The following is a 50627-nucleotide window of genomic DNA, read 5'->3' as shown; positions in this document are numbered from 1 at the left end:
CTCGACTTGCATGTATTAGGCACGCCGCCAGCGTTCGTCCTGAGCCAGGATCAAACTCTCCGAAGAAATGTTTGACTTGCTCATTTTGCTTTTTTTATAGTGTGTGCTCACTCAAAATTTACGTTGGCGCTTTGTTTTGTTCAGTTTTCAAAGAGCAATTTCGTTGTCGTTTACTTCGTAAGCGACTTATACATCTTATCATGTTTTCATTTAAGTTGTCAACATGTTTTTTGATGTTTTTTTATTTCGTAAAGCTTCGTTGAAGCTGCGAAAGCTGATGTCCCGCAGCGACATGTATTAATATAACACCTATATTATTATTGGTCAATACTAAAAATGATTTTTTAGTATATTTTTTTAAACTTTATAAAATCGGTGATAAACATCGTGCCCTTTGGTCTCGACTATAATGGTATCCACTACTTTCTTTTCAATTAAGTATTCTAAAAGAACGCCTAGATCGATTGAATAATAACTTAGTTCTGGATGCTCCATTAACTCCGCTATGGTCCAAGATCCTTCTCTAGCATTCATTATTTCCAGTAGGTGTTGAGAACCGGCATTAGTACGGGAATAAATAAGGAACTCACTAGCTAGAAAAAGAAGCTCCAACCTTTTCTCCAGGGTTTCTTCACTGCTAATCAGTTCTTCGTACAACTTATATATTTCAGGTTCCATATGCTTCACTTGATTCCAAACCGTCACCTCTGGATGAAAACCTTGTTCTATTATTTCCAATCGGGCTAGATGATGTAGCGAGTGAACAATATGGTTATAGGCATCCAGGTAATGGCCATTCTCAAAAAAGTCTTTTCCATCCCTATACCTACGAATTAACTTTGCAAATTCCATTCCCATCTTCAGCTTTCTTCCATAGAAGGGAAACTCACGGATTTCGGTTTTTAAATGCTCCAGGTATTCATTTCGGTCGAATAAAATCTTCCCATTATAAATCCAATCCACGACTTTACGATTCGACCCTAATAAAATCCATTCCTTGACTTGCTCTTCTTTCACAACATGTAAAGCCGCTTTCTTATCCTGATAGGTATAGTGCTTTAAAAATACAGGTTCCTCTGCATCATCCACGATGACAAATAGGACATAATCAAACGTATCAGTGATGGGGCTTTTGTGCTCCCTTTTTTCTATTAACAAAATCCCTAATGTGGACTTCAAACTTGCTCGCTCTTGATAAATCGGGCGAAGGATATCTTCCATTATAAATTCCTCCAAAACCATTTTTCTTTTTACATTCGACAATTCTCTTCAAAAATCCTGTTTTCTGAGCCTAGATGTTCCTTCCTATTTTTCCTCGGGTCAACCATAAGTCATTTGTATCCTTTATTTCTTTTTTGTTCCAACCTTAGTTTATGTTATAGTTAAAGTTATATTTTAGGAGGGTCTAACATGGCTAAATATTCTAGCAAAATCAATAAAATCCGTACGTTTGCTTTAAGTTTGATCTTCGTTGGCTTTATCGTGATGTATATCGGTCTATTCTTTAAGTCGCACCCTATCGTCATGACGCTCTTCATGGGTCTTGGACTTCTATTCATTATCGCAAGCACGGGCGTTTACTTTTGGATTGGGATGCTGTCCACAAAGTCGGTACAGGTTATCTGCCCGAACTGTGGGAAGCCTACGAAAATATTAGGTAGGGTCGATATATGTATGCATTGCAATGAAACGCTGACCCTTGATAAAAAGCTGGAAGGCGAAGAGTTCGACGAAAAATATAATCGCAAAAGCCTGAACGACTGAATGGAATGGATTTTAGTTACAGTGCTTTTGCAACAAAAAAAGTTCCAACCAAGTGGCGGAACTTTTTTTAATGCGCTTCTTTCTTTGCACAATCCGTGCATTCCCCATAGATTTCCATCCGATGGTGACTTACGTTGAATCCGGTGACCTGTGCTGCAAAGTGCTCGACCTCATCCAATGCAGGATAATCGAAGTCGACGATTTTACCACAGCTTTCGCAGATAACATGATAATGATTCGTTGTTACGAAATCAAATCTAGCTGACGAATCGCCATAGGTAAGCTCTTTGACCAATCCCACTTCACGAAACACACGCAGGTTGTTATAAACCGTAGCCACACTCATATTCGGAAACTTGCCTTCTAACGCTTTATAAATATCATCAGCAGTAGGATGCGACATGGAGTCTATCAAATACTCAAGAATTGCATGGCGTTGAGGAGTTATTCTTACACCGGTATCTTTAAGGGAATCCAACGCTTCTTTCAACTGAACTTCAGACACCGTCATCCACCTCTTTTTCTAATTAAGTATGAATTATTACATTGTAATGTTTATAAATAGTGTACTCCCCATAAGCAAGCTTTGTCAATATATCTACACCCTTAGTTTATTCCTCATTCATTTAATTATTTCCTGTTTTTCTAGTTGGTCCTAGTATCCCTTTTTAGGGTCGATGATATTAATGAAATCCTTTCCGTCTTTTAGGTAGACTTTCATGTTTTCTTCAAAGATTGCAAAGGTCCTTGGTAAATATTCGCCGCTTTTGCTTGATAGGTGCGGGGTTACCGTGACCTGCTCCATATTCCAGAATGGGTGGCCCTTCACTAGCGGTTCAGGTTCGAATACATCCAGTATCACATGAGCGAGTTCATGCTCCTGCATGACCTCTATGAGCACGTCTTCCTTGAACAGATCTCCCCGTCCTATATTCACGAAGACGGCTGTACGTTTCATTGCCTTAAAATGTTCTTTCTTTAACAAATCCTTCGTTTCATCCGTACTAGGCAAGACGCTTACGATATAATCCGCTTTAGGCAATGCTCTCTCAAGCTCCGTAAGGGCGTATAGATGATCGATGTGTTCGACGGCTTTCCCACTACGATTCACTCCGAGGGTCGTCATTCTAAAAGCCTTGGCAAGACGTGCCACTTCCCCTCCAATTGCCCCCGTTCCTAGGATAAGCATCGTTTTTCCATTCAACTCGCCTACTTCTATCTTCCGGTCCCAGATTTCTCCCGCTTCATTCTCAATTAGTTGTTTTAATTTCTTTTCATACTGTAAAAGCATGCCGATTGTATATTCAGCCATCGGGATTTTATGGATGCCCCTAGCGTTGGTCACCATGATTCCGCGTTTCTCAATGGCGGCAAAAGGCATTAACTCCAATCCGGCACTCATGACCATGATCCATTTCACGTTCACTGCCTCTTCAATGATTTCATCGGTTAAATCTTCTCCATATGTAATAAGAACTTCGGCCTCTTGGAGCTTTTCATCCGCCCAAGTTTCTTGATAAATGAATGTCAAATCGGGAAATGCTTGTGCCATCTTCTTTTGAATGTCTTCATTCGGAATGATTGTTGAAAATACTAACATGATTATCTCTCCTTTTCTTTACATAAAAAAACACGGGCACTGAATGTCCCGCGCAACTTTCTATGAGGAGGTATTCCCTTACTAAATCATATTCAGGGGTCCTCTATTTGAGTTGGACAAACGCCTCTCCCTATTAAAAAGGGCTTTATTTTAATTGATTTGGATTCAATTCGCATAATTCCCGTGGCACGAATAAACCGTCCTTACGAACCAGTATATCATCAAAGTAGATCGCTCCGCCGCCATATTCGGGTCGCTGGATCAAGACCATGTCCCAATGAGACGATGATTGATTTCCATTATCGGCCTCTTGGTAAGCTTGACCAGTGGCAAGATGGAGGCTGCCACTAATCTTCTCATCGAATAGGATATCACCCATCGGTTCCATGATATACGGATTGATTCCCAGGGCGAATTCCCCGATGTACCGGGACCCTTCATCCATATCGAGCAAACGGTTCATTTGGTCCGACTGATTGGAAGAAGCTTTCATGATTTTTCCCTTTTTAAATGTAAGGGTTATCCCCTCAAATACCTCTCCTTGATAGGCGGAAGCAGTATTGAAGGAAATCGTGCCATTGACACTGTCTTTTACCGGTGCCGTGAACACTTCACCATCTGGAAGATTGTTTTTACCAGCGCAAATGACAGCGGGGATATTTTTAATGGAAAAAGCCAAGTCAGTCCCCGGCGATATGATCCGAACTTGATCCGTTTGATCCATCCAATCCTTTAGAGGCTTCATGGACTTTTCCATTTTGTGATAATCAAGTGTGCACACGTTTAACAAGAAATCTTCATACTGCTCAAAGCTCATGCCGGAATTTTTTGCAGAACCAATGGTCGGATAATTCAGTAACACCCAGCGCCGGTTATTGACGAAGAACATGGTGGACGTTTTCATGGCATCCTCCTGAAGGCGATATCTCTCATGAGGGACACTCACTCCTCGCCCTTCGTTTCCATCGCCCGATATGATGATGACTGCATCCACATCTTCGTATTTCTTATAATTCCATTTTGATAAGGTATCGAGCTGTTCCTTAACATTCCCTTTTAGCAGATGACTGGTAATTTCGTCATCTTCAAGTTCCGCATAAGGATAGGCCCCCATTCTATAGGCTTCGTCAATCAGTTCCTTCAATAGGGCCTTTGCTGCAACAGGCCCACGGATCAAGACTCGCTCTTTCGCCTGCAGCCTCAGTGAATGATGAATCAGCTGCTTGGCAAGCTTGATAAGTCGCTCATCCTTCATTAGCCTGTACCTTATTTTTCTAGGTCACGAAGAGTTTCCAACGCTTCTTCGACGTGGCCCTTTACTTTGACTTTACGCCATTCTTTAACGATCGTTCCTTCCTTATCAATCAGGAAAGTCGAACGCTCAATGCCCATGTATTCCTTACCGAAGTTCTTTTTCAATTTCCATACGCCATATAATTCAGCGGCTTCTTGCTTTTCATCAGCAAGCAACAGGAAAGGCAACCCATGTTTTTCAATGAATTTTTCATGACGTGTTACCGGGTCCGGGCTAATGCCTATGATGACAGCATCAAGCTCTTCGAATTGTTCATTAGCATCACGGAAATCACAAGCCTCCGTCGTGCAACCGGGTGTCATGTCTTTTGGGTAAAAATATAATACAACGTGTTTACCCTTGAATCCTGATAGGGTAACTTGTTCTCCGTTGTTTGCTGGTAATTGAAAGTCTGGTGCTTTTTCTCCAATTTCGACCGTCATTCTAAACCCTCCATTTCTTTCATCATGGTAAGCGTACCCAATAATCGAAAGAAACACAACTTTCATTTCTTGTTCTTTCTTTCCTTCTGTTCAAAATCGATGACAGCCCTGATCACAAATGCCGCAGGAAGCGTATAGCCAATGAATGCTTGGATTGTCGCGATCATCCGGCCAATGCCGATTGGGGAGATATCCCCATATCCGACGGAGAACATCGTCATCGCACTAAAATAAAATGAAGTCTTCAGCTGCTCGGAAAAGGTTCCATCCAAGCGATTGCCCATATCAAGAATCACCGAATGATTCTGAAGCTCGTATAATAAATAAATCAGTGCAAAACCGACTAATAATGTCGCATATAAATTGCCGAGCCACAGCATATCTTCAAGAGAAAACTTCTTTGCCTCCGACTCAGAAAGAAATAAGGTCCGAATGCTCATCACCATGCAAAAGATAATCCCCACAATCAAAATATAAAAGGTCATCCCCCACGCCTCATTTCAAAAACAACCCACTTCCCTTATACATACTCTTTTGCGAGTCAATATATGCTCGTTTTAGGGGTCAGACCCTATTTCCCAGCTGCTGCACCATCAAGAAAACATAGATACAGCATGGGTTCTCGTGCCACATGGTGGGGGTCAGACCCCATTTCCCGACTTTTTCCTTGTTGACCCATTTGGCCGGGATATGCTAAGATGGGTTAAGTTTTTATAATATTTTGTAAATTTTAGTGTCCGTGTTTATGCGGACGGAGTTTTTTATGAATTTCATATGTGGAGATAGGTTCCTAAGCTTTTAGGATTAAAAGGGAAGTCCGGTGTAATTCCGGCACGGTCCCGCCACTGTAATGGGAATGTATAGCGCTTTTGTTTGATGCCACTGGTCCTTTTGGATTGGGAAGGCTTTTAGTGCTAAGGAAGAGTTCCCTGAGTCAGGAGACCTGCCTATTTCGACAACACTGTTTTAACCTACGGGAGATAGGGAGGTGTTAGGGACCTTATAATGATAAGGGGTATTTTCGTGCCCCTTTATTTTAAGCATTTCTAACTTTCTCTTTTGACGGTTAGGGATGCTTTTTTGTTGTTATTTCATTAAAAGGAGATGGATGTGTTGAAAAGTAGTAATATAGGGTACCCACGAATCGGTGAAGATCGTGAATGGAAACGTACATTAGAGGCATATTGGGCTGGAACATTAAACGAAACGGAATTCACGGCGCAATTGGAAGCGATCCGTTTAGGCAATTTGCAAAAACAAAAAGATCAAGGCATCGATATCATCCCGGTCAACGACTTTACGTTATATGATCAAATGCTCGATATGTCCGTCATGTTCGGCCTGGTGCCAGAACGCTATTCGGCTTATAAAGGCGGCATGGTCCCCCTTTCCGTTTATTATTCAATGGCCCGTGGGAACAAGGATGAAGTCGCTTCCGAAATGACGAAATGGTTCAATACAAATTATCATTATATCGTTCCAGAGCTAAAACAATCCCAGCTTACGTTGACAGAAAACAAGCCACTTACTGCTTACCGTGAAGCCAAGGAAAAACTAGGAATCGATACGAAGCCGGTTATAGTCGGACCTTACACATTCATTTCTTTGTCAAAAGGCTATGATAAAAAAGATCTTCCGGCCATCATCCTGAGCCTGTTGCCTTTATACACAAAAATTTTGCGAGAGCTGGAACAAGAAGGAGTGAAGTGGGTGCAGGTCGATGAACCCTCCCTTGTTTCTTCCCTTTCCAAAGACGAGATGAAAACTGTTACATACCTGTATGAAAAATTGAACGAAGCTGTCCCCAACCTGAACATCATGCTGCAAACATATTTTGATGCTGTAGAGCACTACCAAGAAGTGATTGACTTGCCCGTTCAAGGAATTGGCCTTGATTTGGTCCATGACAAAGGAAAAAATCTCAGCAATCTTCAAACAGTCGGCTTTCCAAAAGATAAAATACTTGGGGCCGGTGTGATTGATGGGAAAAACATTTGGCTTTCTGACTTGACGAAAAAAATCGGGTTGGTCGAGTCCATTACGAAACACGTATCCGAAGATCGGATTTGGATTCAACCTTCCTGCTCCCTGCTACACGTGCCAGTGACGGTTCGAAACGAGACAGAACTGGCCAGCAAAGTGAAAGAAGCCCTTGCCTTTGCTGATGAGAAACTAGAAGAAATCACGCTTTTGGTCAGAGGGAACAGCGAAGGTCTAGAATCAATCGAAGAAAAGCTGGCGGCAAACAAAGCTGCATGGCAGACCTTAAAGAATTCAAAGGCCAGAAACCATAAAGACGTTCAATCCGCTGTCGAACAGGCGAAGCAGCAATCCCATGGCCGTACCCTGCCATTTAAACAGCGCTATCAAAAACAACAGGCGTATTTCAACCTGCCCTTCCTTCCAACCACGACAATTGGAAGCTTTCCGCAGACCGCGGAAGTTAAACAGGCCCGCGGGAAATTCAAACGCGGTGAATGGACGGCTGATCAATATGAAGCATTCGTGAACGAGGAGATTAGCAGATGGATTGATATCCAGGAAGAAATCGGATTGGACGTCCTTGTGCACGGGGAGTTTGAACGGACCGATATGGTCGAGTTTTTCGGCCATAAATTGGGTGGATTCGTCTTCCTTGAAAAAGGCTGGGTTCAATCTTACGGCTCCCGCTGTGTCAAACCTCCCGTCATCTATGGAGATGTCCATTTCATCGATCCGATGACGGTCAAAGAAAGTGTGTATGCACAAGCCTTGACGAAAAAAACGGTGAAGGGAATGCTGACCGGTCCTGTTACGATTCTGAACTGGTCGTTCGTCCGTGACGATATTTCACGGGAAAATATCTGCTATCAATTGGCATTGGCCTTGAAACAAGAAGTAGAGGCACTGGAATCAGCAGGGATCAAAATGATCCAAGTCGATGAACCAGCCCTGCGTGAAGGCCTTCCATTGAAAAAAAGCGACCGTGATGAGTACTTAAACTGGGCGGTCCATTCATTCCTGATTTCCACTTCGAGCGTCGAAGACACAACACAAATTCACACCCATATGTGCTATTGTGATTTCAATAGCTTCATGGATGTCATTTCTTCCCTGGACGCTGATGTGATTTCCATTGAAACGTCCCGTAGCCACGGCGAGCTCGCTTCCGCATTCGAGGAGAAAACATATGAAAAAGGAATCGGCCTTGGTGTGTATGATATTCATAGCCCTCGCGTTCCTGCAGTGGAAGAAATGGTCGATATGATCGAACGTGGCATCAAGGTACTGGATAAAGACCAATTTTGGATCAACCCTGACTGTGGCCTGAAAACAAGGGGCGTTCCAGAAACCGTCGCTTCACTGAAAAATATGGTCGAAGCCGCAACGGTTGTCCGGAATAAGCTATTGGTCCAACAGGAAAATGACTGATTTAACAACAGGCATTCCCGTTCAACAGTCACGGACGTTTTTAACGGACCTCGTTTTTCCACCTGATACGAACCATCACAATACCATCTTTGGTGGAAAAGTGATGGCTTATGTGGATAAAATCGCCTGCATTGCAGCGATGCGCCACTGCCGGAAACCGGTCGTAACCGCTTCAAGCGACTCCTTTGACTTCCTGGCCCCCATCAAGACCGGGGATGCAATCAATTTGGAAGCCTATGTCACCTGTGCCCATCGAACGTCAATGGAGGTATTCGTAAAAGTAGAACGGGAGAACCTGTTGACTGGCGAAAAGCAACTCACCGCCCGCGCTTTTTTAACGATGCTTGCGATAGATGAAGATGGAAAGCCCATACCGGTTCCACAGGTCCAACCGGAAACGGAAGAAGAAAAACGGCAGTACGTCCAAGCACAAGCTAGATATGTCGAGAGAAAAAACAAACGCATATAAGCAAAAAAAATCCCTTCAACAAAATTGTTGAAGGGATTTTTTTTAGTTTCCTGCTCCGCGGTACCTTTTCACACCCTGATTCCAAATGAAGATCGAGATCATGAAAAAGACGACCCCTATAACAGGTGTGGCAAATGCATACGCGTACCACTCTTCTTTTCTAAGAAAATAGGAAGCGGGATACACACCGACAAAGGCAAATGGCAGCACCCAAGTCAGAACAAAGCGGATGACCTTGTTATAAATATCAACCGGATAGCGCCCGTAGTTCCCGATGTTGTACATCATCGGCATGATGGACGTTTTGGCATCAGACCAGAAGCCGATGCTTGCAATCGCAACAAAGATGGCGGCATACGCGAGTGCCCCGCCGATTGCAAAGATGATGAAGAGAATCGGGTCATACCAAGTTAGTTCCAGGTTTAACGAAACACCGGAATAGAAGATGATGATCAAACCGGTCACGACTCCAAATAATGATTCAAGCTCAATCCGCTCTAAGATGACTTGAAACAGGCTGTGAATCGGCCTTGTTAAAATCCGGTCCATCTCCCCTTTGACGATGTAGCGATCGTTGAAATCCCAGATGTTGAAAAAGGATGAAAATAGTGCAAACGGGATAAGGAAAAAACCGTATATGAAAATGATTTCATCCCGGCTCCACCCGCTTAGGAACTCCGTATGTCCGAAGACCACTAAGATAAACACCAGATTCACGACTTGGTTCAACAAATCAGAAAGAATCTCGATGACGAAATCCGCCCGGTACTGCAATCTCGTTTTCATATACTGACTCACATATTGAAAAAACATTGATACGTAAAACATCCCATCAACCTCCCTGAATAATCAGCTGTTTTTTTGCGACTATCCATAAAACCTGGATGGGGATAACGAGAATGATGACCCAGATCAATTGCTGTAAAAGAGCCATGCCGATGTCTCCCGTTCCGTATCCATTTGTGAAAATCATACTCGGGACATAGCTGATTCCTTGAAACGGCAGAAACTTCATGATGTCCTGTGCCCAGATTGGATAAAAGCTGATAGGCAATAACAAGCCTGAAAACAAATCAACAATGACCCGTTTTGCCCGGATCAATCCAGCATTATTATATAAGAAAAATGTCGTGATTCCCGTTAGCAAATTGATTTGCGTATTGATGATGAAGCTGAATAACAGGGAAATTCCGAAAAGCCCCCATGTTGCCGGTTCATTTGGCAAATGGATGGGGAAAATGATGGCGACGAGCAGCATACCTGGAATGGAGAAGAAAAAGAAACGGAAAATCCCCTCACCCAGGCCTTGCATCGTCTTCATCCCTAAATAGTTATAAGGTCGAATCATCTCGATTGCGACCTTGCCGTCCTTGATCTCATCGGCAATCTCACGGTCAATATTATTAAAATAAAAGGCGCGCGCCATCCAGGCAACCGCCACATAGGTGGTCATCTGCATGCTGGATAACCCTTCAATGGAACTTTTCTCTCCATATATTGCATTCCACAAGAAATAATAAGCACCAATATTGATGCTATAAATTAAAATACCGGTATAATAATCGGTTCGATACGCAAGCATCATCAAAAAACGCATGCGAATCATCGCAAGATACTTTCCCATGGTCCTCTCCCTTCTTGGTAGACACATTTTTTCTGAAAGAGTCAGACCGTGCCCTCTTCGTAAATATTACGAACAATCTCTTCGATGGACGTTTCATGGATTTTGACGTCCTTGATTTTAAAATGTGAAACGACAGCGGCGACCAGCTGTGAAATATGATCACTTTCTTCTTTTAACACGGCTATGTATGCATGATTCTTTTCATCGTGCTCCCAATTGACGTGAAAGGATAACGGCAAGGATTGCAGTTCATCCAGTTCGACTGGCTCGATGAATTGGAAGTGGACCTGTTTTTCCTCTGCCCAATTATCTTTCAAGCTTTGCAATTCCCCGTCATAAATGATTTGACCTTCATCAAGCATGATCACCCGCTCGCACAAGGCCTCGATATCCCCCAAGTCATGCGTGGTCAGAAGGATGGTCGTGTTGTATCTTTCATTGATTTCCTTCAGAAACTCACGGATTTTCATTTTCACTAACACGTCAAGGCCGATTGTCGGCTCATCCAGGAAAAGCAACGGTGGATTGTGTATCAAGGCAGCAGCCAGTTCACAACGCATCCGCTGGCCAAGGGACAGCTTACGCACCGGCTTATCGAGTAACGGCCCGATATCCAACGTCTTGATTACATGTGCCATATGATCGTTATATTGTTCATCAGACACCTTATATACTTTTTTCAGCAGCCGGAAGGATTCCTGGACGGCGATATCCCACCAAAGCTGCGATCGTTGCCCGAAGACGACCCCGATGGTCTGGGTGAACTTTTCCCGTTCTTTATGCGGATTCATGCCATTGACCATGATATCACCGGACGTCGGCTCCAAAATCCCCGTCAGCATCTTGATCGTCGTCGACTTGCCTGCCCCATTTTCCCCGATATACGCTACCATCTCACCCTTTTTTACAGTAAAATTGATATCGTTGACAGCAGGCACGATTTTATAATTTCTTGTAAGTAAGTCGCGGAAGGCCCCTTTTAATCCGGAACGGCTTGAAACCGACTTGAATTCCTTCCGTAATTGATTAACCTGAATTGCATTGCTCATTATGTTATTTTCCTCCATATTCCTTGTCCTAATCAAATAGTTTAGCCAACCTCAGCTTTTTAAACAATAAAAATGCCTGGATTCAGGATATCCTGGGTTGGGCGAATTTCGACGATGTATGTATTACCTATAAAAAGGAGACTAATCGCTATGAATATAAAAAAGTTATTGCTCACGCAAATCGAAAAAATCGTACTGGAATTACGGTATGATTTCTTGTACGAGGACGAATACGACCAACTATTGTGCCAGATCGTCCAAAGGGATTCGTCCGGCTCCATCGAAAATACCCCACTAAGCTTTCATTTACATATTAATGAAGAAAAAGGAACAGGACACGCAACCTACTACCAGGCCCAAGGCGAAATCAAACGCCAAACCTTCAACATCGAAAACCCAAGCACCATCCTAGATATAATGTCCTTCATAAGTGAAACTTTGGGGTCAGACACCATTTCCCAAACGAAATAATTCATCCAAAAAGCTGTACCATCAAGGGTTCCAGCTCTTTGGATTGGGGGTCAGACCCTATTTCCCAACTCTTTATAGGAGACTAGTTCGATGTCACGCGCGGCTATGGCTTTTTGGATCAATGGGTCTGTCAGGATGGCCATTTCCTTTACACGTGGCAGGGCGTAGGAACTTCCGTTTAGTATCGATTCGTCTATATACCCGGGATGGCACATGATTTCGACTGTCTCGGAGGATAGACTTGTATCCAAAATATCAACTAAATGGCCTGTCGTCAGGTCCGATCCAAAGAAATCCGTTATCAATTTCTCTGTCCTTTTCACGCCTTGATAACCATGAAGTGCCCCATCCAATTTCCGAACCGGCAAGCCATGCGCTTTCGCTATCTTTTCAACGATGGGATAAACCTTCTCCAAGCCGTGAACATGGTGATGGCTATCAATGTGAGTCGGTTTCAGCCCCAATGATAGGAATCTCTCCATCTGGCTGTTCAATTCTTTTTCTATATCCGCAGGTTCAGCAAACTTATGCATATCGCCGCGTCGATGAAACGCACCATCCTCCCTCACCAGCGAAGGAACATCGCTTCTCACTGGATAGCCGCAGGTCAAAACCAAGTGAATCCCCACGCCAAGATTCGGATTTTCCTTAGCCAGCGCTGCCGCATGCTCGGCACCCGGCATATTGGCCATCAAAGTTGCCGACGTCACGACACCATTCTGAAAACATTCTATAATTCCCAAATTAATTCCCTTACAATACCCAAAATCATCCGCATTAATAACCAACTTCGGCATCCTTATCCCCCTCCCAATTCCCTTACCTACTACTATGAATATACCAGACCATGGGGGGTCAGACCCTATTTCCCAAACAAAATAAAAAGCATGGAAGCTTGGTATATATGGAGTTCGGTCAGCTTGTTTGGGGGTCAGGCCCCATTTCCCAGGGATTTTAAAGTGGAAAAGTGCTATGATTAGGAGTGATTATGTTTGTATTTTTAGGAGGTTTTTAGATTGGATTTTACTAATTCGGAAATTATACATAAAGAGGCGTTGGAGCATATCGTCGGTGGGGTTAATAGTCCTTCCCGTTCTTATAAAGCCGTGGGCGGCGGTTCGCCGGTGGCCATGGATCATGCCAAAGGAGCTTATTTCTGGGATGTTGATGGCAACAAGTATATCGATTATTTGGCGGCATACGGCCCGATCATCACAGGTCATGCACACCCCCATATCACAAAGGCGATCACAAAGGCTGCAGAAACAGGTGTTTTATACGGTACGCCTACAAAGCATGAAGTCACCTTTGCCAAAATGTTAAAAGAGGCGATGCCTGGCCTTGATAAAGTCCGTTTCACCAATTCTGGTACTGAATCCGTCATGTCCACCATCCGCGTAGCCCGCGCTTACACGGGTCGCGATAAAATCATCAAGTTTGCCGGCTGCTATCACGGTCACTCCGACCTTGTGTTGGTTGCTGCAGGTTCTGGTCCATCCACACTTGGAACACCGGATTCCGCTGGTGTCCCTAAAAGTATTGCACAGGAAGTCATCACGGTTCCTTTCAATGATATCGAGCCATTCAAAGAGGCCCTGAAAAAATGGGGCAACGAAATTGCCGGTGTCCTGGTCGAACCGATCGTCGGCAACTTCGGCATCGTCGAACCGCACCCTGGATTCCTGGAAGATGTGATTTCCTTATCTCATGAAGCTGGAGCACTCGTCATCTTTGATGAAGTCATCACTGCATTCCGCTTCATGTACGGTGGGGCTCAGGACTTACTTGGCGTTCAACCCGATTTGACCGCTCTTGGAAAAATCATCGGTGGGGGTCTTCCAATCGGTGCTTATGGCGGCAAAAAAGAAATCATGGATACGGTCGCACCATTAGGACCTGCATATCAAGCAGGAACGATGGCCGGAAACCCTGCTTCCATGCTATCCGGGATCGCTTGCTTGGAAGTGTTGAAGGAAGAAGGCGTTTACGACGAGCTTGATCGCTTAGGGAAGCTCCTTGAAGACGGCATCCTTAAAGCCGCTCGTCAATATAATGTACCTATTACCATCAACCGCCTAAAAGGTGCTTTGACGATCTATTTCACTACAGAAACAATCGAAAACTACGAGCAAGCTGAAAATACGGACGGCGAAATGTTCGGTAAATTCTTCAAGCTGATGCTTAATCAAGGAATCAACTTGGCACCATCCAAATATGAAGCCTGGTTCTTGACAACGGCCCATACGGATGAAGATATCGCTTATACTTTAAAAGCGGTTGAACATGCATTCAAGAACTTGATTTAAGCTGGACAAAAGAATAAATATGCACCAACCATTCAACCCCAAGATGGATATCCATCTTGGGGTTTTCTCATATCGGCTAAATTAAACTTTCAAATTGGCTTTCAGGGAGTTTTTTCTAAAAAACACACTTTTCCATCCTATCCAATATACTGTATAAAAAATTGATTTCTGAATATTTAAATGATATGATACCAATACATTTATATCCATTTATTCTATTTTATATCATTCAATTAAAAAGCTTGGACAGTTGTTTAAGTTTACTAATATGAACGTTTCATAAAATCAAAAGCCACAGGGGGTGAACGGCAGCAAATAAGGGTTATCCTTATTGACGCCAAACATATGAATCAACAATGGACACCTGCTACATTCAAAGAATTCTATAGAGAAGAACATGATGCCTGCGGTATCGTAGCCCGTATCGAAAAAAAGAAAATCCCCACCAATGAGAACATTTTCGCATGCATCGATGCACTGGTTAAGATGAATCACCGTTGCGGATTCATCAATGGCGAAGGCGATGGCGCCGGTATCCATATTGATATTCCACGTGCTCTTTGGAAAAAGAAACTTGAAAAGGAAAACATCGATTCCGGCATCGTCGATCAAGATGATTTCATAGTCGGTCACCTATTTTTAAGCAGAAAAACAGATGCAGGCAAATTAAAAACCGAAGTCAAAGAAAAGTTGCAGAAACGTGGGCTATCGCTCGTTTTTGAAACGGATAAAGCATACCGCTCTGAAGCTTTGGGCCCGATTGCCATCCAAGAAGATCCTGTGTTCTGGCAAATTGCCTGTTCATCCACGACTAACAATCAACAGGAACTCACCAACATCCTTTTCGAGTTGACGTCCGACATCGAAAATAGTGATTACATCCATGTCGCTTCCTTAAGCCAGCATCATGCCATCTACAAAGTAATGGGTGCCGGAGATACACTCCCTGCCTACTATCATGATCTTGCCGACCCCCTTGCAGCCTCAACTATGACACTGGGTCATAACCGTTTTTCCACCAATACTCTATCAAGTTTTTTCCGTGTGCAGCCATTCAGTGTCCTTGGACACAACGGCGAAATCAATACCATTGCCAAATTACGTGATGAAGCCAAAATGATCGGGGTTCCGATTGCTAAAGACGGAAGTGATTCCCAGGATTTGAATAAAACGATTGAAACATTCATCTGCCGTCACGGCTACTCTTTATTCGAGGCAATCGACCTGGTTTTTCCGCCAATCATCAACGAAATCAAGGAATACCCTGAGCATTTGCAGAACCTTTATACGTATCTAAGGGAAGCATGGGGGCATTTTGCACAAGGCCCAGCTGGAATCATCTCCCGATTCGGAGATGAAGCCGTATTCTCCGTAGACTCGTTAGGCCTACGTCCGCTTTGGAATATCGAGACGGCTTCTTCCTATATGTTCACTTCCGAGCCTGGGATCATTCCCTCTTCAGAATATACGGGAGACCCAAGACCGATGGGACCAGGGGAAAAGGTCGGGTTAAAATGGAATGGCGACCTTATTGAACTATATAACTATAAAGAATATCAAGGGAAAGTGTATGAGCGCTTCAATGAACGTTTTGTTCTTTCCGATGACCTCGTTCGCCTGCAGCCACCAATTTTCGAGAAGGTGATCACCATGACGCAGCCACAGGCCATTCATAACGGACAATATAAGGCATTCGGTTGGGAAAGGGAGCACGTTCAATTAGTAGAGCAGATGGCTGAAAAAGGTGCAGAACCCATCCGTTCATTGGGTCATGACGCACCGCTTGCCGCCCTTAATCCACAGCGGACCAACCTGTCGGATTTCATTAAGGAAAGCGTCGCCGTCGTAACCAATCCAGCCATCGACCGGGACCGGGAAACCGAGCACTTTTCCACGAGAACCATTATTGGAAGACGTCCTTCTTTATTTGAAGCAAAGAAGGCCGGTCACGTTACCGAACTTCTGACACCTTTATTAATCGAGGGACTGACAGGGTATGAATGCTCCTCCACCCTTTCACAACCAAGCTATGATCAATTTGTCCTTCACAACCAGGATCAAAAACTGGCACATTTCATTTCAAGCACGTTTACAGAAAAGGAGAGTATCCCTGAAGCGTTAAAAAGGATAACGGATGAAGCCGTAAAATCGGTAGATGCCGGGAAAACGCTGCTCATCCTCGATGATGCCCTTGCTCATCAAAACGGGAACCTATGGCTTGACCCTCATCTTGTCACGTCAGCTGTCGATCAAGCATTGGTCAATTCCGGCAAGCGCCGCGATTGCTCGATCCTGTTACGTTCTGCATCCCTAAGGTCACTGCATGATATCATCGTTGCCTATGGCCTCGGTGCCAACTTGATCAGTCCCTATTTCATGTTCCTTTCATTATCTTCCGGGGACCTGAAAGGCGTTATGAATCTATATAACTCGTTGACTAAAGGACTGGAAAAAGTGATCTCCACCATCGGGATTCATGAATTGCGCGGCTATGGCCGGCTATTCTCAAGCATTGGGTTACATGAGGAGATTGCCTCTTATTTGAATGTGGCCAATTTCTTCGGAGCAAACCATTTAGACTATGATTTTGACAAAATCAAAGAGGATAGCATCCAGCGTGCATTAGATTATGATAATGAAAAAGAACGGATGGGTAAAACCTTTCATCTATTCCCGCGGATTTGGAAATCCATCGGCGAAGTCGCTTCCACGGGAAATTATGACGCCTATCGTGAAAAGATCACGGAGCAAGAAGAATCAAACCCGACGACAATCCGTCACCTGACATCACTTAAGTTGTCAGACACACCTGTCCCAGCCGAAGATGTCAGTCTATCCATTGGCGATCAGGAGTTGCCTTTCGTCATCGCCTCCATGTCATTCGGTTCGCAAAATGAAATAGCTTTCCGAGCGTACGCAGAAGCGGCAGACCGTTTGGGCATGATCAGTATGAATGGCGAAGGCGGAGAAATTAAGGATATGCTCGGAAAATACCCGAAATCACGTGGGCAGCAGATTGCTTCCGGAAGATTCGGTGTCAACGCCGAACTCTTGAACTCTTCTAATCTCTTGGAAATTAAGATTGGGCAAGGGGCAAAACCTGGTGAAGGCGGACATCTTCCCGGTTCGAAGGTTACGGCAAAAATTGCGGAAGCACGGAATGCGACGATTGGTTCTGACTTGATCTCCCCTTCCAATAACCATGATATATATTCGATTGAAGATTTGGCCCAAATGATCCATGAGCTGAAAACGGCCAACGATAAAGCCAAGGTGGCCGTCAAGGTACCGGTTGTTCCCAATATTGGAACGATTGCCGTCGGCGTTGCCAAAGCCGGCGCCGATATCATCACGCTTTCCGGCTTTGACGGCGGAACGGGTGCAGCACGGATTCATGCCCTTGAACATGTAGGTCTGCCTGTCGAAATCGGCGTAAAAGCCGCCCATAATGCGTTGCTTGAATCCGGAATTCGGCAAAACATCGAAATCTGGGCTGACGGTGGATTGAAAAGCTCGATGGATATCCTGAAATTGATGTTGCTCGGGGCCAACCGCGTTGGTTTCGGTACCCTATCGATGATTGCCGTTGGCTGTACAACATGCCGCGGTTGTCACCTGGATACATGCCATGTCGGGATTGCCACCCAAATCGAATCGGAAGCACAGGCAAAAGAACATGGATTGCGCCGCTTTGTTCCTCGAAAATTTGATTTGGCGGTTCAAGGATTGACGAATATGTTCACGGCATTCGGCCAGGAGCTAAAAACCCTGACTGGATCACTGGGTGTGAAGAACCTTCAGGATATCGTCGGCCGCTCTGATTTGCTTGAGCAAGTGAAAGGCCAACAATCGCTGGATCTGACCTATTTATTAAAGAACCTTGATATCACGCCATTCTCCAATAGGGAAAAAGAAGCTTATTTGAATGAAAGTTCCCTACAGGTGGCGGTGGGAGCGGAATATCTCGATTCGCATGTTGAAGAATTACAGCAATCCCGCAGTTATAGCGGCATCACTTCCGAGCAACGGGTCCTTGGTAGCCGTGTTTCGTGTCACCGCGTCCGTAACAGATTGGATGGTTCGTATAAGAATCTGCCTCCCATTCATCTTTCCTATCAGGATGGTTCCATCCCTGGTAATGGCCTTGGTGCCTATAACACCGAGGGAATCACCATTAGCGTAAATGGCGGAGCCCAGGATGGAATCGGCAAAACGTCAATCGGTGGGAATATCGCCATTTTCAAATCACCAGGAAAAGATGGCAACCTTTACAATGGCTCTGTCGGTAAAGGTTTCGGGTATGGGGCACAGCACGGACTCCTTATCGCCCAAGGTGATGCCGATGCAAGGGCGGGAATCCGGCTTTCAGGTGCCGACATGATTATCGGTGGCCTAGTGAAAAAGCCGATTCCAGAAAATGAACATGGCAATATTGCGGTAACCTCGAACATCAAGGGATTTGCATTTGAGTATATGACAAATGGCAGAGGATTGGTTCTAGGGGATCCGGGTCCATGGATTTGTGCAGGCATGACCGGCGGTGTCGTTTATTTAAGGCTTCAGCCGGAAGTCGGCCTAACGAAAGAAGTTATCCAAAGAAGGATTGCGAAGGGTGCGAAAGTGTCGATTGAATCCCTTTCCAAAAAAGGACTTCAGGACGTGAATGAGCTCCTTGGCAAATACGTTGCCCTTTTAAAAGAGCAAGGGCAAGAAGAGGAAGCAGCCTCTCTTGGGGCCTTGCTCCATAATCCGGGAAACCACTTCCTTCAAGTTGTTCCCGTTAAGGAACAAGCAGATCCATCTGTATCAACCGAGTGATGATAAAAAAGCTAATGTCTTTTTACAGGACATTAGCTTTTTTCCATCTTTGTAACTCCCCACAGCAAGAGGAAAAAAGCACCTCATTTACATATGTCATAAAATCTTCATTTTTTCCCTTCCGTAAAAAGCTTATAATTACTTTTACGGCTGCTTTGCTCCATTACTTTTTGTTTACAACATTAAAAATTAGTGTAAAGTACTAACATATAAGTTAGAATACAACTTTACGAATATCCTGTATAAAGAAAGAGCTTCTTATCAGGAACAATAACATCACAAAGAAAGGATTTACCCATATATGAAGTTTGGTGCCCGCATTCTCAAAACAGGAATAGCGATTGTTTTAGCGCTTTATATTTCGGAACTGCTTAATCTTCCTGCTCCTGTCCTTTCTGGGATTGCTGCTATTTTTGCCATCCAGCCCACCATCTATCGTTCTTATCAGACGGTGCTGGAACAAATTCAAGGAAATATCATCGGTGCCTTAGTCGCCATTTCCTTCGTTTTATTGTTTGGTAATGATATTTTCATTATCGGATTGGCCGTAATGGTAGTCATTACGATAAATCTGAAATTGAAAATGGATAAGACGATCGTACTTTCCATCGTGACGGTTATTGCCATTATGGAAAGCCAAGAAGGAGAATTTTTAAACTTTGCATTTGTGCGTCTTTCATCCGTCTTACTTGGGATTATTGCTTCATTTATTGTCAATCTCGTTTTCATCCCGCCAAAGTATGAGGCAAAGCTATATACGCGCATAACCGATGTGACAGAAGATATTTTGAAATGGATCCGAATAAGCACTAGGCATGCTACAGAACATACCTTATTGAAAAAGGATATTAGCAGATTAAAAGAAGATTTGCTTGATTTAGAGCATATCTATTCCATGTATAAAGAAGAACGTGAATATTTCAAAAAGAAAAGTGTAGCTAAATCAAGGAAGCTTGTCGTGTATCGTCAAATGATCATCACGACGAAAAAGGCGTTTGAGACCTTGAGAAGGATTCATAAATTCGAGAATGAAATCTATCATATGCCTGAAGACTTCCAGAAGACGATTTTACATCATCTTGATTCCCTCATACGTAAGCATGAGCAGCTGATTTTATTGCATATCGAAAAAATCAAAAACATTGAGGAAATCGATGATTGGGATCAGGGTTCCCTCAGCCGCAAAGACCTTCTTGCCCTCTTCTTTGAGCAACAAAACGAAGTCGACGAAATGCATGATGACCTCGGGCATCTTTCCGCCCGCCTTGTTCCATTGATTTCTTACATCATTGAGTATGACGAACAATTGGAGCATCTCGAAAAGCTGATTGTCAGCTTCCAATCCTTCCATAAAGATGAGAATGAAGTGTCTATCCAATATGAAGAAGATTAATAGAGAGACGGTTCACTAGATAACCGTCTCTTCTTTTATGTTGGGCTCCCAACATTTTCTCTCCGATATATGTGAATAGTCTAACTATATAGAAAATATCATTCCCCATTGACATTTATTCACAAACGAATTAAGCTAAGATAACTCAACAATAATGTTTAAACTCAGCACTTGCTGAGAGACGGAATTTTAAAAGGATTTCCTTTTTTCGTTCGTCACTTGCCATCTAGGCAGGTGGCGATTTTTATTTTTTAGGGGTGAAAAAACATGCAACTTTTGAAGTATTCTATAATGGTTTTAATTGGTTCCATCTCATACGGCACATTATCCACCATGATGAAATTCGGATTCAAGGATGGTCATTCTTCCGGGGACCTAGTCGGCAGTCAATATTTGATTGGATGGCTGATCGTCGCCGTTTTGTTCCTTTTTTCGTTTAAATATAAAATTTCTTGGAAAAATGCCGGTTTGCTTGCCATTACTGGGATGATGTCCGCTTTTGTCGGAAAAGCCTACGCGGTGGCTGTTGCGGAGCTTCCGGCTTCCATTGCCGTAGTATTTTTATTTCAGTTCACCTGGATTGGTGTCCTTATTGAAAGCATCATAAACAAAAGACGTCCAGATCGAAGCAAGGTCCTGGCCATCTGCTTGCTCTTTATCGGGACATTATTTGCAGGTGCCATCTTTGGCCAGCCTCTCTCTGCCCTTAGTTTGACGGGGGTATTATTCGGGCTTCTGTCTGCCTTGCTCTTTGCTCTTTACATGTTCTGCAACTCTAAGTTCGCCGTTGAAGAGCCCTCGATGAAACGTTTGTTTTTCATTGCGACAGGTGCCATGCTGACTGCGGTATTCACAACCAATCCGGTAACGCTTGCCACCAATCTTGTCGAAACCAACCTTTGGCAATTCGGTCTATTGCTCGGTACACTTGGTGTTGTGGTTCCCTTCTTTTTCTTTGCCGTCAGTATGCCGAAAGTCGGCGTCGGCCTGGGGACGATCCTATGTGCCGCAGAATTGCCTTCCGCGATGGTCGTTTCCGTCATCTTCCTTGGAGAAGGCGTAACATCCCTTCAATGGTTTGGAATGTTCTTGATTATCGTCGGAATCGCCTTGCCGGAGTATTTAAAGTATTTGTTGAAAAAGACTCATACCAAGAAAAAGCCTTTGCACGAAAAAAGGGTTTCTTAATGTAACATTCATACGAAAAAAAGAGAAGGATAGCTGAAGCAACTATTATTTGCCTCAGCTATCCTTTTTGCCGTTTCAGTATAATGCCTTGATGGATAATAATAGACATATACATGCTAACGTAAAGAAAAGAACCGAAATTTTGAGATTCTTTCTCATATTAAATCCGTAGGCACTAAAGAAGATGGCAGCGGCTAATTTGGCAAAACCTTTGAAATAAGCATGATCTGAAAAAAGAGTACTGCTAAAAACAACGGAAATCACCAAAGTTACAAAGATTAGAATTTTAAACCACAATGGCTCTCTCAGGAAATGTCTAACCATAAATTTTATCCGCTGCATGATTGTATAACTCCCCTTCGATACTCTTTATTAACTAAGTGTATGGTATTTTAACAAGTTTATTAGAATAATCTGCCCCGAAATTCATCTGCATCCTATGTATTCCACAATGATCAAAAAGACCATCCCGCAACAGCGAGATGATCTTTTTTTGATGTTAGTTATCCAATTGCTGCACCTGAAAGAGTTTATAATAATTACCTTGTTTTTGCATGAGTTCTTCGTGTGAACCGATTTCAGTGATTTCCCCGTTATCGATATGGACAATTCGATCGGCATGCGTGATGGTGGAGAGACGGTGCGCCACGATGATCGTGGTTCGGTCCTTCGCCAATATATCAAGGGCTTCTTGAATATTATGTTCACTTTCCAGGTCAAGGGCCGATGTTGCTTCATCCAGGACAAGGATCGGTGGGTTTTTTAGAAAGACCCGGGCGATAGCTACCCGTTGCTTTTGGCCACCTGAAAGTTTCACGCCCCGCTCGCCCACTTTCGTATCATAGCCTTCTTTCAATCCCATAATGAATTCATGGGCGTTGGCTGCTTTGGCGGCTGCAAATACCTCTTCGTCAGTAGCGTCGGGTTTCCCCATCAGGATATTGGCCTTCACAGATTCACTGAATAAGATGTTATCTTGCAGCACCATCCCGATTTTATCGCGCAAGCTTCGAACTTGATAGTTTCGGATATCGGTTCCGTCCAGTAAAACGGCCCCTTCCGTGACATCATAGAACCGGGAAATCAAACTGACGATGGAGGATTTTCCCCCACCACTCATGCCGACCAGTGCAATGGTTTCACCAGGCAACACCTCCAGGTTGATATGTTTTAGAACAGGTGCCTCCTTCTCGTCATAAGCAAACGAGACATCCTTGAAGGTGATCCGTCCGTCCACATGCTTCAGTTCTTTTGAATCCGGTGCATCATCGATATCGTACTTCTCATCCACGAACTCGAATACCCGGTCCATGGAAGCCAATGTTTGGGTCATCGTCGTCGATGAATTGACTACGCGACGTAGAGGATTATAGAGCCTGTCTATGAACCCGACGAAGGCGACCATCGTTCCGAGTGTCAACTGCCCCTGTATGACTTGATATCCGGCAAAGCCAATCACCAGTAATGGGGCAATGTCCGTAATCGTATTCACGACGGCAAACGATTTTGCATTCCAGCTTGTATGCTTGAGTGCCTTATCGAGGAAATTTTTATTCTGCTTCGCAAACAGTTCCTGCTCGCGGTCTTCTATCGCAAAACTTTTGATGACAGACATCCCCGAGACACGCTCGTGAAGATGACTCTGCACATCGGCCAGAGCTTGTGACCGTACTCTCGTATAGATCCTAAGCTTGCCGAAGAAATGCTTGATTGAAAACGCATAAAAAGGCAGCATGAGAATCGAGACGATCGTCAGCTTCACATCCATCGTAAACATGATCACAATGACAATGGCGATGGTGGCGATATCGAGCCAAAGGTTCATCAGGCCCGTAATCACGAAATTCTTCGTTTGCTCGACATCTGTGATCATCCTTGAGATGACCTCGCCCACCCTTGTATTGGAATAATATTTAAAACTTAATTTTTGCACATGAGTGAATAAATTATTGCGAATATCATATAAAATCTTCGTTCCGGTCCATTGGGCAAAATATTGCCGGTAGTATTCAATCGGAGGCCTTATTGCCACGAAAATGAATACCATGATGCCCATCGCCCACAGGAGGTGTTCGGTTTTCTCTTCTGTCGTCAGATTTCCATTAATGATGTCATCTACAACATATTTACTTAATAAAGGAATCAACAGTGGAATTCCGAATTTTAACAGACCTATGAAGACTGTCCCGATAATCTGCCATTTATATGGCTTAACGAATTGCATATATCTCTTAATGCTGCCCACGGGGTCCCTCCATTTTTTTATCTATTTTCTCTTCTTACTATACCCTATTAGCCTTGATTGTCCGACCATCTGCAAAAGAAAAAGCCTGCAATGTTAGCAGCAGGCCCCCTCACTGTTATCGATACGTTAAAAAACGTTCATACCAACTATCAATAAATTCCGCTGAGAATGGTCCTTTTCTCTGGCGAATCATATATATTAGATAGTCTACATTCTGCTTTAGTATTTTATCGATAGCTTCAGGATAATTCATTTCCTTCGAATGTCTTTCATATTCATCCTCATCCAGCAAATTAAACGTCATATCTGGGAATACTTTGATGTCCAGGTCATAATCAATGTATTTCAGTGCTTCTGGATCGTATGTGAACGGAGAACTGATATTACAGTAGTAATACACCCCGTCCTCTCTCAACATGCCAATCACATTAAACCAATACTTTGAATGAAAGTAACAAATCGCCGGTTCCCTTGTGATCCAGGTCCTACCATCAGATTCCGTCACGATCGTTCGGTCATTGGCCGCAATCACCAAGTTTTGAGTTCCCTTCAAGACGGTGGTTTCTTCCCAGATACGATGGATATGTCCATTATGTTTATAGCTTTGGATTTGGATTTTTCCTCCTTCAGCAGGAACAATCCCCATTTATCTCTCCCTACTTTCTATAGACACCTTCAACGTACTGTGCCCTATTCCGTTACAATCGTGTGGATTCGCTTATATACATTTTTCCATTTACCCTATATTCCTATATTATAGCGATTTATTAGGAAATTTAAAACAAAAGAGGCTAATCTACAGTAAAAATGTGTAAAAAGATTAAAAAAAGCAATCTTTTTCCTCATTCTCATCTGAAAATTAGCCAATGTTTTTATTGAACTGCCGCCTGCTCCTGTTGATAACATCGAATGACATCCTCCGTTTGCCGCTCGAATGTTTCATGAATCGTCTTCAATTCCATTTTTCTCTGTTGAATTTCCTCTTGAACGGCGACCGCTTTATCTTCTTCCTGATTCGTAAGGAATTGTTTCTCTATATCTTGGTATCTTTCGATTTCGGATTGTACATATAAAAGTCGTTCCATCGTTTTCAACTGGGCGTTAATGAGCCGGTTAAATTCCTCCATATTTGCACCATCCTACATCTGTATTTTTCCCATAGTATGTATATTCTATTTATTTACAGTATTTCCTTTTACATTTAATTTAAAACTTATCCCTTCTCTAAATTTTAACAAAATCCCCTTTCATCTATTCGTCTGGGCAGGCAAGATTAAAACGGGACCAAGGGCGCCAAGCGTGAAGTGGAACTAACATCAATATAGGGTAGGTTCATGGCAAATGATCACAATAAAAGGCACCCTTCAAAAGAAGGATGCCTGGTCGTGGTTGGAGTTCAATTACCCTTGGCTTTTTTTGCTTTGGGATTTTTGATTTTGTTGTTTCACATCTTGTACATTTGTTTCACTCGCAAACTCTGTACCGTATTGGCCTTGGCCTTGTTGAGATTGCGCGTTTTGTTTTTTAACTTGTTGGATGTCAGTACCTGATTGTGTTTTGTTGTTGTAATTAGCCATTGATATCACCTCCACGGTAATAAGATATCCATCATCACCGTGGTCTATCCGGCTAATTTTTACCAATTACTTAGACGAGCAGGGAAATTCCGCCATCGACGATGATCGTTTGCCCACGGATCATGCTTGATTCGTCCGCTATCAAGAAGAGAATCGTGTTCACCATATCCTCCACTTCGACCATCCGTCCTGCAGGTGTTTGTTCAGCGGCTTCCGCAAGCATTTGTTCGCGGTTTGGGAATGACTTTAAGGCATCCGTATCAATGACACCGCCGGAAACCGCATTGACGCAAATGTTTCTTGAAGCCAATTCCACGGCCAAATACCTTGTCAATGCTTCGAGTGCAGCTTTTGATACTCCGACTGCGGTATAGTTTTTCAGATATCGGATCGAACCGAGTGAACTGATGCTGACAATTTTACCTCCGCCGTTCCTTTCCATTAACTTTGCCGCTTCCTGGGCACAAAATAGAAGGGCTTTCGTATTGATATCCATGGTCCAGTTCCAATGTGTTTCTTCAAGCTCCATTAAAGGACGCTGTACGCCGGATGCCGCATTATTGATGAAAACATCCAAACGCCCGTAATGGGCATCGATTTCGGCGAACATGTTCTTCACCTTTGCGACATCGCCGACATTGGCCTTTACGACAAGCGCTTTCCGCCCCATGGCTTCGATTTCAGCAGCTACTTCTAATGCTTTGGACTTGCTCCGGGCATAATTAATAACAAGGTCGTACCCTTCTTTTGCAAGACGTAATGCCGTGCTTCTTCCGAGACCCTTACTGCTACCTGTAACGAGTGCTACTTTTTGTTCCATATGTTTATTCCATCCTTTCTGAGTGAACATTAAAGTATAACGAATAAAAAAGGAGTGTGTGTCTATGTATGTTGGACGAGATATGACAGAGTTGTCCATGATGGAGAAATCGGATTGGGAAAATAGCGAGCTTGCCTATTTTCATCACTCCCTTCAACAAATGGTACCTTATTTGAACCAAGAAGGACAGAGTATCCATAAGGAAATCGTTCAAGAAATCGAAAGAAGAGGCGGGCTGAAAAGACAGGAAGCCGATTACACTCATGGTACCGAGACAACCTACGATTGACTTGAATTTAATGAAAGATGCCGAAATCAAAGCTTTTCGGCATCTTCTTTGTTGAGTTCATTCTAAAATATATTTACGTTAAGCAGTTTTTTCTTCATAAGGCAAAAATTGAATTAGCCCCTATCGTTATAGGCTTTCATCATCTTTTGGTGAGAGACTGGAAATGCAAATTCCTCCATCGCCTCTTTACTCACCCACTTCAGCTGATTTTCCGCTAAGATGTCATCACCGATTGGTTCCTTCACCACTCCGGTATACGTATCCATCTTCCATACCAGATGGGAAAAGACATGTTCAATTTTGACGAGCGAATCGATTAGTTCCGGTTTGCTACCGTAAGTTTCAAGAAAACGCGCCTCAAAAAATTCCCGTTTATGTTGAAGGGTTGTGTGAATCTCGAAGTTCGGGTATTCCCAAAGGTTCGCAAGCAATCCTTCCGACGCCCGCTTGTGAATGAGGAATTCACCTTTTTCATTCGTCAAAATCGCAGCAACGATTGGTACGTCACGCGACTTTTTCTTTTGGATCTTGACCGGCAGCTCTGACTGTACTCCCTCCTCAAATGCCAGGCAATGGCTTTGCACAGGGCATAGCAGGCAGGCTGGCTTTCCTGGCGTGCAAATGAGTGCACCCAGTTCCATCAGGGCCTGATTGAACTCAGACGTATGATTGGGGTCGATTAGCTTGCGGACGGCGACCTCGAAGGTTTTCCTCGTCTTCGGCTTAGCGATGTCTTCATAAATCATCAATATCCGGGACAACACACGCATGACATTTCCATCGACGGCCGGTTCTGGCTTTCCATAGGCAATGCTTAGAATCGCTCCGGCCGTATAAGGTCCGACACCCTTCAGTTTCGAGATTTCCTCCGGGCTATCCGGGACAATCCCATTATAGGATGCTTGGACTTCCTGGACGGCACTATGCAGATTGCGGACCCTTGAATAATAACCAAGGCCTTCCCACGCTTTTAATACCTTTTCCTCATCGGCAACCGCGAATTCACCAAGAGTGGGGAACCAGTCCATAAACCGGTTAAAATACGGGATGACGGTATCCACCCTGGTTTGCTGCAGCATGATTTCAGAAACCCATACCCTGTATGGATCCTTATTTTCACGCCATGGCAAATCCCTTTGTTCTTCAAGGAACCAGTTGACCAAATCTTTCTGAAACGCTTCAATATTTACTTTTTCTATGGTTGGGATCATTATTTCTTTCGCCATTTTGTTCCTCCAAAGATGTTAACTCTTATTAAAAAAGGGAATACACCATAATGGGCATTCTTTTTTAACAGGCACTCATTTCGTTTTATTGTAAGGGGCAAGGTAAGAAAGTCAAATATATTCATTTGATTGATAATATATAAATACGGTATGATGGAAAGAAGACATATTTTTCTATATTGTGGCAGGGAGGTTTTGCTTTGGATACAGGCACTCACTTTGTCATGGGGATTGCTCTTGGAGGACTTGCCACATTAGATCCTGTTATTGCGCAAAGCCCCATTACTTTCAGTGCGGTAATGGCTGGTACGGTTTTGGGTTCGCAAGCTCCTGACATCGACACCATTCTAAAATTAAAAAATAACGCTGTTTATATACGAAATCACCGGGGAATCACGCATTCGATTCCTGCCGTGTTACTTTGGCCCCTGCTTATCAGTGGCACCCTTTACATGATCATGCCTGAGACGAATTACCTTCATTTATGGCTATGGACATTTCTGGCCGTATTCCTGCATGTTTTCGTCGATATCTTCAACGCCTATGGGACACAGGCGCTACGGCCCATTTCCTCGAATTGGGTGGCACTTGGGGTCATCAATACGTTCGACCCGTTCATCTTCGGGATCCATGTTGGCGGCTTGATATTATGGGGATATGGTTTTCCCCCTGGTTATCTATTTCTGACGATGTATGCCATACTCGTTCTTTATTATCTCGCCCGTTTCAGGGAAAGAGCATTCGTAAAGCGAGCAGTCAGACAGCAGATTCCCGGTGCACGGAAAATTCTCTTATCACCAACGATGAGCTATCACCGCTGGAGAATAGCCGTGACTGCCGAAAAGCATTATTATGTGGCCCGGGCTGATCGAGGCTACGTGACGATTCTTGATACGTTTGATCGAATCCCGCTTCCTGAAAGCAAAGTTCTTGAAGCCGCCAAGCATGATATCAATTTGGCAGCCTTTCTCTCTTTTTCCCCCGTCTACAGATGGGAAATTGAGCAGAACAAGGATTATTATGAAGTCCGGTTCATCGATTTAAGGTACCGCAGCAACGGTTATTATCCTTTTGTCGCCGTTGTTCATTTAGACGATGACTTGAATATCTTGAATTCATTTACCGGCTGGATTTTTAGTGAAGCGAAACTCAAGAAGAAATTGAACATCATTTTGTAGTACCTTCATAAGAAAAAAAGGCTGATTCCGAGGGGGAAATCCCCAATGGAATCAGCTTTTTTTAATGAATTTGGTTCTGTTGATCCAGTAAATGCTTATATTTAGGATTTTTTGCAATGAATTCGTGGAATCGATCCCCGTAGTTGTCGATCCAAGTCTGGACAACTCGTGATGTCATTTCTTCGCCCGCATATTCATGTCCCGCTTTCGCATAGGTCGCCTCGAAATCTTCCCATAATAATTCAACCCAAGTTAGAGCCTGCTCATACGTTATGTGATCATTTTTCTCGAGCAAAATCTTGGTTAATCTTTCATGGTAATCATTCATCTAAACCACCCCGTTGCCAATATTTTTACAGACTGAATCTTACTGTTCCTTACCCATACTAGTAGAGAACAGAAACACTTTTTTACTTATTCTAATGCTTGGAGGAGAAAAACTTGAGAAATAAACAAAAAGGTTTTCCTAACCAAAACAATAATAAATTCCAAGGCGAACCTCGCGCAAAGGCGAGATATGCTTCAAAACGGGCGGATGGCAGTATCAATACACATCCACAAGAACGTATGAAAGCTTCAAGCGAAAGAACGGAATAAAGATACTACCAAAAGGAATCGGGTTCGTCACGATTCCTTTTTTTATTTCAACATCGAAATGGGCAACGCTTCCTCTTTCCCACTTCCACCTAAACGGTATCCCCAGGCAAAAACGCCATTCATATAATCAATTTTGAAGTAGACACCTGGGTCGCCTTCAACTTGATAAATTTCACCTTTTTTAAAATCATCCGGATTTAACAGATAGGCTTTAGCCATGGTCACTTTCCGTTCCAATACGGAATATTCGTTGACCATTCCCAGTTGCTCGGCTTTTCTCGCCTTTTCCGTCAGTGTGGCAATTTCTTGCTGCAGCTCGTAATCCGACATCGTGCTATATCTTACCTCGCTCATATATAAGGCTCCTTAATTAATAATATGTACTTCTATATTAAACAAAATTATGCGTTTTGGCTATGCATGTACCTTAATCGACATCGGAATCGTTCAAATAGCGGTCGATCAATTCGATGGGGAACCCTTTTCGATATAGTGCCTGCTTCATCTTCTGCTTATACTCAAAGCCTTCATAGTTCCGGTAACGGCGTTGAAGTTTTTCGGCATGATGCGTAAGCGAGGTCCATTGCTCATCCTCGTCTTTTTCCACGCCCACCTCTTCCAAGGCCTCGTGTATGATGTCCCGGGGATATCCTTTACGGGCTAATGTTTGTTCCACTTTTTGCTGTAATGCCCGTTCCGAGATATTCTTTTCTTTCCTGATAGACTTTTCGGCAAGCTTTCTTGCATGCTCCACTTGAATCTCGTGGGGGTATTCCAACAAAGCTTGTTCGATCAGCTTATCCTGAATCCCTTTTTCCTTCAGCTCCTGCTTTAGCGTGATTGGTCCTTTATTGCCACCGTTCACATGCGTCCGGACATATGCCATGGCAAAATCGAGATCGTCGAGATAGTGAAAGCTGTACAGCTTATGTATCGCTTCTTTTATAATCGGTTCTTCGATATCCTTCTTTTTTAAATACAGGCGGACTTCCGATTCTGAACGCATGCGGTAGGATAAATAATGGAGGGCATCGGTAAACGCCTTTTGTATTTCATCATGAAACTGCACTTCGGCAAGAAGCAAATCATCGAGTACCGTGCCTTTTTTCAACTGGAACTTCAGAAGGACCTCTTCGTCCACACTGAACGCATATTTTTCATCGACAAATATATTGTAACGGTCTGTTCTTTTCTTTTGGGTCGTTATTTTCGTTATGTTCGGCATACTTTCCACCCCCTTCTTACTTTACCCGTTTCTGTGAACCTTTTCTAGACAAGCACGTCCAAAAATGAAAAAAGAACCCGAGCGTGTTACAGTGAAGGAAAGACAGAAAAAGGATGTGATTTTCATGAAAATAGCCATTGCCGGTGGAAGCGGTTTTGTCGGCTCTGCCCTTATTGACGAATTATTAAAAGAAAATCATGAATTATATATATTGACCAGGCATCCAGATAAATATGATAAGCAAGAGCATATTCATTACGTAGGCTGGCTGAGCGCAGGATCAAGCCCTGAGAGACAGTTGGAAGATCTTGATGTGTTCATCAACCTAGCCGGGGAGTCATTAAATAGCGGTCGTTGGACACAGGAACGGAAACGGACGATTGTCGAAAGCCGGGTCGAGGCTTCCAAGGAAATGAACCGGATCCTCTCCAAGCTTCCAAAAAAAATCCCGTGCCTGATCAATGCCAGCGCAGTGGGATACTATGGCATATCCGACCAGGAAACCTTTACAGAGGAATCGGATTCCATCGGGGAGGACTTTCTGGCCCGCACCGTCAAGCTATGGGAAAAAGAGGCGATGAAATCCAGCCCCTACTGCGAACGTGTCGTCCTCACAAGATTTGGCGTAATCCTGGGGAAAAAAAAAGGGGCACTCCCCATGATGACCCTTCCCTACAAACTTTTCGGCGGTGGAAAAATCGGCAAAGGTACCCAATGGCTTTCCTGGATTCATATTCAAGACGTCGCCCGTGCGGTTTCTTTTTGCATGAAGGAAAAGAATATCCAGGGACCAGTCAATTTCACAGCGCCAAACCCCGTTCAAATGGATACGTTCGGTAAAACGATTGGCGCCGTTATGAAACGGCCTCACTGGTTCCCGGTCCCTCCATTCCTTCTAAAAACCGCACTCGGCGAAATGAGCATCCTGGTCCTTGAAGGGCAAAAGGTCCTACCAAGCAAACTAATGAAGGAGGAATTCACATTCTCCTTTCCCACTCTTAAAATGGCCCTAGAAGATATTTTACATGTATGATTGAAATTATTTGGGAAAAAATAGGATTATCACATGAATTGGAGATGATCTAAATGGCGAAAAAAACGGATAAAGAAAAAAGTTTCCTAACAAGCATGCAAGAGATCACTTACTCTCGCGAATTCAAACAAGCAGATCGAGCCGGCGGTTTTACAGAAAAGAAACCCCGTCGTTAAGTTTGGCGCTTTTTTCCGTACATGATGATCTACCATTCAACACACAATAAGCTGGAGATGATTTAAATCAAAATCATTTCCAGCTTATTTACTTTCATCGAGGGGGCGCTAACATGGGTCGAAATAACATTCACCATAATCGGGATAAAAACAAACAAAAACTGCCACAGGTACCTAAAAACCTTAAAAGTGACGGAATTGATGTCGAATTTTCTACCGAACTAGCCGACCAAGATGATATGGAGGCTCAAGCGCGCGCCAATGCCGCTGACCGTCGAGCCCATAACCGTAAATCATAGCGTTTAGAGGAGGCTGCTTATTCAGCAGCCTCCTCTTATACACACCATCTTATCCACAGCCCTGTTAATATTGTGGATATTTTCTGAATATACAGATAAATAATGGGTAATACGACACCTCTTGATTATATGAAAATAATGTAAATTATGGATAACTCTGTGGATAATGTGGATAACAAGCTATATTCCTTGAATCGTAAGCTTTTTACATGTGGATAACATTTAAAAGGAGACTCCTATGACTGGAGTCTCCTTTTCTTATTCATTCACTAATTCAACTAATGAATCAATCATCACCCATTGTTGCCTTAGACGGTATTCTGTGGATTTTTCATAAACCAATTTGCTTGCGGCAGCTTGATCGCTTTCGGCATTCACTAAACTGCGTCCTTCGAGAATGGAATGTTCATCGAGGACCGCATGCCATGCAATTCGAAATGACTTACTCAATTTGTTCCCCCCATTATGTTTTCTCCTGTTGTCCTTTATTTTATCGGCCATTCGCATTTTTCTTTTAAGGGGAATCCTCAAATTATTGTTCTTCCACGACGTTCTCTTCCAACTGTTTGCGAAGCATGAATTTTTGGATTTTGCCGCTGGCGTTTCGCGGCAGCTCCTCACAGAATATATATCGTCGTGGACGCTTATAGTTAGCTAGCGTTATGCTATTCCTGCACCAATCCTCTAAATCCTTCTCAGTTAACGATGGATCTTTCGCCACGATAAACGCCGTCACCGTTTCTCCCCATTTATCATCTGGTTGACCGAGCACGGCACAGTCGAGAACCCCCCGATGTTCATAGAGGGTATCTTCCACTTCACGAGGGTAAACGTTCTCGCCACCCGAAATGATCATATCATCCACCCGGTCCTTGACCCATAGAAAACCGTCTTCATCAAGGAAACCGATATCCCCGGAATGGTACCACCCTTTATGAAGCGCTTTTTGGGTCTCTGGCTCTCTTTGAAAGTACCCTTGCATGATGCAAGGTCCTTTCACGAGGATTTCCCCAGTTTCCCCAGGACCCATGGCATCATCGGGATCCGCTGGCCCATCTTCATTCGGACGGGCAATGACGATTTCATGGCCACGGCATGCCTGGCCGGCTGAACCGGCTTTCCGGATTTGGTCGTCTTCCAGCAGCAAGGTGATGGCTGGACCCATTTCGGTCATCCCGTAAGCCTGGATGAACTGGATGCCCAGTTTGTCCTGGCAAGCGAGCACAAGCGTCGGGGCCATTGGGGCTGCCCCGTACAATCCAAGCTTGAGGCTTTGAATATTATAGTTCTCCAGGTTCTCCTGAAGCAGCATGTTCCACATCGTCGGGGCTGCGAATAGTTTGGTGATTCCTTCCGCTTCGATCAGCTCAAGTGCCAGCTTGGGATTGAACTGATGCATAATCACATTCTTAGCTCCGACCTGAACGCGTGGTAAAAATGAACAGTGCAATTCAGCACAATGGAACATGGGTGCGGTAATCAAACCGACGTCTTGACTTTCATATCTCATCGCCTCTGTTATTATGGCTGACTGCTCGACCATATCCTTATGAAGATGGATCACTCCCTTAGGTCTTCCTGTCGTCCCGCTCGTATACATGATGGCATAGACATCATTTTCATCCACGGCTACATCAACCGGTGTGGAAGATGCATGGATCAGTTTTTCCTGATAACTCTTGGCATAGCTAGGAACTTTCTTATCAATGAACCAGAAAGCAATGCTTGGAAAACGTTTTTCAATCGCCGCCACGGACGATTGCAACTCCTCCTCGAAGATCAGCACCTTTGGCTTTGCATCACTGATGATGAAGGCCAGCTCTTCCGCCATCAATCGAAAGTTAATCGGATTAAAGACAGCCCCAATCTTGGCACAGGCAAAAAACGCGGTGGCCAGTTCTTCATTATTATATAAATAAGTAGAAACCCGGTCTCCTTTTTGGACACCTTCTGCTTGGAGCGCAGCCGCCAGTCTATTCACCTTGTCGTTCCACTGGATGTATGTATATCGGGCATTCCTTCTCACGTCGTAGATAGCTTCTTTAATGGGGAATTTTTGAACCGTCTGATCGAATAGGGTGTTAATCGTAACCGACATCTTTTTTCCTCCTCAAATACCTGCCATCATCCGGGGGATTCCTGATGATGACAGCTTTCTACTTCATCCAAACTTGACCTTCACGTGAATTTACCGATTACTCAACCTTTCGATGATTGTTGCATTGGCCATCCCATGCCCTTCACACATCGTTTGCAGTCCATAACGGCCGCCTGTCCTTTCCAGTTCATGCATCATGGATACCATCAGGCGGGCACCGCTTCCGCCAAGGGGGTGTCCCAGGGCAATCGCCCCTCCGTTTGGATTCAGCTTCTGCGGGTCTGCGCCCGTTTCCTTCAACCAAGCCAGGGGTACAGGTGCAAACGCTTCGTTGACTTCAAAGATATCGATATCTTCGATGGAAAGACCTGACTTTTCCAAAGCCTTTTGCGTAGCCGGAATCGGACCCGTCAACATCAAAGTCGGATCTGAGCCGACAACCACCCGCGTATGTACTTTAAAACGTGGTTTCAAACCAAGTTCTTCTGCCTTACTTCTCTCCATCAACAGTAAGGCCGCAGCCCCGTCGCTGATCTGGCTCGAGTTCCCGGCATGGATCAGACCATCTTCTTTAAAAACGGGTTTCAATCCAGATAGGACCTCAACCGTCGTTCCAGCTCTTGGTCCTTGATCTGCCGTGACGTCAATCGGGTTGCCTTCTTTATCCCTACCTGTAACGGAAATGATTTCACGGTCAAAATAGCCCTCTTTTTGCGCGCGTATTGCCCTCTCATGGCTTTCAACAGAAAATGCATCACATTCCTCGCGTGTGATTTTCCACTTTTCGGCGATTCGTTCAGCTGAGAGTCCTTGGTTGATCACCTCATATTTATCAACATACTTTTGGCTCGTAGTCGCCCCTTGATAATTGAATCCCATCGGAACACGGGACATATTTTCCACACCACCCGCTACGACCACATCCATATCGCCTGATAGGATGGCTTGGGAAGCGAAGTGGACAGCCTGCTGGCTTGATCCGCATTGACGGTCGATGGTCGTTCCTGGCACTTCAATCGGATAACCGGCAATCAAGGCAGCCACACGGGCAATATCTCCAGCCTGCTCCCCGGCCTGTGTTACACAGCCTAAAATGACATCTTCAACGATGGCTGGGTCGATTCCTGCTTTTTCAACCAGTTTCCTTAACACTTCTCCAGCTAATTCGTCAGGACGAAAGTCCCACAGGACCCCATTCCTTCTGCCAACCGGTGTACGGATCCCCTCAACAATAACCACTTCACGCATCTAATCGCTTCCCTTCCATTCTTTTTTAGAGGCCAAGATTCTTAGCTATGATTTTTTTCATGATTTCATTGGTTCCTGCGTAAATGCTTGCTACAGGTATATCCCGGTAGCGCCTAGCAATCTTGTATTCTTCCATATAGCCATAGCCACCGTGAAGTTGCATGCATTCCGTGGAGATTTTCCTGGCGGTTTCCGTCAATCTCCATTTCACCATCGACACTTCAGTGACCACGTTTTCCCCTGCCATATGGTTTGCAATCAGTTGGTCCAGAAAAGCTCGGCCCATTTTGATTTCCGTTGCCATCTCGGCTATTTTAAACTGCGTGTTCTGGAACTGGCTCACCGATTTGCCGAATGCTTCACGGCTTTTCACGTATTCGATTGTATCCGCAAGCATGTCCTCCGATGCAGCTTGGGCACAGATTGCGACCACAAGGCGTTCCTGTTGCAGTTTCTCCATTAAATAGGTGAATCCCTTGCCTTCTTCACCAAGCAGGTTTTCCTTTGGCACCCGGCAATCCTCGAAAATGAGCTCTGCTGTATCCTGACAATGCAGGCCAAGCTTTTTCAACTTCCTTCCCCGTGAGAACCCGGGTGCATCTCGTTCCACTACGATCAATGAAACGCCTTTATGCTTCGGAACAGCATTTGGATCGGTTTTACAAGCTACGATAATCAAATCAGCATGGATGCCATTTGTGATGAATGTCTTTTGCCCGTTAAGAACATAATGATCTCCATCCAAAGTCGCCGTCGTTTTAATATTGGCCAAATCCGATCCCGTCCCCGGTTCCGTCATGGCGATAGCCGTAATCCTTTCCCCTGTCGTACATGCAGGAAGCCAGCGCCTTTTTTGTTCCTCGGTTCCATAGGCGGAAAGATAGGGTACCGTAATATCGCTATGAAGCCCGAAACCGATTAATCCCGAGCCCACCCTTTCCAGTTCTTCATTGATGATGACCCCAAAGCCCCAATCGACTCCTGACCCACCAAACTCTTCATCAAGATCAGGACAGAGAAAGCCTTGCTCGCCCATCTTCTCCCAGAATGACCGTGGGATGAGTCGCTCTTCTTCCCACTTTTCATAATGTGGAACCGCTTCTTTCTCTAAAAACTTCCGTAATGATTTACGGAAAATCTCGTGATCTTCTGTTAAGTAAGAATGCTTCATCTGTTCTCGCTCCTCTTTCTTTTCTCTTCTTCTATCATTACTCCGGTGTCATGGTCACCTTGGTGACATCCTGATGGCCCCGTCCAGCCGGATCGTTTCCCCATTCAGCATCGGGTTGGTTATGATGCTTTCCGTTAGCTTCGCGTATTCGTTTGGATACCCGAGCCTTGATGGGAACGGTACCGTTTTCCCAAGGGATGTCCTCGCTTCTTCCGGAAGCGAATCGAACATCGGTGTATGAAATAAGCCAGGTGCAATCGAGACGACCCGAATGCCAAAAGAAGCAAGATCCCTTGCTATCGGTAAGGTCATGCCGACGATTCCCCCTTTTGAGGCACTATAAGCAGCCTGCCCGATTTGGCCTTCAAAGGCAGCTACGGAAGCCGTATTAATGATCACGCCCCGTTCGCCCTCTTCATTCATCGGATTATGAACCATTTTCTCCGCGGCGAGACGTATGACATTAAACGTGCCGATTAAGTTGACCGTCACCACTTTTGAGAACGCTTTCAATTCATGTGTGCCTTTTCGACCGACGACCTTCTCGGCGATGGCAATACCCGCACAATTGACGACCGTGTTAATCGTCCCGAATGTTTCGATTCCTTGGTCCAGGGCGGCTTGGACACTATCCTCTTGCGTCACATCCGTTTTAATGAACAGGACGGAATCCCCTAATTCCTCGACCAGCCTGGCCCCTTTTTCTTCCGAGAGATCAAGGATGATCGCTTTCCCGCCTTTATGGATGATGTTTCGCACCGTTGCCTCACCGAGTCCTGAAGCCCCACCTGTCACTACTGCCACTGTCTCTTGAATATTCAAGTCCTCCACCTCTTTCCCTTTGTTTTTGAAGCTTATGATTCAACCTTCAAGTTATGAAGGGTTTTCTTAAAATCATGGATCATATATTCAAAATCCCGCTTCAATTCATCAAGTTCCCTCATTCGTTCATTGATTTCTTCTAATTTCTGTCCCGCTTTTTCTATCGTTCTCTCCAGTTGCTTGACCCCTGTTCTGTCCTGCTCGAAAAGGACCACAATGTCTTTTATTTCATCTAAAGAGAACCCATACTTCTTGCCACGCATGATGATTTTAAGCTGTGCGAATTCTTTCTTTCCATATACTCTGTTCCCTGTTTCGGTCCGCCTCGGCTTTAGCATGCCTAATTCCTCATAGTAACGCAGCGTCCTCGTCGTCAATTCAAACTCTTTGGCTAACTCAGAAATCGTGTACATCCTATAACCACACTTTACAAAGGGATTATTTACCTTTATCTTACCATTGACGTTAACGTAAACTTCAACAAATATTCATAAAATTTCATGAAATCAAAAGAAAAGGGTCGTTTTACCTGTTATACTAAAGATATATTCTTGTAAATGAAGGGATGGATCAACATGATCTGCTCGAAAATACTAGTTGCCTATGACGAATCTGAATTAGCTCTCAAGTCTTTGGAAAAAGCGATTGAATTAGCCAAGCTGGATCCAGCCATTGAAATTCATGCGATACACGCTGTAACGCTACCGATTCATCCAAGTATATATGGAAACGCTTTTCAAGAAATCGAGGAATCCATGCTGAAGTATGGAGAAGAAGTCATCTCAAAAGCGGATGCGCTATTATCGGAAATTCCGAATAAAACCCAGACATTTGTCGTGGAAGGCTCCGCCATCAAAACGTTATTGGAACATGCGAAATCCCAAAACTGCGACCTTATCATCATGGGTAGCCGCGGCTTAAGCGGGTTCAAGGAATTCCTGGGAAGCGTCAGTCATTATATCGTGCAGAACTCCCCTGTACCCGTCTTATTGGTTAAGTGATTACATAGTACGACTCGTTTTCAAAAAAGCTGGGCTCCTTGAGACCAGCTTTTCTGCTAGCTTGACAATAGGATGTAAACGGCAAAGAGATTCTTATTTTACAAACCCTTATTTCTATGGGTAAAATGAAAGTACTTTGAAGAGATAAGCAGGTGAAGCGATGGATATTAAGCATTTACAATACTTCATAGAAGTGACTAATTTTAACAGTTTCACTCGGGCAGCCGATCATTTATTCATTACTCAGCCGACCATCAGTAAAATGATCAAGAACCTGGAAACCGAACTTGGGGTTGAACTTTTCGATCGTTCCCGCAAGCAACTCGCTCTGACCGATGCCGGTCGGGTCGTATTAGAGCAGGCAAAATTGATTGATAAAGCCTTTCATAACTTGGAAACAGAAATGGATAATTTATTAGGCCTTAAAAAGGGACATATACGAATCGGTTTACCCCCGATTATCGATGCCTCTTTCTTCCCCCGAATTCTTAGCCGTTTTCATGAGGATTATCCCAATATCACCTTTCAATTGGTTGAAGATGGTTCAAAAAAAATTGAAGAGTCCGTTCAAAATGACCAACTGGATATAGGCGTAATCGTCCTGCCGACCAACACCGTTCTATTTCACCATTTTGCCTTTTTAGAAGAAGACATCAAGTTGATCGTTCATCCCTCCCACCCACTTGCTTCCGAGGATGAAATCGATTTGATAGATCTTCAACATGAGTCCTTTATCTTATTCAATAAGGATTATGTTTTGCGTGACCTCATCATTTCATCTTGTAAGGAATCAGGTTTTTCTCCACACATCGTTACCGAAAGCTCTCGATGGGACTTTATAGAAGAAATGGTTTTCTGCAAGCTTGGCATCGCCCTTTTACCAGAAAGCCTCTGTCGGTTGGATAGTCGTGTTAAGACCATTAAGGTTAAAAATCCATCACTGAGCTGGAACTTGGCATTCATTTGGAGTAAGGATCAATACCTTTCATACGCCGCAAAGGAATGGCTGAAATATACAAAGGAAGCATTGGCTAAAAAAGAGTGATCATACACCTTCAATAAGAAAATAATGTAAGCACTATCATAGATATGAGTTATCTTCATGATAACATCTAACCATTTTACTTTATTTACTTGCCGAGTTAGACTTGGTAGTGAGTAAAAAGCACTGCAATACCGATATATCGATATTTTCTGAAAGGAGATATTTATGATCACTTTATCTAGTGTCGATGAGTTACAAGCAACCGAAGAAGCGTTGGAAAAAATTAAATATTCATACCCCGAATTATTTAAAAAACTGCTTCATGTCGTTGCCTTAACACGAGCTTTCCAATTTAAATATCAATTTATGGGCACATTAATCATGGATGAAAACCCTAACGAATACACCCCTGAATTCGTTATGCCCTCCGTTATCACTTTATATAAAGAGGAAGTTCAAAAGTTAAAGAATGATCCGAATATCGAGGTTCTTCGACAAACCCTCTCCCAAAATGAAAATATTGGATATGCGAAAATCAGTATGCTAGTGCTCGGTAAAAGCCCTGAATCACTTTTAGGCGCTTCATACATTAAATAATACCCCCTGATATGTTCCTAAAAAAACCTCCCGTTTTCGGAAGGTTTTTTTTCTTTAGCTATACGTCAAAGGACTTTACTCAAAAATGCCTTCGTTCTTTCCTGCTGCGGATTGTCAAAAATCTCGCTAGGCACATTTTCCTCAACGATCAACCCTTCATCCATGAATATCACTCGATCCCCCACTTCTTTTGCAAATCCCATTTCATGTGTCACCACAACCATCGTCATGCCTTCTTTCGCCAATTGCTTCATGACTTCAAGCACTTCACCGACCATTTCCGGGTCTAGAGCGGATGTCGGTTCATCAAACAACATGATCTTTGGGCCCATAGCTAGAGACCTAGCAATGGCTACACGTTGCTTTTGCCCTCCTGACAAAGAGTCCGGATAGGCGTTCGCTTTATCCGAAAGGCCCACCTTATTAAGCAATTCCATGCCCGTCTTTGCTGCCTGTTCCTTGGAAACTTTACGCACTTTTATCGGCGCAAGCATGATATTTTCAAGAACCGTTTTATGCGGGAATAAGTTAAAATGCTGAAAGACCATGCCGACTTCCGTACGGATTTTATTGATATCGACTTTCTTATCCGTCGTATCAAGCCCCTCAATGTAAATGTGGCCACCCGTTATCGTCTCTAGCTGATTGATGCATCTTAGGAAAGTGGATTTCCCAGATCCCGACGGACCAATGACCACGACGACTTCCTGTGGGGCAACGGTTGCACTGATATTCTTCAATACCTCATTGTCACCAAATGACTTATTTAAATTTTCCACCTTGATCATTCTGTTTTCAACCTACTTTCAAGTCTATTTAGTACGAAACTTAGAACGAGCGTCAGGCAAAGATAGATGAAGGCACAGGCCAAATATGGCTCCCATACTTTAAAATACTGACTGCCCATCGCTTTTCCCCAATACATCAATTCCGGGGCAGCAATGACACAAACCAAGGAAGAATCTTTCAATAAAACGATGAATTCATTACCTAGAGGAGGAATCATACGTTTGAATGCTTGTGGAAGGACAACGGAAATCATGGATTGAGTGTGCGTCAAACCTAAAGAACGTGCCCCTTCCATTTGTCCTTTATCAATGGATTGAATTCCGGCCCTGAATATTTCAGCAATATATGCCGCTGCATTTAAAGACAGTGCAATGACTCCCGCTGCGACGGCATTCGTTTCGCCGGTAAAGAAAGGAACCACCCCAAAGTGGATCAAGAAAATCTGGACCAGTAATGGTGTCCCCCGGAAAACCGTGACATAGCAGTAAAATGGAAAGGCGAGCCATTTATTTCTTACAATCTTCCCTAATCCAATCAGCAATCCTAGAAACGTCCCGATTAGAATCGAAGAAACGGATAGACCAATCGTAAGCAACGTCCCCTTCAATAAGAAAGGCGCATATTCAAAAATAATATCCCAACGAAAACCCATTCTATGTACCTCCTAAAGTCCAAAAAAACTGCGTAACTTCACACGTAAAGTTACGCAATTTTTCTCATAACCTATATTATTGTTGTGCTTTTACCGTCTCGATATCTGGATCTGTGCCAAACTGTTTTTTATAGATTTCGGCGTACTTGCCATTATCGAGCATGGTATTGATCGCTTTATCGAAATCGGCCTTTAACTCACTGCCTTTAGGGAATAGGACTCCATAAAACTCCTCTTCAAAGCTGCTGCTGTCTTCCACGACCTTCAACTTTTGATCAGGATTATTTTTTACGTACTCTTCAACGACCGTATTATCCGCCACGACCGCTTCAGCCCCACCCTTGAGCAATTCCTGAATGGCTAAGTTATTATTCTCGAATTTCTTGATATCTTTATGGTTTTTCCCAAGAAGGGCTTCCACCGCTTCTTGACCCGTTGTACCTGTTTGGACAGCTATCTTCTTCCCTTTCAGATCTTCTCCCGATTCCACATCACTTTTTTCGGGAACCAAGATTTTATTAGTGGAAAGGAAATAAGGAACCGAAAAATCATACGATTGTTTTCTTTCATCATTCACTGTAATTGCCGATACAGCTAAATCTGCTCTTTTTGATTCAATCTCCACAAAAATCGGATCCCAACCTACATGCTCAATCTCGACTTTATACCCAGCTTCCTTCGCTACGGCATTGATAAAGTCAACATCGAATCCGACGATTTTATCACCTTCGAGGTATTCAAAAGGCGCATATGCCGCATCCGTCACGATTCTAAGCGTCTTTTCCTTCGGCCCTTCATCACTTGTAGTGGAAACTTCCTTTTCCTTGCCACATCCTGTCATGATCAAAAGCAAAGAAGATATCACGACCAACATGTATACAGATACCCTTTTCAACATAATCCCCTCTTTTCTCCCGTAAACTCTCACTCAAAATAGTCTAATAATTTAGACTTGAATGATTATTCAGTATTTTTTACTTAAAAATAGTATACGTTTTTTTGAGTTTTCATGCAATAAAAAGTAAAAAAATAACTTTAGTAGAATACAAGTTTATTACAGTAAATGACAAAATCGAGTATCATAATGGACTTTGAACATGTGAGCAATCGATTCATCTTCTTTTTCCATAAAAAATAGAAAATTATATTGAAAACGAATATAAAAAAATAAGCAACCACCCATTTAGAGGGTTGCTGCTTATTATGGTTCGTCCAGTGCACGGTTAGTTTCTTCATCAATATCTAACATATCCAATAGGAAGATAAAGATTGGTATCCCGATGATCAATCCCCAAATTCCAAGGAAGTGTTCGGAAAACAGTAAGATCATAAACGTGAAGAACGTAGGAAGATTTGTTTTGGCCGACATGAATTTCGGGTTCAAAATATAGCTTTCAAGCGCATGAATCACCACAATCATGATCAACACTGCAATGACCTTTGGCATGCCTCCGATACTATAGGCAATCATGCTTAGTGGAATCAAGGAAATAATGACCCCAGCCACTGGAATCAAACCAAGGAAGAAAATCATGATCCCCAAACCAATTAACTGTGGAAAACCAAGAATCCATAAGAACGCAACGGATAGAATGGCATTCGTAATGGCAATTAGGAATTGAACCTCAATGACTTTTCCGAATGAGTTAACGAACTTCACACCGAAATGTCCAATATTAATGAAGAAGGAATTGAATTTCCCCCGCTTAAACTTGGAAGTGAAGCGGATGATTTTATCCTTTTCCAACAAGAAAAACAAGCTAAGCAGTATAGAAATGAAGATTTGAAACGCCAGTTTTCCAAAGTCAGATATATAAAGATAGAGCGTATTCATCTGCTTTTGAAGATCCAGAGGTGATTCAAGTTCATTCATTAAACTAATGGCATATTGAATGACCTTGCTATCAGGCGGATGTTGAAAGAAGAATACAATCTGCGTAATCAGCTCAGTAAATTGTGTCGTAATAACCGGCAAGTACTTATAAAGGACGATAGCTAAAGAAGCAATGAACACTATATAAATGAAACTTATGACCACTTTGGAATTGATGGGCATCACTTTTTTCAGATGAAGCATGATGAACTGTTCAAGCCTTCCCATCAGGAAAGTGAAAACAAATGTGAATAAAACGATATTGACCATACTTCCGATGCTTACAAGAAATAAAAACAGCACAAGTAAGGTAATGAATCTTGAAAATCCTTCGCTTTGTAAATACTCTTTTACCACTTACCTATCTCCTATCTACCATTTTGCCGTAATCTATCTTTGTATTTATTATTTTACACGGAATGGAGGAAATCTACTACAAATACCTTCCAAAAAATAATAATTTGAAATATCTTGCCCGGACTCCCTCAAAAGCCCCGTCTTTGTATTAACTATAACCGGTACAAAAAAGGGATGCACCTATTATGCATCCCAATCAAGAAGACTTAGTCTTCGTCCTTAATGTCTAGATCTTCCGGAATCGGTTCATTCGCCAATTCTTCGACTAACATTTTATATTTCTCCAGCTGTTCAAAGTGCGTCTTGAACTGGTCCTTATAGATCAATACTACACCCTCGCCGTCATCCACCACTCTAATTTTTCCTTGTAAGATTAAACTTTCGACATATGGTATGGACACCGATAAATAATCAGCCGTTTCCTCTACTGTTAAATACACGTTTTCGTCACTCCTACTACTATCTTTATAGCTATTATACCAGTAGTTCACTTTTTCTGCTTTTCTCCTATTGCCCAATATCCTCCATCCATTTGAAAAGGGCCTTTCCCAGATTGAGAAAGGCCCTTCTATTATTTCACTGTCACTTTGACCGTTTTGGCATTTCCGGCCTTATCGGTTGCCACAACCGATAACTTTGTCTTTTTCTTTTGTTTTTTCATCGTCACTTTATATTTGCCATTTTTATCGGCTGTCGCCTTTCCAAGAACCTTGGATCCCACTTTAACCTGCACGGTTGCTTTGGCCTCTGTTTTACCGGAAACCGATTTACTTGAACTCGTCACTGCGCTGACTGTAAGCGTTTTGGGTGCCGTCACGTCTTTTACCGTCGTTTTGACCGGGGTGGTCTGGTACTCTTTGCCACCCACGGTTCCTGTAGACCAAACAGAGACTTTAGTTCCGGCTTTTTGTTTACCAATCGTGACAGAATACTTGCCGTTCGCTTTTATCTTTGCTCCCTTTTTATTGACAACTTTATTATTGACCTTCACATATACTGTGGTATTCGGTTCAGCTTCCCCGCTTATCTTTGTATCCTTATCTCCGACCTTTTTGATGGTCGGCCCAGACATGGTTGCGCCTACTGCGTATTCTTCCTGGCTTTTTAAACTCCCTGTGTCTTTCACTTTAATATAATATGTTCCCGGAGATACGGAATAGAGTTGAGTATCCGCTTGATCTACACGGTTGGAACTTTCCAGGCTCACCGCTTTATTCTTGGCATTATATAAAGAAAAATCTAGCGAACTATTAAACTCCGTAGCAGCCACCACATATAAGAAACCATAATGCTTCACTTTGATTTTATAATAATCTACATCGTTCGCCTTATTGAAAATCCCCAGACCAAATTGTTTCAGGCTTATCGAGTTAGACTTTTTAATCGTATTATTCGGTTCTTTTTCAATGAGATACTCACTTGCCATCTTCTTGTATGACTGATTATGTACACGCTCGAAAGGACTTTTCAGGCCTGGTCCCTTTTCAACTGAAACTGTAGCGGCTCCAACCGCCCCTAAATTAAACGAAAATAGACTGAATACCAATGCCAGAATAAAAACAAATGATTTTTTCATAGTTCTCTCCCTTTTTAATAAAGTAAAAGATTTTCTTCTTTTCCCCTTGTCTCTACCCACATACAAAAAGAAAATAAACCCTACTTTACCAAAAATATACTAATAATTATTCTGTGCGTAAAGGGACTAAAGCCCGATATGTCCACCTTATTTCCTGGTTCGTAAATATCAAGGAAAATAAAATGCGTTTATACCTTATAAACCAAACCCATAAAATGTAAAATGGTGTTAATGTAGGAGTTCTATAGACTAGGAGGATTGAAAAAATGACCTTATTTTATGTCATGCTTGCAGCCATTTTCGCGATTATTGTGGTTATCCTGGTAAAACGAAGAAGCGAGCCGGTCAGAATGGAACGGTATCAGCAAGAATTCCGGAGAAGGTATGAGGAGACGTTGGACATAGGCGGGAATGCTATCGTATCGGAAGCCTTAATAGAAAAGCTAAATCAAGCCATGGAAATCGAGTATATGGAAAAGGTCAATACCGATTTCCGTATAAGACACCCACGTTATACACAGGGGAATGTCAACGAGTTATGGCGGGAATTAAAACGGTACTTCATCATGACGGCCGTGTTCGGTAAAATGGAAATGTTTCATGCCACCGTCGATGAACTCTGGCATATCATGCTGGATGATAAACAGAAATATGATAGGTTCTGTCGGGACTTCCTTGGCCAGATGATCCTACATCATCCCCACACAGAGCCTGTCTTTAAACCAGAGGAACGGACACTGTTCGACTTTTACTATGTCCATCTGTTCACTATTGATTCGCCCTCGATTCTAACTTGGGGAAAGTTCTTCAAACATGATAAAGCAACCTCCTTGCTCCACGATTTCGAAACACTGGAAGTTGACCAGTTAAAGGAAAAATACATGCGAAAACCGACGAGTGTGGAAGCGGAAGAAACTTTTGATAGGTTCTCGGGCCTCATAAAAAGTGACCGCACAGAACGGAGTGTGGATTGGCAAAAACGGTACAATCAAATGGATTATGCTGCACCCGCTTACTTCATTTATGCAAGTGCGGATGCATGTGATTCGGACTTCAAGCATCTGTTTGGTGACGATCCCGCTCACGGTTCCCATTCTGGAAATGTAGGTACCGACAGTCATGGCAGTGTTCATGATAGTGGATCTGATTCCTCGAGTTGTTCTTCCTGTAGCTCGTGCTCTTCATAAAAACAGCACCACCGTTTGTTAGATGGTATCTAGGTGCTGAACACTCTTTGTCCAATCAATAAAGTACCCGTTACCATTTCACCTTCCCCAACCCATTTAAAAATGCCTCCTTTTACTCAAGGAGGCATTAATGGATATCAGTTTTGCTTATTCATGTTCCAGTTTCTTCACCTGTACTTTTACATCAAGCGTTTGGTTCCCACCTCTGTAAACTCCCTGTAACGGGCTGACATCTGAATAGTCCCGCCCAGCGCTAAGACAAATGTGATTTTCAAGTGCCTCTACATTATTCGTAGCATCGAGCCCAATCCAGCCGATACCAGGAGCCATGAATTCAACCCACGCATGGGAGGCAGCATCACCAATCAGCTCCGAGTTTTCACCGACGTAGAGATAGCCGCTTACATATCTGGCCGGAATCTTCCTGGCTCTAAGAACGCCCAGCATAATATGAGAATAATCCTGACATACGCCTTTTTTCAAGTCAAACGCTTCATTAGCCGTTGTGCTTACATTAGTCGATTCTCCGTCATAGTTCATGACCTCATGAAGATACCTCATTAACTGAAGGGAGAATTCAACTGGATTTTCAATATCACCTACCGCTTGGATAACTTGGTCGATTTGATACTGATATAAGAAGGTATAGCTTGTTTCGTTTAAAAAACTCTTATAATGATCATGAAATAATTCCGAATGAAAGATATATCTCATTTCTGGAGAATACTCGATTTGTCGAATAAATGGCGACCTTTGAATACTGACAATGGAGGTCGTCTTGACTTCCAACTTCGTATGTTTTTGAGGGATAAAGAAACTCTCCACGTGATTCCCCCATAAATCCACATGTTCCTTTGGCATAGATACAGGTGTGATTTCATTTTTATAAGATAATAAACGCTGACATTCATCCGTCCTAGGCTTCAAACGAATGGTATTCATACTTTGGTCTACTGCTGTATCATAGTAAAAAGTATTTACATGTTCAACTTCATATTTCATGGCCATTTCTCTCCCTGATACTATGGTTTTACTGTCCTGTAAGAGGAAGGGTTTTTTCTGGGAATGCTCCCTTTCATTTTACAGGATCAGCTTCTAAGTAATACGTTTCGGAGAATAACTTTCCAAATTCCAGGCACTGGCTATAAGCCGAATCAATAAAAACCCCAATCTCTTCCGTATTCAGTTTTTTGATGTCCACATCTTTGAATTCACTGATCATATTGTCAATGGCCGCATACATCTTCCAAGAATAATGGGCCACCTTTTCACCTTCAAGTCCTTTAATAACTTCTCTGACATGTTCCATGCAATAACAGAGGGAACGAGGAAAGCTATGATCGGATATCATGAATTGCAGGACAAATTTGGGTTCCATCAAAGGTCTGAATTTCTTAGTAAAGTCCTCATATCCATTAATGAGCTGTAGACTTGTACGCCAGTCCAATTCTTGCCCTTCCAAGTCACCATATGGAACGGATTGTCGATACATCATCTGCATGACAAGAGCTGTTTTTTCAGCCCGTTCCAGCCATTTTCCTATCTTAATAAAATGATAAGGTAAATCTCGTGACATGGTAGAATCTATTATTCCAGTCGCAATCATTGAAGTGGTTTTAATACGCCTGATATAGGAATGAATCTCTTGGATGGAGTAATCCTCCCTTGCTTCGGCATTTTCTTGCTCTAAGTAAAACTCATTCCATACCTCCCAAAGCATGTTAGGGATTCTATCTCTTGTCATCTTGGCATTTTCTCGAATATTCTTGGTCATCCTCGATAGCGAATTGAAGTTATCTTTTGAAAAGGCCAAATAATGGACGACATTTTTCATCGTAATTTCTTCATAAAGAGAATCGAATTCCTCTTTATCCCCACAAATCCCGATGATCGCTTCCAAGTCATGTTTGACCAGGATTTCATGCTCGGATGCCTCTAGCATTTTTATTAACTGAACCTCAAGGATATCTGCATTACTTTCCATCCGTTCACAATTCCTTGCCATCCAAAATAAAGAATCGGCTACACGACTAAGCATGCTGCATCTCCTCCTTTAACACCCAGGTATCTTTTCCGCCCCCGCCCTGTGAGGAGTTCACAACGAGTGATCCTTCCTTTAAAGCCACTCGCGAAAGTCCGCCAGGCAGTACATGTACTTGTTCCCCCTTCATGACGAATACGCGTAAATCTACATGGCACGGGTAGAATCGGCCTTTTTGGTACGCCGGGGCCCGTGATAATTTAATGGTAGGCTGTGCTATGTACTGATAAGGATTTTCAATGATTTTCTGACGGAATACTTCCCTCTCTTCCTCGGTAGCATGGGGTCCGATTAGCATATCGTAGCCACCAGAAGCCCCTACATTCTTCACGACGAGTTCATCCAACCTTTCAAGAACCCACTCCCTCTGGATTGGATCGCTTAACAGGTAGGTATCCACGTTTTTAATGATCGGTTCTTCCTTCAAATAATATCGAATCATATCCGGTACATAGGAATATATCGCTTTATCATCGGCCACACCGTTTCCAATCGCATTCAAGATGGAGACATTCCCCTCTTTATAAGCAGCAATCAATCCCGGCACCCCGAGTAACGAATCTTCACGAAACGCCTCCGGATCAAGAAAATCATCATCTATACGGCGATAGATGATATCCACCCTTTTTAATCCCCGAATGGTTTTCATGTAAACCATGTTGTCTTTCACGATCAAATCTCTTCCTTCTACAAGCTGGATATTCATTTGTTGTGCTAGAAATACATGATCATAATAAGCCGAATTATACATTCCGGCTGTTAAGAGGACTGCTCTAGGTTCAGTGTTTTTCGAGATGTTATTTGGCACATGCGCTAATAAGGAGTGCTGTAAATGAGCAATTTGATTTTCAAGTGTGTTGAGAGAATGTTCAGAAAAAAACTCGGGGTAAACCTGACGCATAACATAACGATTTTGATACACATACGAAAGTCCTGAAGGATTTCGTAGATTATCCTCAAGAACTCGATATTCACCATGTTCATCTTTGATTAGATCGATTCCTGCCAAGAAGATATGATTTTGTAAAGGGCTATCAACCCCGCCTACCTGTTTATAGTAGTAATACGGGCTATTTTCTACCAGATGCTTCGGAATAATATTATCTTTTAAAATTCGTTGATCATGATAGATATCATCCAAAAAGTGATTAAGTGCTTCGACTCGTTGAATCATGCCTTTTTCAATCACTCCCCATTCTTCAGCAGGGATGATAATTGGTATGAAGTCAAACGGCATGGTGCGCTCCGTTCCGCTTTCTTCCCCGTACACCGTAAAAGTAATTCCCTGTCTTAAAAAACTGAATTGAGCTGTTTCATGCTTTTCCCTATACTCTTCTTCTGAAAACTGTTGAAGAATTGAATGGAAGTATCGATAGTGGTCTTTTGGCTCTCCATTTTCCTGAAGCATTTCATCGAAAAAGGAGCCCGTTTCATAAGTTTTGAACAATGCTACACGCCTCCAAAAAATGTTATGTAAAGAGTAATGACTATTTAATTACGACAATTTTCATGGGATATCCTTCTTTTCTAACAATATTTTTACTAATAATTTAGATTTTTCTAATAATTGTAGATTGGTACCGTTTACATTTCTTCCTTTATAAATTTACAAGAAAAAAACTAATAGGTTGCCCTATTAGTTCCAGTTTGTCGACAAAAGGGGTCCGGAATGATTTCATTCCGGACCCCTTTTTGATATTTTCTTGAAATTTCGCTCAAAATTTAGAATATAGGT

General features: G+C 43.1%; 52 protein-coding genes, 1 rRNA gene and 1 riboswitch. Of the genes, 18 read left to right on the top strand and 35 right to left on the bottom strand.

What is annotated here, in order from left to right:
- Together ACQKIC_RS19725 and ACQKIC_RS19720 are read right to left on the bottom strand one after the other, a co-directional pair.
- Positions 1-66, bottom strand: a 16S ribosomal RNA gene (locus ACQKIC_RS19725); the annotation flags it as partial.
- A gap of 291 nt (positions 67-357) precedes the next feature.
- Complete coding sequence (locus ACQKIC_RS19720; RefSeq protein ID WP_402871363.1) at positions 358-1221, bottom strand: nucleotidyltransferase-like protein; 864 nt, start codon at positions 1219-1221, stop codon at positions 358-360.
- A 189-nt stretch (positions 1222-1410) separates the two neighbouring features.
- Between ACQKIC_RS19720 and ACQKIC_RS19715 the strand changes: the two genes are divergently transcribed.
- The gene (locus tag ACQKIC_RS19715; protein ID WP_402871365.1) at positions 1411-1764 is read left to right on the top strand and encodes a YgzB family protein; all 354 of its coding nucleotides are present in this window, start codon (positions 1411-1413) and stop codon (positions 1762-1764) included.
- Positions 1765-1831: 67 nt separating this feature from the next.
- On the opposite strand, the gene perR is transcribed toward ACQKIC_RS19715, so the two are convergent.
- The 5 genes from perR to ACQKIC_RS19690 form a co-directional block, all read right to left on the bottom strand.
- Entirely contained in the window at positions 1832-2275 is a 444-nt protein-coding gene (gene perR / locus ACQKIC_RS19710) for a peroxide-responsive transcriptional repressor PerR (RefSeq protein WP_402871367.1), read from the bottom strand.
- Between the two features lie 144 nt (positions 2276-2419).
- Positions 2420-3364 (bottom strand): D-2-hydroxyacid dehydrogenase, encoded by a 945-nt coding sequence (locus ACQKIC_RS19705; RefSeq protein ID WP_427592176.1) that lies wholly within the window; start codon positions 3362-3364, stop codon positions 2420-2422.
- Positions 3365-3509: 145 nt separating this feature from the next.
- On the bottom strand, positions 3510-4619 hold the full coding sequence (locus ACQKIC_RS19700) for an aminopeptidase (protein ID WP_402988833.1): 1110 nt from the start codon (positions 4617-4619) through the stop codon (positions 3510-3512).
- Between the two features lie 11 nt (positions 4620-4630).
- The gene (gene bcp / locus ACQKIC_RS19695; protein WP_402871374.1) at positions 4631-5101 is read right to left on the bottom strand and encodes a thioredoxin-dependent thiol peroxidase; all 471 of its coding nucleotides are present in this window, start codon (positions 5099-5101) and stop codon (positions 4631-4633) included.
- A gap of 62 nt (positions 5102-5163) precedes the next feature.
- Positions 5164-5586, bottom strand: a complete 423-nt coding sequence (locus ACQKIC_RS19690; RefSeq protein ID WP_402871377.1) for a potassium channel family protein — start codon at positions 5584-5586, stop codon at positions 5164-5166.
- 282 nt (positions 5587-5868) lie between these two features.
- A riboswitch (cobalamin riboswitch) is annotated at positions 5869-6066 on the top strand.
- A 139-nt stretch (positions 6067-6205) separates the two neighbouring features.
- On the opposite strand from ACQKIC_RS19690, the gene metE reads away from it, so the two are divergent.
- Together metE and ACQKIC_RS19680 are read left to right on the top strand one after the other, a co-directional pair.
- Positions 6206-8512: a 5-methyltetrahydropteroyltriglutamate--homocysteine S-methyltransferase gene (gene metE, locus ACQKIC_RS19685; RefSeq protein WP_402988836.1), complete on the top strand. Its 2307-nt coding sequence runs from the start codon at positions 6206-6208 to the stop codon at positions 8510-8512.
- Entirely contained in the window at positions 8505-8981 is a 477-nt protein-coding gene (locus ACQKIC_RS19680) for an acyl-CoA thioesterase (protein WP_402988839.1), read from the top strand. The genes metE and ACQKIC_RS19680 overlap by 8 nt, the downstream gene beginning before the upstream one ends.
- 42 nt (positions 8982-9023) lie before the next feature.
- On the opposite strand, the gene ACQKIC_RS19675 is transcribed toward ACQKIC_RS19680, so the two are convergent.
- From ACQKIC_RS19675 to ACQKIC_RS19665, 3 genes are read right to left on the bottom strand one after another with little or no spacing between them, the layout of a single operon-like run.
- A complete protein-coding gene (locus ACQKIC_RS19675) occupies positions 9024-9809 on the bottom strand; it encodes an ABC transporter permease (protein ID WP_402871385.1) in 786 nt (261 codons plus the stop codon).
- Positions 9810-9813: 4 nt separating this feature from the next.
- Positions 9814-10605: an ABC transporter permease gene (locus ACQKIC_RS19670; protein WP_402871388.1), complete on the bottom strand. Its 792-nt coding sequence runs from the start codon at positions 10603-10605 to the stop codon at positions 9814-9816.
- Positions 10606-10646: 41 nt separating this feature from the next.
- Entirely contained in the window at positions 10647-11654 is a 1008-nt protein-coding gene (locus tag ACQKIC_RS19665) for an ABC transporter ATP-binding protein (RefSeq protein ID WP_402988842.1), read from the bottom strand.
- A 150-nt stretch (positions 11655-11804) separates the two neighbouring features.
- On the opposite strand from ACQKIC_RS19665, the gene ACQKIC_RS19660 reads away from it, so the two are divergent.
- Positions 11805-12125 (top strand): hypothetical protein, encoded by a 321-nt coding sequence (locus ACQKIC_RS19660; RefSeq protein ID WP_427592175.1) that lies wholly within the window; start codon positions 11805-11807, stop codon positions 12123-12125.
- 50 nt (positions 12126-12175) lie between these two features.
- On the opposite strand, the gene chbG is transcribed toward ACQKIC_RS19660, so the two are convergent.
- On the bottom strand, positions 12176-12922 hold the full coding sequence (gene chbG / locus ACQKIC_RS19655) for a chitin disaccharide deacetylase (protein ID WP_427592174.1): 747 nt from the start codon (positions 12920-12922) through the stop codon (positions 12176-12178).
- A 219-nt stretch (positions 12923-13141) separates the two neighbouring features.
- On the opposite strand from chbG, the gene ACQKIC_RS19650 reads away from it, so the two are divergent.
- From ACQKIC_RS19650 to ACQKIC_RS19635, 4 genes are all read left to right on the top strand, one after another.
- A complete protein-coding gene (locus ACQKIC_RS19650) occupies positions 13142-14431 on the top strand; it encodes a glutamate-1-semialdehyde 2,1-aminomutase (protein WP_402959298.1) in 1290 nt (429 codons plus the stop codon).
- A gap of 345 nt (positions 14432-14776) precedes the next feature.
- Positions 14777-19249, top strand: coding sequence for a glutamate synthase-related protein (locus tag ACQKIC_RS19645; RefSeq protein ID WP_427592173.1), 4473 nt, complete (start codon positions 14777-14779; stop codon positions 19247-19249).
- A 301-nt stretch (positions 19250-19550) separates the two neighbouring features.
- Entirely contained in the window at positions 19551-20642 is a 1092-nt protein-coding gene (locus tag ACQKIC_RS19640; RefSeq protein ID WP_402871399.1) for an FUSC family protein, read from the top strand.
- A gap of 267 nt (positions 20643-20909) precedes the next feature.
- Positions 20910-21830: an EamA family transporter gene (locus ACQKIC_RS19635; RefSeq protein ID WP_402871402.1), complete on the top strand. Its 921-nt coding sequence runs from the start codon at positions 20910-20912 to the stop codon at positions 21828-21830.
- A gap of 499 nt (positions 21831-22329) precedes the next feature.
- Here the strand turns inward: ACQKIC_RS19635 and ACQKIC_RS19630 are convergent, their stop codons facing one another.
- From ACQKIC_RS19630 to fabL, 5 genes are all read right to left on the bottom strand, one after another.
- Entirely contained in the window at positions 22330-24075 is a 1746-nt protein-coding gene (locus tag ACQKIC_RS19630; RefSeq protein WP_427592172.1) for an ABC transporter ATP-binding protein, read from the bottom strand.
- 115 nt (positions 24076-24190) lie between these two features.
- Positions 24191-24721, bottom strand: coding sequence for a nucleoside tri-diphosphate phosphatase (gene ntdP, locus ACQKIC_RS19625; RefSeq protein WP_402871408.1), 531 nt, complete (start codon positions 24719-24721; stop codon positions 24191-24193).
- 226 nt (positions 24722-24947) lie between these two features.
- Complete coding sequence (locus tag ACQKIC_RS19620) at positions 24948-25202, bottom strand: YgaB family protein (protein WP_427592171.1); 255 nt, start codon at positions 25200-25202, stop codon at positions 24948-24950.
- Positions 25203-25475: 273 nt separating this feature from the next.
- Positions 25476-25652 (bottom strand): gamma-type small acid-soluble spore protein, encoded by a 177-nt coding sequence (locus ACQKIC_RS19615; protein WP_402988854.1) that lies wholly within the window; start codon positions 25650-25652, stop codon positions 25476-25478.
- Between the two features lie 70 nt (positions 25653-25722).
- Positions 25723-26472, bottom strand: a complete 750-nt coding sequence (gene fabL / locus ACQKIC_RS19610; protein ID WP_407407835.1) for an enoyl-[acyl-carrier-protein] reductase FabL — start codon at positions 26470-26472, stop codon at positions 25723-25725.
- A gap of 64 nt (positions 26473-26536) precedes the next feature.
- Between fabL and ACQKIC_RS19605 the strand changes: the two genes are divergently transcribed.
- On the top strand, positions 26537-26761 hold the full coding sequence (locus ACQKIC_RS19605) for a hypothetical protein (RefSeq protein ID WP_402871421.1): 225 nt from the start codon (positions 26537-26539) through the stop codon (positions 26759-26761).
- A gap of 113 nt (positions 26762-26874) precedes the next feature.
- Here ACQKIC_RS19605 and mutY read toward each other — a convergent pair whose 3' ends face one another.
- Positions 26875-27987 (bottom strand): A/G-specific adenine glycosylase, encoded by a 1113-nt coding sequence (gene mutY, locus ACQKIC_RS19600; protein WP_402871422.1) that lies wholly within the window; start codon positions 27985-27987, stop codon positions 26875-26877.
- A 200-nt stretch (positions 27988-28187) separates the two neighbouring features.
- Between mutY and ACQKIC_RS19595 the strand changes: the two genes are divergently transcribed.
- Positions 28188-29165: a metal-dependent hydrolase gene (locus ACQKIC_RS19595; RefSeq protein ID WP_402871425.1), complete on the top strand. Its 978-nt coding sequence runs from the start codon at positions 28188-28190 to the stop codon at positions 29163-29165.
- 61 nt (positions 29166-29226) lie between these two features.
- On the opposite strand, the gene ACQKIC_RS19590 is transcribed toward ACQKIC_RS19595, so the two are convergent.
- A complete protein-coding gene (locus ACQKIC_RS19590) occupies positions 29227-29493 on the bottom strand; it encodes a YfhJ family protein (protein ID WP_427592170.1) in 267 nt (88 codons plus the stop codon).
- Positions 29494-29606: 113 nt separating this feature from the next.
- Between ACQKIC_RS19590 and ACQKIC_RS19585 the strand changes: the two genes are divergently transcribed.
- Positions 29607-29762 (top strand): small, acid-soluble spore protein K, encoded by a 156-nt coding sequence (locus tag ACQKIC_RS19585; RefSeq protein ID WP_402871431.1) that lies wholly within the window; start codon positions 29607-29609, stop codon positions 29760-29762.
- A 42-nt stretch (positions 29763-29804) separates the two neighbouring features.
- Here ACQKIC_RS19585 and ACQKIC_RS19580 read toward each other — a convergent pair whose 3' ends face one another.
- Complete coding sequence (locus ACQKIC_RS19580; protein ID WP_402871434.1) at positions 29805-30116, bottom strand: YfhH family protein; 312 nt, start codon at positions 30114-30116, stop codon at positions 29805-29807.
- Between the two features lie 73 nt (positions 30117-30189).
- Positions 30190-30987: a recombination regulator RecX gene (recX, locus tag ACQKIC_RS19575; RefSeq protein WP_427592169.1), complete on the bottom strand. Its 798-nt coding sequence runs from the start codon at positions 30985-30987 to the stop codon at positions 30190-30192.
- Between the two features lie 124 nt (positions 30988-31111).
- On the opposite strand from recX, the gene ACQKIC_RS19570 reads away from it, so the two are divergent.
- The 3 genes from ACQKIC_RS19570 (at position 31112) to ACQKIC_RS19560 (ending at position 32495) form a co-directional block, all read left to right on the top strand.
- Entirely contained in the window at positions 31112-32020 is a 909-nt protein-coding gene (locus ACQKIC_RS19570; RefSeq protein ID WP_427592177.1) for a TIGR01777 family oxidoreductase, read from the top strand.
- A 53-nt stretch (positions 32021-32073) separates the two neighbouring features.
- Complete coding sequence (locus ACQKIC_RS19565) at positions 32074-32196, top strand: YfhE family protein (RefSeq protein ID WP_402871438.1); 123 nt, start codon at positions 32074-32076, stop codon at positions 32194-32196.
- A gap of 113 nt (positions 32197-32309) precedes the next feature.
- Complete coding sequence (locus tag ACQKIC_RS19560) at positions 32310-32495, top strand: YfhD family protein (RefSeq protein ID WP_402871439.1); 186 nt, start codon at positions 32310-32312, stop codon at positions 32493-32495.
- A gap of 258 nt (positions 32496-32753) precedes the next feature.
- Here ACQKIC_RS19560 and ACQKIC_RS19555 read toward each other — a convergent pair whose 3' ends face one another.
- The 6 genes from ACQKIC_RS19555 to ACQKIC_RS19530 form a co-directional block, all read right to left on the bottom strand.
- Positions 32754-32945: a hypothetical protein gene (locus tag ACQKIC_RS19555; protein WP_427592168.1), complete on the bottom strand. Its 192-nt coding sequence runs from the start codon at positions 32943-32945 to the stop codon at positions 32754-32756.
- 82 nt (positions 32946-33027) lie between these two features.
- Positions 33028-34593 (bottom strand): fatty acid--CoA ligase, encoded by a 1566-nt coding sequence (locus tag ACQKIC_RS19550; RefSeq protein ID WP_427592167.1) that lies wholly within the window; start codon positions 34591-34593, stop codon positions 33028-33030.
- Positions 34594-34683: 90 nt separating this feature from the next.
- Entirely contained in the window at positions 34684-35841 is a 1158-nt protein-coding gene (locus tag ACQKIC_RS19545; RefSeq protein ID WP_427592166.1) for a thiolase family protein, read from the bottom strand.
- Positions 35842-35866: 25 nt separating this feature from the next.
- Positions 35867-37012, bottom strand: coding sequence for an acyl-CoA dehydrogenase family protein (locus tag ACQKIC_RS19540; protein WP_427592165.1), 1146 nt, complete (start codon positions 37010-37012; stop codon positions 35867-35869).
- A 54-nt stretch (positions 37013-37066) separates the two neighbouring features.
- Entirely contained in the window at positions 37067-37834 is a 768-nt protein-coding gene (locus ACQKIC_RS19535; RefSeq protein WP_427592164.1) for a 3-hydroxyacyl-CoA dehydrogenase, read from the bottom strand.
- Between the two features lie 32 nt (positions 37835-37866).
- Positions 37867-38247, bottom strand: a complete 381-nt coding sequence (locus tag ACQKIC_RS19530) for a MerR family transcriptional regulator (RefSeq protein WP_402959310.1) — start codon at positions 38245-38247, stop codon at positions 37867-37869.
- Positions 38248-38409: 162 nt separating this feature from the next.
- Between ACQKIC_RS19530 and ACQKIC_RS19525 the strand changes: the two genes are divergently transcribed.
- From ACQKIC_RS19525 to ACQKIC_RS19515, 3 genes are all read left to right on the top strand, one after another.
- Complete coding sequence (locus ACQKIC_RS19525; RefSeq protein ID WP_402871457.1) at positions 38410-38835, top strand: universal stress protein; 426 nt, start codon at positions 38410-38412, stop codon at positions 38833-38835.
- 160 nt (positions 38836-38995) lie between these two features.
- On the top strand, positions 38996-39880 hold the full coding sequence (cidR, locus tag ACQKIC_RS19520; RefSeq protein WP_402871459.1) for a cidABC operon transcriptional activator CidR: 885 nt from the start codon (positions 38996-38998) through the stop codon (positions 39878-39880).
- Positions 39881-40045: 165 nt separating this feature from the next.
- Positions 40046-40417 (top strand): hypothetical protein, encoded by a 372-nt coding sequence (locus ACQKIC_RS19515; protein ID WP_402959312.1) that lies wholly within the window; start codon positions 40046-40048, stop codon positions 40415-40417.
- Positions 40418-40482: 65 nt separating this feature from the next.
- On the opposite strand, the gene ACQKIC_RS19510 is transcribed toward ACQKIC_RS19515, so the two are convergent.
- The 6 genes from ACQKIC_RS19510 to ACQKIC_RS19485 all read right to left on the bottom strand — a co-directional run bounded on the left by ACQKIC_RS19510 (position 40483) and on the right by ACQKIC_RS19485 (position 45664).
- Positions 40483-41205 (bottom strand): amino acid ABC transporter ATP-binding protein, encoded by a 723-nt coding sequence (locus ACQKIC_RS19510; RefSeq protein ID WP_402871463.1) that lies wholly within the window; start codon positions 41203-41205, stop codon positions 40483-40485.
- A complete protein-coding gene (locus tag ACQKIC_RS19505; RefSeq protein ID WP_402871465.1) occupies positions 41202-41858 on the bottom strand; it encodes an amino acid ABC transporter permease in 657 nt (218 codons plus the stop codon). Before ACQKIC_RS19505 ends, ACQKIC_RS19510 begins: the two co-directional genes overlap by 4 nt.
- 76 nt (positions 41859-41934) lie before the next feature.
- The gene (locus ACQKIC_RS19500; protein WP_402988872.1) at positions 41935-42753 is read right to left on the bottom strand and encodes a basic amino acid ABC transporter substrate-binding protein; all 819 of its coding nucleotides are present in this window, start codon (positions 42751-42753) and stop codon (positions 41935-41937) included.
- A 306-nt stretch (positions 42754-43059) separates the two neighbouring features.
- Positions 43060-44088 (bottom strand): AI-2E family transporter, encoded by a 1029-nt coding sequence (locus tag ACQKIC_RS19495; protein WP_402871469.1) that lies wholly within the window; start codon positions 44086-44088, stop codon positions 43060-43062.
- Between the two features lie 206 nt (positions 44089-44294).
- Complete coding sequence (locus ACQKIC_RS19490; RefSeq protein WP_402871471.1) at positions 44295-44528, bottom strand: excisionase family DNA-binding protein; 234 nt, start codon at positions 44526-44528, stop codon at positions 44295-44297.
- A 131-nt stretch (positions 44529-44659) separates the two neighbouring features.
- Entirely contained in the window at positions 44660-45664 is a 1005-nt protein-coding gene (locus ACQKIC_RS19485; RefSeq protein WP_427592163.1) for an Ig-like domain-containing protein, read from the bottom strand.
- A gap of 266 nt (positions 45665-45930) precedes the next feature.
- Between ACQKIC_RS19485 and ACQKIC_RS19480 the strand changes: the two genes are divergently transcribed.
- Positions 45931-46851, top strand: coding sequence for a hypothetical protein (locus tag ACQKIC_RS19480; RefSeq protein WP_427592162.1), 921 nt, complete (start codon positions 45931-45933; stop codon positions 46849-46851).
- 147 nt (positions 46852-46998) lie between these two features.
- Here ACQKIC_RS19480 and ACQKIC_RS19475 read toward each other — a convergent pair whose 3' ends face one another.
- The 3 genes from ACQKIC_RS19475 to ACQKIC_RS19465 all read right to left on the bottom strand — a co-directional run bounded on the left by ACQKIC_RS19475 (position 46999) and on the right by ACQKIC_RS19465 (position 50339).
- The gene (locus ACQKIC_RS19475; protein ID WP_402871480.1) at positions 46999-47853 is read right to left on the bottom strand and encodes a transglutaminase family protein; all 855 of its coding nucleotides are present in this window, start codon (positions 47851-47853) and stop codon (positions 46999-47001) included.
- A 73-nt stretch (positions 47854-47926) separates the two neighbouring features.
- Positions 47927-48889: an alpha-E domain-containing protein gene (locus ACQKIC_RS19470; RefSeq protein ID WP_402988881.1), complete on the bottom strand. Its 963-nt coding sequence runs from the start codon at positions 48887-48889 to the stop codon at positions 47927-47929.
- The gene (locus ACQKIC_RS19465) at positions 48882-50339 is read right to left on the bottom strand and encodes a circularly permuted type 2 ATP-grasp protein (protein WP_427592161.1); all 1458 of its coding nucleotides are present in this window, start codon (positions 50337-50339) and stop codon (positions 48882-48884) included. Before ACQKIC_RS19465 ends, ACQKIC_RS19470 begins: the two co-directional genes overlap by 8 nt.
- Between the last annotated feature and the right edge of the window lie 288 nt (positions 50340-50627).

This window comes from Peribacillus sp. NPDC046944, from assembly GCF_050272735.1.
GTDB lineage: Bacteria > Bacillota > Bacilli > Bacillales > DSM-1321 > Peribacillus.
Note: the sequence above shows the minus strand (reverse complement) of the source record. Positions and strands in the feature narration are given on the sequence as shown.

Coding starts and splice junctions, on each gene's coding strand:
- ACQKIC_RS19645 (WP_427592173.1), top strand. CDS start 14,777: ATGAATCAACAATGGACACCTGCTACATTCAAAGAATTCTATAGAGAA.
- mutY (WP_402871422.1), bottom strand. CDS start 27,987: ATGGCGAAAGAAATAATGATCCCAACCATAGAAAAAGTAAATATTGAA.
- ACQKIC_RS19660 (WP_427592175.1), top strand. CDS start 11,805: ATGAATATAAAAAAGTTATTGCTCACGCAAATCGAAAAAATCGTACTG.
- ACQKIC_RS19720 (WP_402871363.1), bottom strand. CDS start 1,221: ATGGAAGATATCCTTCGCCCGATTTATCAAGAGCGAGCAAGTTTGAAG.
- ACQKIC_RS19470 (WP_402988881.1), bottom strand. CDS start 48,889: ATGCTTAGTCGTGTAGCCGATTCTTTATTTTGGATGGCAAGGAATTGT.
- ACQKIC_RS19525 (WP_402871457.1), top strand. CDS start 38,410: ATGATCTGCTCGAAAATACTAGTTGCCTATGACGAATCTGAATTAGCT.
- ACQKIC_RS19605 (WP_402871421.1), top strand. CDS start 26,537: ATGTATGTTGGACGAGATATGACAGAGTTGTCCATGATGGAGAAATCG.
- ACQKIC_RS19635 (WP_402871402.1), top strand. CDS start 20,910: ATGCAACTTTTGAAGTATTCTATAATGGTTTTAATTGGTTCCATCTCA.
- cidR (WP_402871459.1), top strand. CDS start 38,996: ATGGATATTAAGCATTTACAATACTTCATAGAAGTGACTAATTTTAAC.
- chbG (WP_427592174.1), bottom strand. CDS start 12,922: ATGCCGAAGTTGGTTATTAATGCGGATGATTTTGGGTATTGTAAGGGA.
- ACQKIC_RS19550 (WP_427592167.1), bottom strand. CDS start 34,593: ATGTCGGTTACGATTAACACCCTATTCGATCAGACGGTTCAAAAATTC.
- ACQKIC_RS19580 (WP_402871434.1), bottom strand. CDS start 30,116: ATGAGCGAGGTAAGATATAGCACGATGTCGGATTACGAGCTGCAGCAA.
- ACQKIC_RS19485 (WP_427592163.1), bottom strand. CDS start 45,664: ATGAAAAAATCATTTGTTTTTATTCTGGCATTGGTATTCAGTCTATTT.
- ACQKIC_RS19530 (WP_402959310.1), bottom strand. CDS start 38,247: ATGTACACGATTTCTGAGTTAGCCAAAGAGTTTGAATTGACGACGAGG.
- ACQKIC_RS19670 (WP_402871388.1), bottom strand. CDS start 10,605: ATGGGAAAGTATCTTGCGATGATTCGCATGCGTTTTTTGATGATGCTT.
- ACQKIC_RS19505 (WP_402871465.1), bottom strand. CDS start 41,858: ATGGGTTTTCGTTGGGATATTATTTTTGAATATGCGCCTTTCTTATTG.
- ACQKIC_RS19560 (WP_402871439.1), top strand. CDS start 32,310: ATGGGTCGAAATAACATTCACCATAATCGGGATAAAAACAAACAAAAA.
- ACQKIC_RS19620 (WP_427592171.1), bottom strand. CDS start 25,202: ATGGAGGAATTTAACCGGCTCATTAACGCCCAGTTGAAAACGATGGAA.
- ntdP (WP_402871408.1), bottom strand. CDS start 24,721: ATGGGGATTGTTCCTGCTGAAGGAGGAAAAATCCAAATCCAAAGCTAT.
- ACQKIC_RS19715 (WP_402871365.1), top strand. CDS start 1,411: ATGGCTAAATATTCTAGCAAAATCAATAAAATCCGTACGTTTGCTTTA.
- ACQKIC_RS19705 (WP_427592176.1), bottom strand. CDS start 3,364: ATGTTAGTATTTTCAACAATCATTCCGAATGAAGACATTCAAAAGAAG.
- ACQKIC_RS19475 (WP_402871480.1), bottom strand. CDS start 47,853: ATGAAATATGAAGTTGAACATGTAAATACTTTTTACTATGATACAGCA.
- ACQKIC_RS19510 (WP_402871463.1), bottom strand. CDS start 41,205: ATGATCAAGGTGGAAAATTTAAATAAGTCATTTGGTGACAATGAGGTA.
- ACQKIC_RS19515 (WP_402959312.1), top strand. CDS start 40,046: ATGATCACTTTATCTAGTGTCGATGAGTTACAAGCAACCGAAGAAGCG.
- ACQKIC_RS19545 (WP_427592166.1), bottom strand. CDS start 35,841: ATGCGTGAAGTGGTTATTGTTGAGGGGATCCGTACACCGGTTGGCAGA.
- ACQKIC_RS19640 (WP_402871399.1), top strand. CDS start 19,551: ATGAAGTTTGGTGCCCGCATTCTCAAAACAGGAATAGCGATTGTTTTA.
- ACQKIC_RS19615 (WP_402988854.1), bottom strand. CDS start 25,652: ATGGCTAATTACAACAACAAAACACAATCAGGTACTGACATCCAACAA.
- ACQKIC_RS19700 (WP_402988833.1), bottom strand. CDS start 4,619: ATGAAGGATGAGCGACTTATCAAGCTTGCCAAGCAGCTGATTCATCAT.
- ACQKIC_RS19690 (WP_402871377.1), bottom strand. CDS start 5,586: ATGACCTTTTATATTTTGATTGTGGGGATTATCTTTTGCATGGTGATG.
- ACQKIC_RS19590 (WP_427592170.1), bottom strand. CDS start 29,493: ATGAATGATTACCATGAAAGATTAACCAAGATTTTGCTCGAGAAAAAT.
- perR (WP_402871367.1), bottom strand. CDS start 2,275: ATGACGGTGTCTGAAGTTCAGTTGAAAGAAGCGTTGGATTCCCTTAAA.
- ACQKIC_RS19680 (WP_402988839.1), top strand. CDS start 8,505: ATGACTGATTTAACAACAGGCATTCCCGTTCAACAGTCACGGACGTTT.
- ACQKIC_RS19480 (WP_427592162.1), top strand. CDS start 45,931: ATGACCTTATTTTATGTCATGCTTGCAGCCATTTTCGCGATTATTGTG.
- metE (WP_402988836.1), top strand. CDS start 6,206: ATGGATGTGTTGAAAAGTAGTAATATAGGGTACCCACGAATCGGTGAA.
- ACQKIC_RS19565 (WP_402871438.1), top strand. CDS start 32,074: ATGGCGAAAAAAACGGATAAAGAAAAAAGTTTCCTAACAAGCATGCAA.
- bcp (WP_402871374.1), bottom strand. CDS start 5,101: ATGACGGTCGAAATTGGAGAAAAAGCACCAGACTTTCAATTACCAGCA.
- ACQKIC_RS19570 (WP_427592177.1), top strand. CDS start 31,112: ATGAAAATAGCCATTGCCGGTGGAAGCGGTTTTGTCGGCTCTGCCCTT.
- fabL (WP_407407835.1), bottom strand. CDS start 26,472: ATGGAACAAAAAGTAGCACTCGTTACAGGTAGCAGTAAGGGTCTCGGA.
- ACQKIC_RS19675 (WP_402871385.1), bottom strand. CDS start 9,809: ATGTTTTACGTATCAATGTTTTTTCAATATGTGAGTCAGTATATGAAA.
- ACQKIC_RS19665 (WP_402988842.1), bottom strand. CDS start 11,654: ATGAGCAATGCAATTCAGGTTAATCAATTACGGAAGGAATTCAAGTCG.
- ACQKIC_RS19540 (WP_427592165.1), bottom strand. CDS start 37,012: ATGAAGCATTCTTACTTAACAGAAGATCACGAGATTTTCCGTAAATCA.
- recX (WP_427592169.1), bottom strand. CDS start 30,987: ATGCCGAACATAACGAAAATAACGACCCAAAAGAAAAGAACAGACCGT.